We start from the raw sequence: 52,569 nt of genomic DNA on the forward strand, positions 1-52,569 counted from the left end.
ATTCTCATAACAACAAACATATACAATATTTTTATAATGTGAAAGCGCCTCGCTAATTTTCAGTAGAAATTGCTGAAAGCAAGGACAACCCTTATATAAAATTGCGAATCTCAATACAGTATGGGCAGAATTTGATGCTTATGAAAATCAAATTGCATCCCTAAAAGAAGGGCAAACTATTAAAGTGACCACAAATGCTTATCGCAATGAGGTTTTTGATGCAAAAGTCTCATTCATCGACCCCTTATTAAATTCTGCAACTAGAACGGTGGTTGTAAGAGCGGTCTTGCAAAATAAGAAAGACCTCTTTAAACCGGGAATGTTTGTGGAAGGTATAATTGAGGGTAAGCAAACAAGCACCGAGAATACCGTTTCCGTACCGTCAACCGCTGTTATGTGGACGGGAGAACGCTCTGTAGTCTATGTCAAAACAAACCCTAATGAAGCTATTTTCGAAATGAGGGAAGTTTTATTGGGCAATGCCAATGGCGATAGTTATACCATTCTTGAAGGTTTAAAGAATGGAGATGAAGTCGTAACTAACGGAACGTTTACCGTAGATGCCGCTGCACAATTACAGGGGAAAAAAAGTATGATGAATGCATCTGGTGGTAAAACAATGACAGGCCACGAAGGACATTTGGGAATGCAAGAAGATAGTTTTGGAGAAAATGCGGATAAAACCAATCATTCTCAAATGAAAGAAAGGATTGAAGTTTCAAACAAATTTCAGAATCAGTTAAAACAGGTTTTTGATGATTATATCCTTTTAAAAGATGCATTGGTAAATGATGATGCCAAGGGTGCTCAACAGGCAGGAAAACAAATAAACCAATCTTTGAAAAAAGTGGATATGAAATTAATATCTGATGAAAAAGCACATAACCATTGGATGACCATTCAGAAAGAACTAAAGACCTCGGCTAATTCTATTGAGAACGATTCAGATATAGCAACACAAAGAGCACATTTTAAACATCTTTCTGCGCATATGATAAGTAGCGTGCAACTTTTTGGGATTAACGAAAATGTATATATCCAGTTTTGTCCAATGGCCGATAACAATAAGGGAGCTTATTGGATAAGTTTGGAAAAAGAGGTGCGAAACCCATATTATGGAGCGGCTATGTTAACCTGTGGCGAAGTAAATGCAACTTTAAAATAAGCGAATTATGGATTAATCAAGTAATCTGAATAAGACCATAAATTAATTTTGGTTTTATCACGGCGAACGATAATGAGTGAAAGTAGAAGAAATAGAAGAAAAAATGACAGAAAGAAACATCAGCCTAAAAGTGATATTTCAAGAAAAGATAAAATTATAGCTTTAGTTGTGATAGTATTGATTTTTGTAGTTGCTGCAATAGCTGCTGTTTATTATTCTCTATACAAATCTGGATTAAAATTATTTTGAAACAAGTACTATATGAATGAGATTATCCATATTAAAAATATGGTCTGCCCAAGATGTATCTCGGCGGTATCTAATATTTTGGAACAACTTGAAATACAGTATGTTTCTATAAAATTGGGGGAGGTTAAATTAGTTTCTTCATTAAGTGTTCAGACCAAAAATGGTCTTTCCAAAGCGCTTCAAAATTCAGGTTTTAGTTTGATTGATGACCGTAAAAGTCAACTTATTGAACAAATGAAAACATTGGTTGTAGATAAAATCCATCATTCTTCCGAGGAGCTCGATTTCAAATGGGCAGATATTGTTACAGGCGAACTTATCTTGGATTATAAATATTTAAGTTCCCTATTCTCGTCAGTAGAAAGTATCACGTTTGAGCAATACATTATCAACCAGAAGATTGAACGTGTTAAAGAACTTATAGTTTACGATGAATTAACCTTGAGTGAGATAGCTTTTCAACTACATTATAGTAGCGTTGCATACTTAAGCAATCAATTCAAAAAAGTAACGGGAATGACACTTACGCAGTTTAAGAAATCTGTGGACAAAAACCGAAAATCATTGGATGAGATTTAAGGTTTTTTACCACTTTTAATGGGACATTTTAAATCAATAGATAATATAATGATTTACCAATAAACTGAATTAAGATATCAAAATGAAATTTGACAGAAAGAAACATTGGGAAACAGTTTACGAAACTAAAAATCCAGACCAGGTAAGTTGGACGCAAGAAATACCAAAAACTTCACTGGAGTTTATACGTTCGTTCAAACTAAATAAAGATGCAAGAATCATTGGTGGTGGCGACAGTAAACTGGTCGACTATTTACTTGAAGAAGAATATAAGAACATTACTGTACTTGATATTTCAGAAAAAGCAATTGCGAAAGCTAAAAAAAGACTGGGAGAAAAGGCGAGTAAAGTAAATTGGATTGTAAGCGACATTATCGAATTTGAACCTGACACATCTTTCGATGTTTGGCACGACAGGGCAACTTTTCATTTTCTTACAACGGATGACCAGATTAAAAAATATATTAAGATAGCGTCAAAATTTGTACGTGGTTATTTAATAATAGGAACCTTTTCACAAAATGGACCAAAAAAATGTAGCGGACTTGAAATAAAACAATACAATGAAGAGGAATTAACATCGGAATTAAAAAAAAGATTTGACAAAATTCACTGTGTAACAGAGGATCACTTAACACCATTCAACACTATACAGAATTTTCTGTTTTGTAGTTTTAAAAGACAATTAACTGTAAAGCCAGAAATACCTTCACCCACAAGCTAAAAGAACAGACACACACTTTGGCATTTTAAGTTTTTACCCACACACAAATCGAAACAAAAGGAACATAATAACTAAAATTTATCTATCATTTTACATTTATATTTCAGCATTTGCTTAAATAAGAAATAATTGTAACTTTAGTTTATGGAAAATAATTCTTGTATAAGACAACAGGCGGATATTGATCAGATAAACCGTTGTAAAGAGGCAGTTTCAGAATTAAACGAAACATTTGATTACTTAGCAAATGGACTTTCATTGGTTGGAAATAACGTGAGACTGAAAATTCTCTATTTACTTTTTGAGGAAAAAAAGCTCTGCGTTTGTGATTTAAGCGACATTCTCGGAATGAACATTTCTGCCATCTCTCAACATTTGAGAAAAATGAAAGACAGAAATTTATTGCAAACCGAAAGAGATGCCCAAACGATTTTTTACTCACTAACCCCTAAATATTCAACATTGTTAAATCCGTTTTTTGAAATACTTGATAAAAACAAAGTTTTAGAAACGATATGAAACGTGAGAACAAATTAATTGGTGCAGGTTTACTTTCTGCTATTACGGCTTCATTATGTTGTATTACAACTGTTTTGGCTTTAATCGCCGGAACAAGTGGAATTGCCTCAACATTTTCTTGGATTGAACCTTTTAGACCTTATCTAATCGGGTTGACAATTTTAGTGCTCGGCTTTGCTTGGTATCAAAAACTAAAACCTCAAAAGGAAATCGATTGTGAATGCGATACGGACGAGAAACCAAAATTTATACAGTCAAAAACCTTTTTGGGAATAGTAACAGCATTTGCAATTATAATGCTGGCATTTCCATATTATTCATCCATTTTTTATCCGGATAATAAAAAAGAAGTGGTCATTGTAAACCAATCAGATATTCAAATCGCAAACTTTAATGTTCAAGGAATGACTTGTTCTGGCTGTGAAGAAAGCATAAAACACGCTGTAAATGAATTGGACGGTATTATAAATGTAACCCCTTCGTATGAAAAGGGAAGTACCGTCGTAGAGTTTGATAAGTCTAAAACCTCTAAAGTAGCTATTGAAAAGGCAATTAATTCTACAGGTTATAAAGTGACTGGCAAAAAAGAAATAGAATGAAAACTATATTAAAATCAGAAATTACCTGTCCAAACTGCGGACACAAAAAAGAAGAAGAAATGCCGACGAACGCTTGTCAATTCTTTTACGAGTGCGAGAATTGTAAAGAAGTATTAAGACCAAACGAGGGAGATTGTTGCGTATTCTGTTCTTACGGTACTGTGGCCTGCCCGCCAATTCAAGAAAATAAAAGTTGTAATGATGCAAGTTGTTGTTAAAAATATAATATTCAAATTATGAAAACGGAACAACACAAATTACCTACTGATTTAATCTTGGATATTAAATCCAGATTAAAAACTTTGAGCGGTCAATTAAACGGCATTGTTAAAATGCTTGATGAGGGAAAAGACCCCGAACAAATAAACATACAGTTCAAATCTATTGATAAAGGCATTCAAAAAGCACATTACTTACTGTTGGATGAGGTTTACAGAAAAGCACTTGCTATTGGAATAGTAAAGGCCGTGGACTCTTGCCCAGGAAATTGTGGCAACGAAGATAAAATTGAATATTTAAAAAGTGAATTCCCTAACTTGGAATTATCCGATTTGACCAATCACTTAAAAGAAATCCAAACCATTGAAACCAGATTAAAAAACTACAACGAAAAAAAAGACTAAAAAAAGTTTGGTGACCCCCTACCTCACGTTCTCATCTTTGTTTCATTATTAATTTAAACTTAAAATAAGATGAAAAGACAAATCGAGATTTTTACAGCAGGTTGCCCAGTATGCGAGCCTGTGGTGCGATTAGTAAAAGAAACAGCAGGAAAGGACTGCGAAATCACACTTCATAATCTGTCTGAGCAATGCGAAAGTAAAATCTGTGTTTCAAAAATGAAGGAATATGGGGTTACAAGAGTTCCTGCCATTGCTGTTAACGGAAAACTATTGAATTGCTGCACCAACATCAAAATCACAAGAGATGATTTGGTAAATGCAGGCATAGGAAGCTGTTAGGTATGGCAATTACTAAATTAAACAAAAAAGCATCTATGGGGACTGCTGTATTTTCAGCAGTTTCCCTCAAACTATGCTGCTGGGGCCCTTTGCTACTTACAAGTGTAGTTGGTATTAGTGGGAGTTCTGTCTATTTTTCTTGGCTTATTGCATTGAAACCTTATCTATTGGCCATAGCATTTTTGTCATTGGGATTGGCTTTTTATCAGGTTTATAAAAAAAAGAAGGTGGACGATTGTGACAACTGTGAAACTGATAAACCATCATTTTTTAAGTCGAAATTCTATTTGTGGTTAGTTACTGTGTTTGTTGTTGTGATGACATTGGTTTCTTATTATCCACAAATATTTCACCCAATGGCCACAAAAGGAATTGTTGCAACAAACAATACACATATTCAAACTGTAAAGTTGAATATTGAAGGAATGGTATGCTCTGGTTGTGAAGAAAATATCAATCATTCTGTAAACAAAATTAATGGGGTTACAAATGTAACTACGTCTTTCGAAAGAGGGACTTCAATTATAGAATTTGATACCACTAAAACGAATGTCGATGAGATAAAAAAGGTCATTCAATCAAAAGGGTATTTGATTACAAATAGTAGAGATTGATAGACACGTATCCATTGCGGTGATAAAAGATAAATTGAAAACGACTTATCCAATAGGTTAGTAACAATTTGTGAAGAGAAAATTCTACAAATCATTCAGCATATTACGTAACACATTAAAGTCTTTTAATCCTGAAATTTGTATCATACAAATAAGAATGGGTTTATGGAGACAATCAGCATATTTGAAACCAAAGAAAAGAATACTAAAAAAGGAGTAAAGGAATCATTTCCGGTTACGGGAATGACCTGTGCCTCTTGTGCAGCGAGTGTTGAATCTGTATTAAAACATACCGAGGGAGTATTTGACGCAAACGTCAATTTCGCGAACAGTTCTGTTATGGTAGAGTATGATGAGGGGTTGAACCCTAATCAACTTCAAAACGCGCTTCGTGAGGTCGGTTACGATATTATAATTGATGCCGAAGACCCTTCGGAAGTACAGCAAGAACTTCAGCAAAAACATTATCAGGACATAAAAAACCGTACCATCTGGTCGGCGATACTTACGCTACCCATTTTTGTGTTGGGAATGTTCTATATGCAATGGGAACCAGGCAAATGGATTTCATTGGTATTGGCCTTTCCAATTCTTTTTTGGTTTGGGCGCAGTTTTTTCATCAATGCCTTCAAGCAGGCCAAACACGGTAAAGCAAATATGGATACCTTGGTGGCGTTGAGTACCGGAATCGCCTTCATCTTTAGTGTATTTAACACTTTCTTTCCTGAATTTTGGTTGAGTCGTGTCATCGAGCCTCACGTATATTACGAAGCGGCTACCGTCATTATTACCTTTATTTCCTTGGGGAAACTATTGGAAGAAAAGGCTAAATCAAATACATCTTCAGCCATCAAAAAACTAATGGGTCTTCAGCCTAAAACCCTTAAAATTATTGAGAATGGTGAAGAAAAGGAAATCCCTATTGCATCTGTACAGGTGGGTCAGACCATTTTGGTACGTCCCGGAGAAAAGATTCCGGTGGATGGCGAAGTTTCCAAGGGAAGCTCGTATGTAGATGAAAGTATGATTACGGGAGAACCCGTTCCAGTTCAGAAATCCCAAGGGGAAAAGGTGTTCGCCGGTACGGTTAATCAAAAAGGAAGCTTTCAATTTACGGCTGAAAAAGTAGGTGGAGAAACCCTGCTTTCCCAAATCATTAAAATGGTTCAGCAAGCGCAAGGGAGTAAGGCACCCGTTCAAAAACTGGTCGATAAGATTGCCGGTATTTTTGTTCCCGTGGTGTTGGGTATTTCCATTGTAACCTTCATCGTCTGGATGTCCGTAGGAGGCGATAATGCCTTTTCACAAGCCTTATTGACCTCTGTAGCCGTATTGGTTATCGCTTGCCCCTGTGCCTTGGGCTTGGCAACGCCAACTGCCATAATGGTGGGTATCGGTAAGGGAGCTGAAAATAATATTTTGATAAAGGATGCCGAAAGTTTAGAGCTTGGCCATAAAGTGAATGCAGTAATCCTTGATAAAACGGGTACGATTACGGAAGGAAAACCATTAGTAACCGACATACTTTGGAAGGACAAGCTTGAAAATCAGAACGATTACAAGGAAATTCTCTTGGCTATCGAAGCACAATCGGAACATCCTTTGGCAGAAGCGGTCGTCAATCGTTTGAAAGAAGAAAATATTGAACAAGCAGAAATTACTTCCTTCGAAAGCATTACAGGGAAAGGTGTAAAGGCGCAATCAGAGAATGGTTCAAAATATTATGTAGGCAACCATAAACTTATGGTCGAAAAGAATATTCAAATCGACGCTTCTTTGATACAAACAGCAGAAAGTCTGGAAGAGAAGGCAAAAACAGTCATATTCTTGGGTAACGAAAATCAAGTGCTTGCGATACTGGCAATTGCGGACAGGATTAAAGAAACTTCAAAAAAAGCCATCACTACGCTTCAAGAAAGGGGCATCGAGGTCTATATGCTCACGGGAGATAACAATAAAACGGCTTCCGCCGTGGCAAATCAGGTGGGGATTTCAAATTACCAGGGCGAAGTAATGCCTTCGGACAAAGCCGCTTTTGTTGAAAAATTACAGGCAGATGGAAAGATAGTCGCAATGGTAGGCGATGGTATCAACGATTCGCACGCTTTGGCGCAAGCCAATGTGAGTATTGCAATGGGTAAAGGTTCGGATATAGCAATGGATGTAGCGAAAATGACCTTGATAACATCGGATTTACAATCCATACCCAAAGCATTGGAACTGTCAAAAAGAACCGTTTTGGGCATACGTCAGAACTTGTTCTGGGCATTTATTTACAACATCATTGGTATTCCAATAGCGGCAGGAATACTTTATCCCGTAAATGGGTTTTTATTAGACCCTATGATTGCAGGTGCAGCAATGGCATTTAGCAGCGTATCTGTAGTTGCAAATAGCTTAAGACTGAAACGAGTAAAACTTTAATATTAATTATAAATTCAAAAACAATGAAAACTTTAAAATTTAAAACAAATATCAATTGTGGTGGTTGTGTATCAAAAGTAACCCCTTTTTTAAACAAACAAGACGGTGTTGAAAGATGGGAAGTGGATACCGGTAACCCCGATAAAATCTTAACTGTGGAAAGTAAAGGTGCTACCGATAAAGATATAGAGACCACTTTAAAGAAGATTGGATTTAAAACTGAGAAAATTGCTTAAAAATTCAAAGGGTTTGTGGCTGTCTGGAAAATTTTGATAGGCTCTTTTACCTTGGAAGATCAAGAAACAAAATTAACTATTTTTTTATTATATTGAAAATCAGTTTTTTGTAAAAAGAGCTTATTGAAATTAAATATGATAGGATTTGTTCGTGTTTATATTCAAATATTCCTATATCTTTGTGCCCACGGAAAAAATCGTAGCAAAGGTTACCTATTCGGTTACCTCGATTTATTGAAATAGACCAATTGTCTGGTAATCAAAATATTGTTGAGTGGTAAGTTAGTTTTGCCACCCCGACATACTGAAACAAATAAAAAATCTTGTTAGTCATTGGATTAACAAGATTTTTTGTTTTTGGGCCAAACCAGTTGGGGTTTTATTCAAAAAAAAGGGTGTTCGAATAGTCAAACACCCGATAAAACTTTTTCACAATCCAGGAAGTATTTTTATTTAGCAAACCACAATTTGGTATCCTGTCGGTCGGCCCCTTGTCGATTCACTGCCTGGTTTACATTGTCTCCGTTTGAATTATAGGCCCCATTGCCATACCGCATTCTCTGGGGATATGCCCCGTTTATAGTACCCAGGCCATATAACTCAACATCTGAAACACCATTAGCCAATTCACTGGGGTAACCTGTTTTTCGGACAATAGACCAGGCTTCGAAACCATCTGTATAGGCTGCTATCCACCTTTGAATTGCTATTTTTTCCAGGTTTTCTTCCGGTGTGCCATTTAACTGTGCAAGTTCCGCTTCTGCTAAATAAGCATCGATTTCGCCATCACTTACTTCCCAGAGCTTCATAGCTTGTCGTATTGCTTCTTGAAACAATGCCTGTGCATCTCCTCCCATGCCATTTACTGCAGCCTGAGCCTGTAAGAAGTAGGATTCTGCAGCCGTCATTACTATTTCAGGAAAAATGGGACTTCCCTGATTTTTTTGCTGAATGACCCAGTTGGATGGTTGGCTATAAAATTCATAACGAACCAGTGGTTTTATTTGGGCATTCATTCGGATAGGCTGCCCTAAGTAGTATTGATTTTCAGGAATAGTGACCATCCAGCCACCGCTTGTCTCTTCGACGCTAACTTCAGCTCCCTGGGCGCGCATATTATCTACAAGAAATTGTGCTCTTTTCGGAAATAACTCAAATCCTTCAGGATCATTTTCCTGGTTAGGCCGTAATATTTCAATACTCCCTCCCGGAGCTGGCTGAGCATATTGAGAGAGTCTGGGATCGTCGTTATCAATCAAATATTTCAGCAGTGTTTGACTTACGGTCCATTTTGATCCTAACCCACCAAAATTATGCCATACATCACCATAGGCAGCACTTCCAAATTGGTCAATTTCTGTATCTTTATCGAGCAGGGCGTTTTCAGACTCATTGGACAACAAAGGATTTTGTAAGGCTTCTTCTATAGCTGAGGTCGCAAAACCAGCACCTTCTGCACCCATAGCCCGAGTGGCTATTCTTAATTTTAGGGTATTGGCCAGTTTTTTCCATTTCTGTAAATTACCTCCAAAATATAAATCATTTTCACCCAAATCCTGTATTCCGTCACCTGTCGAAGTTTTATCTCCTATGGTTGCCATTGCTTCATTGAGATCCGATATTAAACCTTGGTATATTTCTGCCTGCGTATCGTATTTGGGAAGAAGGATTCCTTCTTGCGCCGCTTCTGAGTAGGGAATTTCTCCAAATATGTCTGTATACATTTGAAAATATAAAGACTTAATAATCTTCCCTACGGCATACATATTTTCATTTTCAAATTCACCGCCTTCCCGTGTAAATTTCAGGTAGGTATCGAGCGTGCCCAGATACCCACTGAGCCAATCCCAGGTGGCATCAGTGTATGCCGGATCGTAGGAATATCCCAGTTCATCCGTCCACCAACAACCGTGGTTACCGAATGTGAAGTGGCCGGCGTAGCGATCAGCATGAATGAGTTGGGCTCTCCAGTATGGGAATCGATTGGGACCGTATAGAACATATTGAGGAACGGTAAGAAAATACCGTGCACTGGCCTCATCTTGTGTAATTGCATTAGGGTTGGTATTTATCTCATCAAAATCAGAGGTACATGAGAACATAAATAAGCCTAAAGCAAATGATAGATATATTATTACGTATTTCATTGTAATGGTTTTTTAGAATTTGACAGTTAAATTTGCTCCTAATCTTCTGGTAGTCGGTAAGTTGTAAAATAAGAATCCTTGTGAAAAATTGCTGGTGCTGTAACTGGATTCAGGATCAAAGTTTGGAATGTCTTTGTAAAAAAAGAACAAATTCCTTCCAACTAATCCTATACTTAGCCCTTTGATAAATTTATTTGACAAATATTTTGAAGGAACTTTGTATGAAAGGGAAACTTCACGTAGTCTCAAATTAGTTTGGTCGTAAATATATTCTGAAGGAATACCACTAATTGAACCCCAGTATTGCTGGGCTGTGATGGACTGGCTATTGGATTCATAAACTGGACTGTCAGCGGTACCGGTGTTAACTACCCCTTCTACTGTAACACCATTATCCCGGTATCGCAAAGTTCGGGAAGATACTCCTGATCCATCCAAACCAGCATCTGTTCCCGAATACAATTGACCTCCAATCCTAAAATCCAGCAGTAATCGAAGAGAAAAATCTTTGTAGGTTAAGGTGTTATTGAATCCACCAGTCCAGTCGGGTTGATAATTTCCCAGAAATACTCTTTGGTCACTGGCTTGTGGTCTTCCGGTAGCGTCTACTACGATTTCTCCAGCGTCATTAGTCATCCACGTATTTCCGTAAATATCACCAAAACCTCCTCCGACAGTAGCTTGTACAACAACATTGCCCGAGTTTGTAGTAGAAAATACAAAATTTTCTAATTCGTCGACCAATTCTACTAATTGGTTGTCATTGTGTGCCATATTTAAAGAGACATCCCATGTGAAATCTTCATTCGCTACGGGTACTCCACCTATGAGTAATTCAACCCCTTTATTTGACATTTCACCTACATTGGTTCTGAAGGTACTGTAACCAGTAGATGCTGGGACAGGTACATCCATGATCAAATTTTTGGATTTTATATCGTAGTAGGAGAAATCTCCATAAACCCTGTTATCAAAAATTCTCACTTCTGCCCCAAACTCCAGCGAAGTAGTTTGTTCCGGCTGTAAATCTGGATTCAATCTTACACTTGGCCTTGTTAGGGTGGTCAAATCCAGGTATGAATTTTGCTGCAAATTGTAAAAGTTGTCTAATTGATAAGGCCCCGTATCACTACCGACTTGTGCCCATGATACTCTCAGTTTAGCGAGATTCAAATTCCTCATATTGAGTGACTCACTTAAAAGATACGACAAACTTGCAGCCGGATAAAAATAAGATCGGTTGTTTTCAGGTAATGTAGAAGACCAATCATTCCTTCCGGATAAATCTAGATATATCATATCTTTATAAGATAGAGAAGCCGAAGCGTACAGAGAATTTACTTTTTTCTCGGAGGTAGGGGTGTAACTGGGTACTAAATTCCGGGCACTTGCTGTTGTGGCTTTTGTCGGAATCTTAAAATCTTCTCCGAAAATACCAATGTTTTCACTTGTTGCATATAATAAATTCCCACCCAGATTTCCGTTGATACTCCAGTCTTCGTTAAATCGCTTATTGGCAATTAACAAAAAGTCAGCGTTGGTTTCTGTAGTTTTGAATTTTCTGTAGTTAAATCTTCCGGAAGGGAAAAACCAATGTCCGAAAGATGTTACCGATTCAATATTTTGATTTACATAGTCTGTTCCTATCCGCGCAAATCCACTTAACCAATCAGAAAATTGATAGGTAGCTTTGGCAAAACCGTAAAACCGATTTCTTTGGTCTTCATTCCTGTCATTGTATAATATCCAATAAGGGTTTCCATTGCTGGACCCATACGTTCTTACCGATAAATCTGATTCATTTTGATAATCTTCGTAATCAGCTAATGACAGATTCCGGGGAATATCATATAGATAAGCCATTATACCTTCAGTTCCCTGCGTTACCCTGTTTTTGGCATCCTGTGTGAAATAGGTGATCTTGGCGTCCAATGTCAGGCGATCTGAAAGCCTTGCATTTCCGCGAAGGTTAAAGTTGTGCCTCCCGATGCCGGAATTCGGTAGTATTGATTCTGCCTGGTTATTGGTATATGAAAATCGCATGTTGGCATTTTCATTACCTCCTTCCAGGGCCAGTGTGTTTACCCAATTTGATCCTGTACGAAAAAAATCAGATACATTATCAGGTCTTGCCAGGTATGGCCTTTGTTCTCCAGTGTAGTATAATTGCTGGGATCCGTCGAGTGGTGCTCCCCAGGACCCGCCTTGTGTTTGAAGGACTTCAAGGTCTGAAGTAATATCTCCCTGACTTCCCTGGCCATATTGGTTTTGTAGTTCGGGAATAATCAAAGGATTTTCAAACGTGAAATTGGACGAATAGGTAACGCCTATGCCTTTTTGAGCAGTTCCTTTTTTAGTAGTAATCAAAACCACACCGTTAGAAGCCCGGCTACCGTAAAGAGCAGCAGCATTCGGACCTTTAAGTACAGAAATACTTTCTATATCATCTGGATTTATATCTGATACCCCCGTTCCGTAGTCCGTTCGAGAATATTCCCCTGCTCCGGATCCGGCTGCACTACCAAATCCACTATTGTCGATAGGGACTCCATCCACTACATACAGTGGTTGGTTATTGCCGGTAAGGGAATTATTCCCTCGAATTACTACTCTCGAGCCACTCGCCGGTCCCCCGGTAGATTGGGTGATGACTACTCCAGCTACCCGGCCGGATAAAGAATTTACTACGTTCGTTTCTTTTACAGTATTGACATCACTTCCTCCTATTTCTGTCACTGCGTACCCCAGTGCCTTTTTATCTCTTGAAATTCCCAGAGCCGTAACGACTACTTCATTGAGTGCGATCCCTTCCTGAAGGGTAATATTAATTTCTGTTCTTTCTTCGATTTCAATTGTTTGAGTGGAGTAGCCAACTAAACTAAATTGCAAAGTGGCGTCACCGGGTACTGTTATACTATAGTTTCCGTCAAAATCTGTAATAGTACCACTATTGTTGGCACTGCAAAAGACATTGGCTCCAATTAACGGGTCACCATTACTGTCTGTTACATTACCTTCAACCGTGATTTGAGCTGATATTGAAAAGCTCAGAAAACACAGAATTATGAAAAGTACTGATTGTTTCATACTGAATGTTTTATGGTTTTGATAATATAGTTTGTTTAAAAACTTACTAAATACATGCATTATTTAGTAAATTTTACCTAATGAAAACGACTTGTATTATAGGATTTAGGATTTAATTCCAAACATTAATTCTACTCTTTCATATTTCATAACGTATGAGGTTGGTTAATCGCTGCGAGTTACTTTAAATTTTCCTTTTAGTGTTAATGTCTAATCAATTTAATTAATGGTGGTAATATTGATCTTAATAAATTATTTATTTTAATTATATTCAATATTGTGTTTTAAGTTTTGCATTGTAATAAGGATTATAGATAATTAGATGGGCATTATCCATTACTTCCATTATGAATATTACACGTTTGGCCACCAAAAAGATATTAAAAATGAAATTATTATCTATCCCGTTGGGAACGAATCGGATGGGCATTCCGATCCAATGAAATTCCTGGATGATAAGGGAATACTACTTTCTCAATAATTCCTGTATCATAGCATTTCCGCAGGACGGAAAGTATTACCAACGACAAAGAATTGGTCGGGAAGTGCAAAAAAATTATTTATTGTTGTAGAGACGGAAGTTTTGTAATGCAGAATTGATGGAGGATCCCCATTGGAATAGCGAGGAGGAAATATAAATGAAACCAAAAAGGTTTATTTGCTATCTCTGATCGATTTCAATTTTTGTTCCAGGGTTTTCACAGTATACACATCATTACTGTCAGGTTGGATTTTACGCATTTCTTCAATGAATTGGGAGCTAATTCCTTTCGGTTTCCTTCCAAAAGCATTTTTAATGTAAGACATTACACTTGCAATTTCACGATCAGTATATTCTTTGTTCTCTGATAGGCCGGGCATTACTGCATGGAATTCATATTCTTTTCCGTCAACAATCACGGGGCCTTTCAGACCATGCAAAACGATCAAAGCAAATGCACTATCTCTTCCTTCTATATATTCTGAGTGGTAGAGTGGGGGTGCAACATGTTCGATTCCCTTCCCGTCTCTTCCGTGGCAGGTACTGCAGTTGGCTTCAAAAATTTCTATACCCGATGTACTTTTTGAAGAATTATTTTTTACCCTGTTGAAATAATCAATATTTGATTCAATCCTTTCCTCCAGACCGGTTAATTCTTCCTTACTTTCTTTCATTGATGACCAGTATTCTTTTAAACCATTCAACATAAAAGCTTCATTGTCCCTGTGATTGGATAATGCCATAAAGACAGCGAATTTTTGATGATCCGGTTTAAGAAGGTCAAGAATTTGGGTAGTGAACTGAATTTGGTCGTCTTGCTTATTAGAAATAAGTCCGTTGAGGGCCGTTAAATAAATTAGATTTTTTGGACTGGCCTGTTGATTATTTTTATAATTGTTAATTTTTTTCTTGATTTCAGAATTGATTAACTCAGGATGTTCAATCAGCATTTTTATTATATGCGGAATAAAATATTCTTCATCGTTGTTCCAAAGGTATAGAATATCTAAGCTTGTAATTCCATCAAGGCCTTCCAACGTCCAAAATGCGTGTAGTTTTGTTAAATTTGAATTTGAGCTTTCGGACAAATCACGAACAAGTTGGATTGAACTTGTATCATTTTTTTCAATTAGCAATTGCTGCGCGTATCTTCTGTGCCAGCCACTTGGACTGCTCAACATTTGAACTAAACCACTGACGGAAGTATTCCCGGGATTTGATATAGATAGGGATGATGAATTCGTATGATTGATCTTGAAAATTCTTCCAAAATTGACAACGGTATCCAGGCCCTTTTGATGATATAGGTTTCGTAAATATGAGGTGAGGTAGGTTTTGTGCTGGAGTAACCCTCTATGCATATCAATTATATACATAAAACCGTCAGGTCCTACTTTTAAATTAACAGGTCGGAAGCCCTCATCACTTGAAGCGATAAATTCAGAATCTTCATAAACTTGTTTCCCTGTAATGGCAATTTCTTTATTGTAAATTTCATTCTGTTTAATAAGGTTTACTTCCGGCCCACAAACAAATGAATGGTATTTTAAGTCTTTTCCATAATTGTTCCCTTCGTAAACCAATGGACCACAGGCAGAAGTAAAATTAAGAAGGTGGTTGTTTGTGGAATCCAACATTCCTTCAATATAACCTCTGTTTACGGCAGTTGGATGAAGAGGGTATACCCTTTGGTCTTTAACGACGTTAACGTTAACACCAGAAGGATAAGACAAATTTTGATTCTTATCGAGTATTCCGGGAAGGAAATAATCACCTTTAAATTGGCTTGAATTGGAATTCGTAAAAATATGGCCGAATGAATCTTGTGTGATACCCCATTGCCCTCTTAGGAAAATAAATTCTTTTTTCCATTTTCCATCTTTGAATCGATATCGCGCATTGGATTTCGCGTTGTACAACCAATTGTCCAGATGGTACATCAAACCATTTGGCTGATGTTCGACATTGCCACCTACAGCGTAAGCATCATCAACAAGGATTTTCTTGCCGGGTGTATTATTTTCTTCTACAGGCACCCACCACAAATTCGGAGGAGTAGCGTATAGAATTCCTCCATTGATATACTTGATGGCTCTGGGTAATACCAAACTATCTAAAAAAACCGTTTTGTGGTCCATCCTGCCATTCCCATCTTTGTCTTCCAGATAGGAAATTTGTCCGTTTGGTATTTCTTCTTCACTTCCCGTAAAATCCGTCATATACCCTTTCATCTCGACAACCCACATTTTACCGAATGGGTCAAATATCAAATCGACCGGTGCTTCAATCAATGGTTCCGAAGCAATTACATCAAGTGAATATCCATCTTTTAACTGAAAATTTGACAGGTCAATAGAACGTTCGAAATCCGTGAAAGGATTTTTTTGATTACAAGATATGATACTAGAACTCAACAAAATACACATTACCAATTTTGCCGCAAATTTCATTTGAATTCTTTCTTGGTTGAAATTTATTAAGAATGTAAGTGGGTGATAGCAGACTCGAACTGCTGACCCCTGCCCTGTCAAGGCAGTGCTCTAAACCAACTGAGCTAATCACCCGTTCCCGTTCAAGAGCGCCAAAAATAAAAAATTATTTAAAATTATTTTTATTATATGACGAAATTTATGATGTCTTTAACCCACTCCCTTGTATTCTAATAGGTGCTAATCATTAATGGATACCGAAAATTACAGAAAAGCATCTGCCTTGCGATAGGATTCTATTAACTTTATTTCTCCTGATTTCCCACCTTCGCTTAAGCCATGTTCCATGCCAACTATTCCTTTATAGCCTTTATCATAGATATGTTTGAATACGTTTTGATAGTTTATCTCACCTGTGTAGGGTTCTTTCCTGCCGGGGTTGTCACCTACCTGAAAATATGCTATCTCGTCCCAGCAGTAATCAATATTGGTTATGAGGTTCCCCTCGTTTTTTTGCATATGGTAAGCATCATAGAGAATTTTGCAGGCCGGACTGTCCACACCCTTACAAATCAAGTGTGTCTGAGGAGAATAGCGGAGAAATAGATCCGGGGTATCACTTAATGGTTCCAGAACCATGATCAGTCCATGCGGTTCAAATATTTCAGAAGCTCTTTTAAGGGTTTCTATTACATTTCCGGTCTGGATATCAAGCGGAAGTCTTCTCTCGTAATTTCCAGGAACTACTGTCATCCATTTGGCATTCACTCGTTTGGCCACATCGACTGCCGTTTGGCAACTTTTCAAAAATATATCGGTATGTTCCTGTTTGCCAGCGGCAAAAGTATTTGCTCCGTTACCGCCTTTGTCAATTACAAATACACCCATATCCATACCCAGGTCGTCGAGTGTTTTACCAATGCGTTCTTGTTCGGAAATAGAGCGTTTCATCATTCCATTATCTTCAATCGATCGAAAGCCCTGGTCAGCCATAAATTTTATTTGATCGACAAAATCATTTCCAGCATGATTTTTGAACATGCCATTATGGGGAGCGTAATTTAGGTTAAAGGTTTCTCCTGCAGGCTGCTTAGTAGGATTGCCTCTTAGAGAAGGAGAAATACTGAGGGCTGATGCACCCAAAAAGCTGTTTTTTACAAAATTTCTTCTTTTCATCAGTTATTTATTTTGATTTAGATGAATGTGATGAATTTAGTATTTTTTCACATTCGATGAATTGTATGATAGCTTATTTTATATGTGGTTTGATTTGATACGTTTAATTGTAAATATCAATACTGTCAAAACTAAAAGTACACTAAATAATTATTTTTATGAATATTTGCAAAATTAAATCGTTTCTATAACAAAAAATTTGGTATTACTAAGTAAACATTTTTTTCTTCTTCATTTTCTTCTGTGTGCATTTTGTGCATATAGTCAACAAGGAGGTAATGTTTTGATTAAAAAGACATTTTGGATGGAAAAAATGGCAAGTCCATTTGATATTGTGATTTATGCCTATGATACCACAGGATTGACTGGCACAGTAAATAGAATTTCAAGGGAACTAGATGATATAATTTTCGAGATTAATCATTACGAAGAGAATAGTGACGTTAATTTATTTTGTGAAAAACAGGTAAGTGGAAAAAAAATCTCCATTTCTCCGGATTTAACAACCTTGTTGAGACTATCGAAAGAGGCCTATAAACTAAGTAATGGGAAGTTTGATGTATCAGTTGGTTGCCTTATTCATTTTTGGAAATCAAAAAAGAATTGGGATTCAATGCCGGCTGACTCAATTCTAAGAACCTTTTTGCCCCGTAAAAATATCTCTAACATAAGGATTTGTGGGAGAAAGGCAAAATGGGGTGTAGAAAATGCTTGTTTGGACTTTGGTGGATTGGGTAAAGGATACGTGGCACAAAAATTTGTTGACGAACTTGAGGCTTCAGGGTATCCGATTGCTTTGATAAATGCGGGAGGTGATATTGTTACCGGGGAATCAAAAGGTAATGAGCCCTGGAAAGTGGGGGTTGAGTTAAAAGACGGTTCTCTGGAAAGCCAAATACTCAATATTAATAATTATGCTGTAGCTACTTCTGGAGATATGTACCAATATATTACCATTGGTGATGAGCGTTTTTCACACATAATAGATCCGGAAACTATGAAACCGGTAAAACATCGAACAAACGTCACCGTTTTGGCACCTGAAGGATGGAAGGCGGATTTTTATGCGTCTTATTTTTCTATTCTTCCACCGAGTAAGGCTGTAGAAAAAGCAAATTCAATTAAAGGTGTCGAAGTATTAATATCTTTTGTAGAGGGAGAACGGATTAATACTACCTGGAGTGATGGGTTTATGAAATTCATGAAAAAATAGAATTAGTCAACCTAGTAGTATAAATTGAAATATAATATGGTTTATTGACGAATTTCATACTGAAATTTTATGATTTTTTTTTGTTTGGAAAAAAACAATAAAATCCATTTATTTGAGAGATTAGAGAAGAATATCCATTAAATTTACTCTGTTTTATTAACATTTAAAATGAACTATGATAAATAAAAATTTTGCTTTTTACTTATTATTTGGACTGTTAATTTCACCGGTATTAAAGGGACAAGACAGTTTTTCGAAGTACGAAGAAAAATTGCCAGAAAGTGAAGTGTCATTTACCATGGTACCTGTCGAAGGGGGTACAGACAATGTAAAGATTGGTAATGAAGAAGTATCTTTAAGTATGAATTCTTTCTGGATTGGCATGCACGAGTTGACGTATGACGAATATGTTGCCTTTATGCAAGATGAGAATTTTAGCCAGGATCAAACGGTAGATGCGATTACACGACCTAGTCCCCCCTATATTGATTTTACATTAGGTATGGGCAAGGAAGGTGGTTTTCCAGCGAATAGTATGTCACTATATGGAGCGATGATGTATTGTAAGTGGTTATATGAGAAGACGGGACATTTTTACAGACCCCCATCAGAGGCCGAATGGCAATGGGCATGTCAAAAAGGAAACACGACTGTTACGGACCAGACATCTGTTTACAAAGAAAACAGTGACAATAAATATGGTAAGGTCGGTGGAAAAGAAGCTAACGATCTTGGATTATTTGATATGATTGGAAATGTTGCCGAATGGACTATTGATAGTTATTATGAAGATTACAAATCCATGTTGGAAAAGGAGGGGAATGAAAATCCGATATTTGTGCCGGAATCGAAACGGAGTACGATTGTATTAAAAGGGGGGCATTTTCGAACACCAAAGGAAGAATTGTCGTGTTCCCTTCGGATTCCATCTGAGAAAAAATGGAATAGGAGAGACCCACAGATTCCCAAAAGCAAATGGTGGAATACGGATGCTCCATTTATTGGTTTTAGATTAGTAAGACCAAATGTAGAAATGACAGATGACGAAATACATGCGTTTTACGATCAATTTTTAAATTGAAATTTTTAAAACTTAGTCCACCCTTATAGTGGCTAACAAATCAAATAATTATGGGAGACAATAAAGTAAATCGAAGGAAATTCGTAAAAAGTTCGGCACTAATGGCTGGTGGTGTCATGGCAATGCCTATGGGAGCATCCGCATTCTATTCAGGAACGGCGGAAGAGGAAATCAGAGTGGCATTGATTGGGTGTGGAGGTCGTGGAACAGGGGCTGCAGCTCAAGCAATGAAGGCACACCCCAAGGTGAAGTTAGTAGCTATGGCAGATGCCTTCATGGACCGTCTGGAAAATAGTTATAAGAACCTGAAAGAAGCCATGGGAGAAGAAGCAGATACAAAAATGGAAGTGCCCGATAGTCGAAAATATGCAGGTTTTGATGCTTATAAGAAAGCAATGCAGCAAGCTGATGTTGTTATTCTTACGACACCTCCTGGTTTTAGGCCAATTCATTTCAAAGAGGCCATCGCTCAGGATAAGCACGTATTTATGGAAAAACCTGTGGCTACTGATCCGGCTGGAATCCAGTCGGTTATCGACACGGCACAAGAAGCAAAGAGTAAGAAATTGAATGTCGTTGTAGGCCTTCAAAGAAGGTATCAGAATTCTTATCTTGAACTTATGAAAAGATATCAGGATGGTATGGTTGGTGATTTAACTTCAGCTCAGGTATTTTGGAATTCAAGGGGTGTATGGGTACGTCCGCGTAAAGCAAATATGAATGAAATGGAATACCAAATGAGAAACTGGTACTATTTCAATTGGCTGTGTGGAGACCACATTGTTGAACAGCATATTCATAATATCGATGTATTCAATTGGTTTAAGGATGATTTTCCAAAAACAGCTCAAGGTATGGGGGGTAGAACTGTACGTGTGGGTAAAGAATACGGTGAAATTTTTGATCATCACTTTGTAGAGTATACTTTCGGAGACGGGTCTATTATGAATGCTCAATGTAGGCATCAGCCCGGAACCTATGGTAGGGTAGATGAGGTCCTTACGGGAACGAAAGGGAGAATTTATTGTAACCAGGCGCGAATAGAAGACCTGGATGGAAATACCGTTTTTCAGTTCGATAGGGGGGAAAAGGAGAACAATCCGTATCAAACCGAACACGACCTTTTATTTGATGCTATTTCCAAAGGTGAATATAAATTTGCAAATGCGGAGTATGCGGCCCATACTACTCTTACCGCGATCGTAGGAAGATTAGCCACTTATTCCGGACAGGTAATTGATCAAAATGTGGCATTAAATTCTGGAATGTCCATTCAACCTGAAGAATATTCATGGGAAGCAACACCACCGGTTTTGCCAGGGGATGATGGGCTGTATCCATGTGCAGTTCCCGGTGAGACAGAATACTTTAAGTCTTAATCTGAATAGAGGGGATTGGTCAGGTTTATTCTATTAAGAAACTTTATAGTAGGTTTAATTTCCTGTTAATTAAAGGAGTAGATATAGTAATTCGCAATTTTTCTGCGTATACTATAGGAAACAAAACGTATTTATTATGTCTGCATTTAGTGATAAATTAAAAGGAAATTGGAATATTGTAAAAGGGAAGTTACAGCAAGAGTTTGGTGATTTGACAGAAGATGACCTTCAATATATAGAAGGGAAAGAAACCGAATTACTTGGCAGACTTCAGAAAAAAACCGGTAAAACAAAAGAAGAAATTAAAGACTGGGTGGATAAGGTAGTTTAATCGGAAAATAAAAATCATATTTATGTGGCCTCCTTTCAATTAAGGTGGCCACTTTTAATTAAAATCTGTGGAGGATGATAAAGAGTAAAAATCCATTTGACGGTTCCGTAGTCGGTACCTATGAATATTTTACAACGGGTAAAATTGAAAGTGTTTTGGAAAATGCTCAAAAAGCCTTTAAAAGAAGTATAAATAGTGAATTTGGTAATGATATATCTTTACGAATAAGCAAGTTTAAAAAGCTAGCGGAAATCCTGGAAATAGGCAAATTAGAATATGCGAAAATGATTACACTGGAAATGGGAAAACCTATTTCTCAATCAATTGCCGAGATCGAAAAATGTGCCTGGTTGTGTAATTATTATGGGGAAAACGCAGAAAAGTTTTTATCCATCGAATATATAAAAACGGATGCTTCTGAAAGTTTTGTGCGTCATGATCCTATTGGAGTAGTTCTTGCTATAATGCCCTGGAATTATCCTTTTTGGCAATTATTTCGATTTGCAGTTCCTGCTATACTGGCCGGTAATGTTGTTATTTTAAAACATTCTTCCAATGTTTCTGGGTGTGCTTTACGAATCGAAGATATATTTACGAGTGCAGCGTTTCCAAAAAATACATTTCAAACAATTCTCGCAACGTCTTCACAAATTGAAACAGTAATTGAAAACCCTATAATCAAAGGAGTTACGTTGACGGGAAGTGAAAAAGCAGGACGATCTGTGGCAGCAATTGCAGGAAAAAATATAAAAAAGACTGTTTTGGAATTGGGAGGAAGTAATGCCAGTGTGATTTTCGAAGATGCTGACCTGGAAGAGTGTATTGATACACTTGTTTGGTCAAGGTTCCAGAATGCTGGACAAAGCTGTATTGCAGGTAAAAGGTTTATTGTATTGGAGGGGATTTATGACCGTTTTATTTCAATGTTTGAAAAAAAGGTAGGGGATCTCAGAATTAAGGATCCGTTAAAGTCAGAAACGAAAATTAGTTCAATGGCTTCAGTGAAGCTGGCCGAGGAGTTGGAAGACCAGGTTCAAAAATCCATTGAAATGGGAGCAATCCTGAAAATGGGAGGGGATAGAAATGAAGCCAAATTCCAACCAACAATTTTGGAAAATGTCTTGCCGGGTATGCCGGCTTTTGACGAAGAATTATTTGGTCCGGTAGCATCTATTATAAAAGCCAAAGATGAAAAGGAAGCTATTGACTTGATCAATAATTCCGGATTTGGGTTGGGGGCATCTTTATATACTAATAATATAGCAAAAGCGAAGAAATGGATTCCTTATATAAATGAAGGTGCAGTATTTGTAAACGAATTGGTAAAATCAGACCCGCGCTTACCTTTTGGAGGAACAAAGAATTCTGGTTACGGAAGAGAATTGTCTCGGGATGGAATATTGGAATTTGTTAACCGGAAAACGGTTTATATAAAATAGTGGCCCATTGACAACAACAGGCCACTACAGGTTTTTTATTTTTTTTTGGTAATCAAGCGGTATAGCACTAAAAGGATCACCGAACCTCCGATTGCTAATAAAAAGCTTCTAAAGTTAAAACCGGAAACATCTCCGAGACCCATAGAACTGCCAATCCACCCTCCCAGGATGGCTCCCAAAATGCCAATAATAATACTTCCAATCCAACCTCCGGGATCTTTGCCCGGGTGAATAAATTTTGCAATAGCTCCTGCTATTAAACCGAAAACGATCCAAACTAACCAATTCATAGATACATTATTTTAGGTGAAAAATAGGTTTTAAGTCGAAAACAGAATTATGCCGAATGTGTTTTCTTAGTTTAATATACGTTTATTGGGGATATTAATATATGATTTTTTCGTTAAATGCGATAATGGAAATAAAAAGTATTGATGAATGCGGAAGAAATTATGGAACAAAAATTAGCAAATAATCCATCAGTGGTCTTTTACGATTCTGTCTGCGTGATGTGTGATTCATTTATTCAATTTTTAATTAAAATTGATAAGGATAGAATACTTCGTTTTTCATCGCTGCAGTCTGATCTTTGGGAAAAAACAAAAAAGGATTTTGACAAAAAATGGCCAGAAGGTGGGACTGTGGTGTTCTGGAATAATGGAAAATGGTATTCGGAGTCCGATGCGGTTCTCCAAATTTTTCAGGTAGTTGGAAAGTACAAGGTTTGGGTATGGGTCCTGCGGATAATTCCTGTCTTTTTTAGAAATTTAATGTATAGATGGATTGCTCGGAATCGGTACAAGGTCTTTGGTAAAAAGAATTCATGTGAATGGGTTCCTGCAGACAAGAGGTATCTTTTTCTAGATAATACGAAAGAATGAAATCTAATAGCTTTATAAGTTTTTAATAGGATTGGAGCCTATTAAATCAGAAATTGATCTTTTGACGAGATGGGTAAGAATTGAAAGTGTAGTAGTCAGAATCTTACCTATCCATTAGGTCAGTTGTTGATATTCCCTCAAGTTCATGTCTGCCGACCTGTAAAAGGATTTGATCTTAGTAAACATGATTCCTGGTTGCAGCAATAGGACTCTTGAATCCAGTAATCGGTTCCTCTTTTCCCAAAGGGATGTTTTCGGCATGCCATATATTTTAACTCGTCATTGATTCTCAGCGTCTATTACCTTAGCGGTATTGATGAATTTCTTTTGAGAGAGAAATTTATTGACCAGGGTAAGTTCATAAACAGAATATCTGTGAATAGATGTATTCCAAACAGTAGCTAAGTCTTCAACCATCCGGTAATGCTTAGTCTCGGTTGTAGAGTCTCCAGCACCTCATGTTCGATTTCGTCGCTCTTGAAGAAACATACGGTTCCTGCCCGGGGTTGTATGACCTTTTTTTCATTTGGGGTGTAAAGTACAAGTTGTCCTCCATCCTTTTCATCCCAATGGGGGTTTAAATAACAGACGAAAGAAAATTTTCGTCCAGAATCACTCTTGAATTGATCCAGGTGTCTTTTATAAAAAGACCCAATATCATAGTAAGCATAGTGAAATTCATACCCTTTTAAATTGGTATAGCAGGTTTGGTTTAGATATGTTAAAAACTGGTCTATCCAGTCAAAAAACATTTCTTCATATAAGTTGGCATTATCAGGTTCTATCCATGAAATTAAATCCCCCCTGACTTTTGTATTTTCTACGAAGGAATATCTTCTTCCTACACCGGCCTGGTGCATTTCTCCTTCTTCAAGTTTTGAAAGTAGTATTTTGCGTAAATTCATTAATAGATCCGAATCAACAAATGATTCTAAGATCCCGTAGCTTTTTTCCGCAACACTGGAAATAAGCGATTCATATTGGTCATTTTTCATTGGATATTCAGTTCCCGCTTAGGTTAATAGAGGAACTCATATACAAATATACCCAAAACGCTTGAATTTGAGCGATATTTGTCGGTGAAAATCACCAATGACTTTATCATTGACACAAACCCGAAGCCGTGACTTCCCCGTTTGCTTTTGGGCGAGTATTTCTTTACCAGGTATTGTCTTTGCTTCATTGAGCCGATGAATTCCAACTGACCATGGCAGCATTTAATCGAATCATTAATGCTTTCGTCGATTTGAAATAATTTACTCAAAACTCAGTTCGTAAGCGGCCACCTCATTTTTCATAAAGGTAGGTACAGTAATCGTATTTTTTGTGGGAATAAATCCGATATCAGCGGTATTGGATTTTTCTTCCTGGGTGTCCAGTAATAGGGTAGTTTTATTTCCTTTGATGTAAAAGATTTGACCTGCCCATCGGCTGGCTATAAATGTAGAATCATTTATAATGACAAGGCCATCACCACCTTTTACTTCATCATTGATGATGTCATAGGTTCCATTTTCATTAAATGATATTAGACCCTCACCGTTAAGGCCATAGATTCTTCCATTATAAATTTCCACCCCATTTATACTGGGGACATCAGAAGCCACTAGTATAATCTTTTCTCCATCCGTTTTATATATTTTTGCATCTCTCATATCTGAAAAGAATACGAATGTACCGTCTGTTGCTGCATCGTTGAGAAATTGGGCATTTTCCACGGGAAGTTTCTTCTCAATTGATCCATCTGACAAGTTGATAATAACTACTTCATCTATATCTGTGACAAATAGCTGATCATTCAATATAGCCATCCCTTTGGGGGCACTAAGTCCTTCCACCCACTTTTCCGAGTCTACTGTTCCATCCTCATTTAATTTTGAAATAAATCCATTTCCATCTTTTTCGGAGGGTTTAGTATTTCCGTTGGATACATAAATGGTCCCATTATGGAATAATGTAGATTCAGATCCCGTGAATATAGAATCGGTTTTCCAGAGCATTGTCACCTTTGGTTCTTTATCTTCCATAACAGGTTTTCCCTCTTCGCTTTTACTTGAATTCTCAGAACAACTGAAAACAATAAAGAATAGAAAAAGGGTTAAAAAAGTAAAGGATTGATTTATTTGGGTGAAGTTTTTCATACTAATCAGGATTAAATTTGACAAGGAATTTACAAAAAAATGGTTAAACTAATTTCAATTGTTATTAAAATAATTATGCAATTTTGATAATCAAGTTTATTACCTTTGATTCTGAGAAAAGTTCTTTAAATACAATTTCAGCCGGAGGGGTTCCCATCCCGTATGATTACGGGATAAGGGATGAAAAGGGAATCGTGTGAAAATCACGAGCTGTCGCGCAACTGTAAATAACGCGTAGATTTTTTATCATTACACTGTCCACTGTTTATCATAATTACTAATTCAGTTATTAGAATGGGAAGGACGATAAAAATGTTATAAGCCAGGAGACCTGCCTTTTCCGATGTAAATGACAATGCTTTCGCGATTTGAAGTGATGTCAGGTTGAACTATGTGCTTGATGAAATGGAATTTCATTAGCTAACCTTTCTACAGGAAACAGGTGAGTCTTGTCTCATTTGTTTTTCAACCTGCCTGGTGTATTTTGATTCCGAAAGATTGTGAGTATTTCTGATTCTGATCATATTTCTGATTGGGTCTAAAGAACGATTAATAAATCTTATTAAACGTTTTAAAATGAAAACGCACATTTTAGGCTATCCGCGAATTGGTAGCAAGAGAGAATTAAAGCATGCCTGTGAGAAGTACTGGTCAGGGCGTATTTCCAAAGATGAGCTTTTGGAAGAAGGGAGGAAAATCCGTGAATCAAATTGGCGGGCCCAATTGGATGCCGGTTTGGATTTTTCCCCTGTAAATGATTTTTCTTTTTACGATCAGGTATTGGACATGATTGTCATGATAGGAGCTGTTCCTGGACGGTATCAGGAAATAATAGACAAGGATTCAAAAGCACCTGGCCTTGATGTATATTTTGCAATGGCAAGGGGTAAGCAGGAGAATGGTATAGATATTCCGGCAATGGAAATGACGAAGTGGTTCGATACGAATTATCATTACATTGTACCAGAATTTGTACAGGATCAAAAATTTCAATTGAATGCTGAGAAAATATTGTCAGAACTTGAAGAAACAAAAAAACTAGGAGTAAATCCCAAACCAGTGATAATTGGCCCTGTTTCTATGTTGTTACTTGGTAAAGAAAAAGAAAATGATTTTGATAAATTCGAGCTTTTAAGTGAACTTTTGCCAGTATACCGCAAGTTAATCCACAAACTTCGGGAAAATGGCATTGAGTGGATCCAGGTGGACGAACCATATTTGGTTACAGACCTGTCAGAAGAAGAAAAAGAAGCTTACCGTTCTTCATATTCGGAATTAACCAAAGAGCTTGATGGTATTAAATTAATGTTGACTACATACTTTGATGATGTTTCCAAAAACATAGACCTGGTTTCATCGCTGCCAAGCCATGGATTGCACATAGACTTGTCGCGGGCTCCGGATCAGTTAGATGTTATTCTCGGTAAATGGCCGAAAGAGAAATGTTTGTCTTTGGGTGTGGTTAACGGCCGGAATATTTGGAAAAATAATATTGAAAATTCACTTGCCTTAATAAAAAATGCCTCTGGACAATGGGATGATGATAAATTATTTATTGCTACTTCTTGTTCCCTTTTGCATGTCCCTTACGATTTGCGTCTTGAGAAAAAACTTTCATCGGAAATCAGGGATTGGCTGTCATTTGCACAGCAAAAGTTACAAGAAGTTGTTTTCTTGAAACAAGCATTTTTAGATCCGGGGAAAGTGCAGGAGGAATTGGATGCAAACAAAACATCAATACAATCCAGATTGGAGTCAAAGGTTTTACACCAACCCAAAGTCAGGGACAGGGTCGCGAAATTGACTTCAGATGATTATAAAAGGGGAAGCGAGTTTGCTATCAGGAAGAAATTACAAAAAGAGATGTTGGGCTTACCAATGTTCCCTACTACTACGATCGGGTCATTCCCTCAAACCAAAGAAGTACGTAAATGGAGGTCTAGATTCAAACGAAATAAAGTTTCAGTTGAGGAGTATGAGAAATTTATCCTTGAAGAGACCAAACAAGCGATTCGAAAGCAGGAAAATATCGGCCTGGACGTATTGGTTCACGGGGAGTTTGAAAGAAATGATATGGTAGAGTATTTTGGTGAACAGTTGGATGGATTTACATTTACACGTTATGCCTGGGTACAAAGCTACGGCAGTAGGTGTGTAAAACCCCCCATAATTTTTGGTGATATTTCACGGCCAAAACCAATGACGGTGGATTGGACAACAAAAGCGCAAAATATGACCGACAGACCGGTAAAAGGGATGTTGACCGGACCGGTAACTATTCTTCAATGGTCATTTGTAAGAGATGATCAACCTCGATCGGAAACGGCAACTCAAATAGCACTGGCAATACGCGATGAGGTATCTGACCTGGAGTCGGCGGGCGTGAAAATTATTCAAGTGGACGAACCTGCTCTGAGAGAAGGGTTACCGTTGAGTAAGGAAAATCGGAAGCAGTATTTGGACTGGGCTATTGATTGTTTCAGGCTTGCTACATCTTCCGTAAAGGATGAAACACAGATACATACTCACATGTGTTATTCGGAGTTTAATGATATAATTGAACACATTGCCCTGATGGATGCTGATGTCATTACCATAGAATGTTCGCGATCCCAAATGGAGTTATTGGATGCATTTATCCAATTCCGATATCCGAATGATATTGGCCCCGGTGTATATGATATTCATTCTCCCCGGGTTCCTTCAATTAAAGAAGTAACAGTGCTTCTGGAGAAGGCGCTTGAAGTTCTTGCACCGGACCAGCTATGGGTGAATCCGGACTGCGGATTAAAAACCCGTAAATGGGAAGAAACGGAAAAATCCCTTTTGGCGATGGTTGATGCAGCTAATGAAGTGAGGAACAGGGGGTCGGTTTGACAGTATGTCTGTAATTGGGGGAGAATGCTTTGCTTTTCCAGCTTCGACACGTAAAAAAGACGGAAGGCCAAAGCTGTAACTCGCAAGTTTACTCCTGTTTTGGGGCTACAAGCTGCAAGATAAAAACCTGCAAGCGTAGAAAAGATCTGACAGCGTTTTTGGAGAAAGTCCGGAGACGGAAGATTGAAGGCCGCAGAAGGTGGTGTGAAGATTTAGTGAGGGCAAGGCAGTCTGATGATGCAGGCTGCCCTGTGTAATAGTTATACCGCAAAGAGGTGCGGAGGGCCGCAGAGGGCCGCAAAGGTCGAACAATGTAACATACCGATTCTTCGATCTTCAAACATCAGATCCACTCTGCGAACCTTCGCGTCCACTCTGCGAAACCCTGCATAATCACCTGTCATTTCACCAAGTATGCGGGACAGCCTACCAGTTACTTACCTTCAATTACTGATCACAGGTATCCTACTTCGGAGTCAGGTGTATAAAAGGACAAATCATTTCTTCTAATGAAATACCCCCGTGCTGGAAAGTGTTTTTATAATAGTTGTTGTAATAATTATAATTGTTTGGATACAGGAAAAACTTATCCTCTTTAGCAAAAATAAAGCGGGAACTTACATTGGGTCTTGGAAGGTGTGCATCGGAAGGATCACGCACTTCTAGAACATCTTTGGAGTCGTATTTTAAATTCCTACCTACTTTGTACCGTAAATTTGTGGTTGTTTCTCTGTCTCCGACCACTTTTGACGGTTGTTTTACCCGGATAGTCCCGTGGTCAGTGGATACAAATAAATCGATATCGTGTTCGGCCAATTTTTGCAATGCATTCCATAAAGGAGAATGTAAAAACCATGATCGGGTAAGAGACCTGTAGGCTCTTTCATCTCCGGCCAATTCCTTAAGTACTTCCATTTCCGTTCGGGCATGAGATAGCATATCGATGAAATTATATACAATTACTGTAAGGTCATTATTGAGATAATTAAGGACCTTACTCTCCATATCATTAGCTTGCCAGGTGTTGGAGACTTTAATATATTCATGCTTGATTTCTTTTTTCCATATTCTTTTGATTTGGTATTCCAGGAATTCTGCTTCATGCAGGTTTTTACCTCCTTCTTCATTGTCATTTTTCCACAAGTCCGGAAAATGCTTGGCAATATCTGCGGGCATCATGCCTGAAAAAATCGCATTCCGACTATACTGGGTTGCCGTCGGCAAGATACTGTAGAAGTAATCTTCTGACTGGACTTTAAAAAGTTGATTGAAAATGGGTTCCAGCACAGCCCATTGGTCATATCTGAGGTTATCCAGTAACAGAAATACTGCAGGTTTATCCTTGATTTTGGGGATTAATTTTTTCCGCATGAGACTGTCCGACATAGTGGGGGCATCGTCATCTTGCATCCAGTCCAGGTAGTTTTTATTGACGAATTTTGAAAATTCAGTATTGGCCTCACTTTTTTGCATGGTGAGGATGTCTTGCATTTGATCACTTTGGGATTCACTAAGTTTCAACTCCCAGTTGATGATTTTTCGATAAATGTCTACCCATTCAGCATGGTCTAATTGGCTGTTAATCTCCATTAATATTTGTCGAAATTCCTGCTGATAGTCCTGAACCGTTTTTTCCCTGACTAATCTTTGATTATCAATGATTTTTTTGAGGCTCAAAAGAATTTGATTGGGGTTGACAGGCTTGAGTAAAAAATCAGAAATTTCTGATCCGATAGCCTGATCCATGAGGGTTTCCGCTTCGTTCTTGGTAATCATTACCACAGGGACGTTCTTGTTGACTTCCCTCAGTTTCGCCAGGGTTTCCAGACCTGTTAATCCCGGCATGGATTCATCGAGAAAAACGCAATCAAAGTCACCATTTTCTTCTATTTCCTCTATGGCATCATAGCCGTTAGATACGGTGGTTACCTCATAACCCTTTTTTTCAAGGAACATTAACTGGGGTTTTAGCAAATCAATTTCATCATCTGCCCACAGGATTTGTATGTTATTTGTCATATATGATTTTTATCGCCTTTATTAAAAAAAAATACCCGATTTGGTGGATAGTGCCATCAAAAAACGCTTATAGTATGTTTAAATTTTGCTTTTTGTATGATTTTTCACGATTTTTCAAGCCAGATAAAGCTAATTTTGAGTTGCGTTGTGGAGCTACGGACTGAAAAAATAGCTGAAATTTGGCGAAAAAAATTGTAGAAATCAATCCCGATGCTTTCGGGAAGTACAATTTAATCATGCTCTGAAGTTATTTAATTATTACGATTTGAAGATACAATGAATAAAAAGAAAATCATAAACGATCCGATCTACGGATTTATTAATATCCCATTCGAACTTCTTTTTGACTTAATTGAGCATCCGTGGTTTCAACGTTTGCGAAGAATTTATCAGGTAGGTATGACTAATCTGATTTATCCCGGGGCTCACCACACCCGATTTCATCATGCCTTAGGTGCGATGCATTTGATGTGGGAATCCATTAACCAACTTAGGAACAAGGGGGTTGAGATCTCGGAAGAAGAAGCAAGAGGTGCATGTGCTGCTATTTTATTGCACGATATAGGACATGGACCGTTCTCACATGCATTGGAAGGACTGATGATCCCCTCTTCCCATGAGGAGATTTCGCTCAGGATTATTAAGGTCCTCAACAAAGAATTTAATGGAGCTCTAACTGTAGCGATAGATATTTTTACAGGTAAGCACCCTAAAAAGTTTCTTCACCAGTTGGTCTCCAGTGAACTTGATGTAGACCGTTTGGATTATTTGAATCGAGATAGTTTTTATACCGGAGTAGTTGAGGGGAAAATTGGTACTAACCGGATAATCAAAATGCTCAATGTCGACGATAATGAATTAGTAATTGAAGAAAAAGGTATGTATTCTGTAGAAAAGTTTCTTATGGCCCGTAAGATAATGTATTGGCAGGTATACATGCACAAGACGGTTTTGGCTGCGGAAAAAATGTTAATTTCTGCTGTATCCAGGCTCAAGTATTTAGTAAATAATAGGGTAGAGGACTTTCCGGGATCAAAGTCCTTTTTAACATTACTTACTGAACCCGGTAAAGAGAATATCCTTGACGACTTTATCAGCACAGATGATATTGATGTACTTTATACTATCAAGCAACACCATAAATTCAAAGATTCTTTGTTTTCATATCTCAGCAAAGGGTTATTGGATCGCAGGTTATTCCGCACACAATTGAGTAATGAACCATTTACAAAGGAATACGAAGAAAAGATAGTGTATAGAATTGAGAATGCTATGAGCCTGGAACCAAATGTTGCAAGGCAATTGATTTTTTCGGGGGCGGAAACCACTAAGTTTTACAGCGAGAAGCCAAGGCAAATTCAATTTTTGATGAAGGATGGTAGTGTCCGCCCTTTTGAAGAAATTTCGGAATTAGGTGTTACCAATAGTAAGACTACAAAATACTATTTAGTGTATCCTAAAGTATGAATATTATCCATTCTCCAGAATCTCTTTTAATTTTTCTAAGCCTTCTTCAAAATCTGCCCCGATTTGCTTGTCCATATTCATAAATAAAAGTAATATATTCATTGGTGGATTCATGCGCCCTGTAAAGCCCCAGGTAACTAGTGTAGAATTAGCGTCTATTTTTTCAGTAGTTAAATATGCATCTGATTTAGATTTGAAGGGACGGATAAATTCAAGTAGAGTATCTACTCTTTCATTTTCTACAAGGTGGGAAATAGTTTGTTTCCCTTCACCTACTCTCTTGTCCTGACTATTCCAATAGGATTCAAAACCAACAGTTCCATCTTCTCCTGAATATTTCTTTTCCATTTCCGGGTCTATGCGATTCCATTTAGCCCAATTATCCTGGTTTTTTAAATGCTTTAAATAGGTGTAAACTATTTCTACAGGTTTGTTAATTTGTATGCTTCTGTTTGCTTCATAATTCTTGGGGGCGATGGAACTTAATATGAAAACGATGAATATTAATGCAACAATAATGTAAATCAGGGTCATGGTTGGTTTGTTTTGATATTAATAATGGTCTTTTGTGATACGAGTGTTATCTTATTTTATATCTTGTTAAATATAGGAATTTTATTTGTGTATTGAGAGGATGCTATAGTATAATTTTGAATAGGTGTGAATTGAGCTTGAAATGAATTGTTATTCCCGGAAAAGTTTGTTAAACTTGATGCAAACTTGAACGAATTCATGAAAATACTCCATACGGCAGATTGGCATATAGGAAAGAAATTAGATCATTTTCATAGACTCGGGGAACAGCGTGAAGTTCTGAATGAATTAATCGAAATTGCAGATTCAGAAGAGGTAGATGCAGTGATCGTGGCGGGTGATCTTTATGATAATTTTAATCCCACCACTGAAGCCATTGAATTATTTTACAATACAGTGAAACGATTATCGAATAATGGTAAACGACCGGTTATTGCCATCGCCGGAAATCATGATAGCCCGGATCGAATTGAAGTATCAGATCCTTTGGCACGTGCTTGTGGTATTATTTTGTCAGGGCATCCCCAAACTTTGGTAAAGCCTTTTTCTATGGATACGGGATGGAGAATTTCAAAATCTGACCACGGGTTTTTAGAAATTGAATGGGATGAATTTGATTTCCCTTTAAGGGTTATACATACGCCCTTTGCAAATGAATACAGGTTAAAAACTTTTTTGGGGATTGAAAATCCGGAAGCTCAAATGAGAGAAGTTTTGTCTTCTCATTGGAACAACCTGGTTGAAAAATATTGTGATAATAAAGGTGCGAATATCTTATTGTCACATTTGTTCGTAGCGGAAAGAGGAAAGGAAATTCCTGAAGAACCGGATGGGGAAAAACCAATAGTTCTTGGTAATGCTCAAATTATATATCCGGAAAATTTACCTGATAGGATCCAATACGCAGCGTTGGGACATTTACATCGGTATCAAATAGTAAAGGGGAAGGATTACCCGGTGGTATACAGTAGTAGTCCACTTTCATATAGTTTTGCCGAGTCCGGTCAAACAAAATATGCGGTTCTCATTGACATAGAACCTGCTCAGCCGGTTCAGTATAGACCTTTGCCTTTATCCGCAGGGCGTCCACTGGTTAGAAAGAGATTTGAGGAAATAGATAGGGCTGTAGAATGGTTGATGGAAAATAAGGAATGTTTGGTAGAAATTACTTTAGCAATGAAAGATTACTTATCATCTGAGGATCGAAAAAGACTGTATCAGGCCCATGATGGCATTATTACCTTAATACCTGAAATCCAAACTGAGGATGGGCAGATTAATAAGCTGAATCAACACCAGATTAACCTTGAGAAAAATATAGCGGAGTTGTTTTCGGATTACTTTATATTCAGGCACGGTCTAAATCCTTCTGAAGAATTGATGTCTCTATTTAAAGAAGTTCAATCTCGTAAATCATGATTCCTGTTAAACTAACTATACAAGGACTATATTCCTATCAAAGTGAGCCCCAGACTATTGATTTTGATCCGTTATTGGGGGCTGGATTATTTGGAATTTTTGGATCAGTAGGTTCTGGTAAATCTTCTATTCTGGAAGCAATAACTTTAGCACTCTATGGGAATAGTGAGCGTTTAAATAAAAGTGGGGATGATCGAAATTACAATATGATGAATTTAAAATCGGATTCTCTATTGATTGATTATGAGTTTCAGAATTATAACAGGAAAAATTATAGGTTTGTTTGCAAGGGGCGAAGAAATAGCCGTAGATATACTGATGTAGGAACGTATAAACGTACAGCTTTTGAATGGAAAGGAGATCAATGGGTCGTGATGGATCATACGGACGGTGGACTAATTACAGGATTGACATATGAAAACTTTAGAAGGACTGTAATAATCCCACAAGGTAAATTTCAGGAATTTCTGGAACTCTCTCCCTCGCATAGGTCTGAAATGCTAAAAGAGTTGTTTAATTTAAGTAAGTTTGATTTTAGTCAGGAAACTTCAAGCTTACAGAAGCAAACTACAGAAAAGGTTCACCATTTGGAAGGTCGTTTAACCGGATTTGTTGATATCAACAGGGAGAAATTGAAGGAGTATCAGTTGCTAATAACAAATACTGAAGCTAAATATGAATCAGTTCACAAATCCTATATTGAATGCAGAGACAAGAGGGATGAACAAAAACAACTCAAACAGTGGTATGATCAATTGGCAAAAAAGCAAAATGAATTGGATTCAATTCTAGGTAAAGGGAAAGAAATACAAAAAATCAAATCCAGAATTTCTTTATATAGGGAAGCATCCAAGGATTTTGAACATTTCATTAAGCAAGTAGGTATCCAACAAAAATCTATTGGAGAATTAAAGGCGGAAATTAATAAGCTAAAGATCGAGGTATCTGAAGCTAAAGGAAATCTAAAAGTTTTAGGAGAGAGGTATGAATCCTTGAGTTCAAATGTCGAGCAACATGAATCAAAAAGGAAAGAAGGAGAGGACGCACGAAAAATGGCGCAATTAATAGAAATCGAGAGAAATATAAAAGAAAAAGAAACCCGTATCCAAAATGGAGGAAAAAGAATTGACGAGGAAAAGATTAAATTAAAAAAATCGGAGTCAAAAGTAGCCGAATTGAAAGATAAAATTCTACAAGCCAAAGAACAGGTGAAAGATCGGGATGTATTATTTCAACTAAAAGGACTTTGGAAAAGTTTGGAAGAGGTCCGTCGTCGAATGGAGGAAGTCGATACGGATGAAAAAGAAAGAATTCAAAAATTTTCCGGATCCAAAAAACAGTTTATAGATTCTTTGAACCGGGGTGAAGTTATAGAGTCACAATTAACGGATCTTTTACACAAGGAAAAAGGTTTGGAAGAATTAAAGGTTAGGGATTATCGTAACCATATAAATCAATTGTCTGTGCAAAAACGGCTTTCTGATTATGCGGGGAGTCTCAAGGAAGGTGAGCCCTGCCCTTTGTGTGGATCAGAATCTCATCCCTCGATTTCGGAATTTGGAACTGTGCAGGAAAGTATGAGTGAGCCAGAACTACTATTAGAAAAATCCGAAAAGAAGGTAAAAGACCTTGATCAAAAGATTATGAAGTGGGGTAGATTGCAAGAAGATGAAAGGGAGTTGGATGTAGAGATTAAGAAGAAGGCTGCTATTAAATCGGAATTGGTTAGTAAAAAGAATGAAATTGAAAACCAACTGTCTGGTTACAGGGGAAAATATCCAACACAAGGAACTATAGATCAATTACTGGAGACAACCGGAAAGATAAAAAAGGACCTTGACGAATGGGACAAAAAGTATAATATTGAAATCAATAAGCAAGAGCAAATACGAGAAAATTTAGAAAAATTTCAAAAAGCCGTAGCCGGTATAAATAACGAATTAAATCAGTTATTTGGAAGCAAGGTTTCCGTGGAGAAAGAGATTAACCCGGAAATGCTGCAAGAAATGGGGAAAAGGACTAAAGAAGGATGGATAGATTATTCAAGTTCCCTGTTCAAGACTATTGAAAAGGAAAAATCCAATTACCAGAAAATCAAAGTAGAAAAAGAAAGAGTCAAGGAATTATTCGGTGTGAAAAGTACGGCCTTACAAACGAAAGCCGGCTTTTTAGAAAAAGAGGAATCCTCGTTAAAAAAGCTTTCGGACCAGTTAAAAGAAAAGCTTGATAATTCTTCATTTAATTCATTACTCGAAGTAGAGAATTTGTTGCAAAGCACTATAGATGTTGAAAAATTGGAAACTGAAATCCGTACACATGAGCAAGAAGTCCATTCTTTGGAAGTGGGTATAAAAGAAACAAAGGAACATATCGGGAACCGAAAATTTGATATAACAGAATTTGAATCTTTAAATGATAAAGTAGACCAAACCGAGAGATTGGTAGGTGATTTGCGTGAAAAATTAAGTATTCTTAAGAATGAGTTGAAAGAATCAAATCGCAAGTGGAAGGTAAAACAGGAGTTGGAACAGGAATTGTCAGAGTTGGAAACCAGGCAGGAGAATCTAAAGATTCTGGCCGGTATGTTCCGTGCGAATGGTTTTGTAGATTATGTGAGTACTATTTATTTAAGGGAAATATGCAGCATTGCGGATCAAAGATTTAGAAAATTGACCCATAATCATTATTCACTAGAACTTTCGGAAGATAATCATTTTTTGGTTAGGGATTTTTTGAATAATGGGTATTTAAGAAATATTAAAACACTGTCCGGAGGGCAAACCTTCCAGGCGTCTCTTTGTTTAGCTCTTGCATTAGCAGAAACGCTTCAGCAACAGAATCGTGCTCACCAGAATTTCTTTTTTCTCGATGAAGGGTTTGGCACATTGGATTCTAGTGCACTGCAACTTGTTTTCGATACTCTTAAATCCTTGCGTAAAGAAGGACGAGTAGTTGGTGTGATTTCTCATGTTGAGGACTTACAGACTGAAATAGATATGCACCTTAGGATTGAAAATAATACGGAACATGGTAGCTTAATACTTAAGAGTTGGGAAAATTAAGAATATCATTCTAATGATTAATATAGGTATAACCTTGATATAAAATTATTGGTATAAGAAATTATATAGGTTGTTTTAGACTGTCATAATCAATACTTTTGAATGGTTTAATTTGAATGTATTGGTCATTAAATGTTGAAAACGATGAAATTAATCCTTTCTGTTCTAGCTGCTTTTCCACTTCTTTTTATTAATGTTGGAGAGGACTTTGAGTGGGGTTCTATAATGTTCGGGGATAACGAACAAAAGATATGGTCGGTCGAAAAAGCTAATAATTGGTACGAGAAACAAGGCTGGCTGGTGGGCCCTAATTTCAATCCTGCTTCAGCTATCAATCAATTGGAAATGTGGCAAGAAGAAACTTTTGACCCCGAAAGAATTGACAAGGAACTGGCTTGGGCGGCGGAACTAGGGATGAATACAATGCGCGTGTATTTGCACGACCTGGTGTACAAAAACGATCCTTCCGGGTTAGTGGATCGCATGGATACTTTTTTGGACATTTCCGAAAAACATGGTATCCGGCCAATGTTTGTCATATTCGATGCTGTATGGGACCCGTATCCCAAAGCCGGTCCGCAAAGAGCTCCCAGACCCCATGTCCACAACTCGGGATGGGTGCAAAGTCCTTCCATTGACGTCTTGCAGGATCCTACGGAATATCCGCGATTGGAAAAATATGTAAAGGGAGTTATAGGACATTTTGCAGCTGATCAGAGAATACTGGCCTGGGATATCTGGAATGAGCCGGACAATCCCAACGTCAGTGCTTATGGGGATGTCGAGTTGAAAAATAAAGTGGAATATGTGTTGCCATTATTGGAGAAGGCTTTTGGATGGGCGCGGGAAGTAAACCCTACGCAACCGCTGACTTCAGGTGTCTGGAACGGAGATTGGTCCTCTGATGAATCCCTGAAACCTATTGAAGAACTTCAAATCGAACTGTCCGATATAATCAGTTTCCATTGCTATGATGATCCTGTTTCATTCGAGAAGAAAATCAAACAGTTGAGCCGTTACGGCAGACCATTGCTCTGTACTGAGTACATGGCCCGACCCAACAAGAGTACCTTTGAAGGGTTTTTACCGCTAGCCAAAAAATACAATGTAGCCATGTACAATTGGGGATTTGTGAGTGGGAAAACGCAGACGATATATCCCTGGGATAGTTGGAGAAAGGAATATACCGCTGAGCCTGAATTATGGTTCCATGATATTTTTAGGTACGATGGTACTCCGTATATAGAAGGGGAGGTCGAATTCATCAAAGAGATTCTCGGGGAGGAATAGTGAAATAGGCATTGGAATTTCTTTTTCAATTGATATCAGCTATAACTTCTTTATTAAGATTAAGATAGGGAGATGGAGTAATTTCATCTTCCATCTTCAATTTGTATAAGTGTTTTAGCGTTTTAGTTTGCCCTTGCGAACAACGATCTTCTTTCTAAAGCGCTTTTTAAATAATCTATTATATATTCGAATTTTCTTGTCTTTCCTCATTATTTAAAATCAGGCTCTATCCTTTGAAATTAAATCTAATCAAGGTATTTAAGTTCATAATGACAATTTACTACCCCATTTCTTGGAAAATGATCATATAGCTTCGCCTATAGGAATGTTACTAATGGGGGCAAAATTACATTAGGAAGGCTAATTATTGCATAAGTGGTTAAGAAATACCATGAAAAGGAAGTACCTACTGTAGCAGAGTTTAACTGTTGATATTCGTATTAAAAAATTGATCAAATTGTTTTTTATGCTATCCTATTGGGGAACCGATTTACAGAACCGATAAAATAAGGATAATCTATAACGTAAAACTTATTACTTCCTAATTTTTCTGCGTTCCATACTTTCAGCTAATTTCGTTTTTAGTGGTTTTCATTGATAGTTACAACTAAGCTGTTTTGTAATTTTGGAGGAATGGTAAAGTAGTGTGTATGACCAACCATTTTATTATTTAATTCTAAAATAAATGTTGTGAGAAAATTGTTATTTGGTGTTTTTTTTCTGATCTCTATTGTGGCGGTATCTTGCAGTAAAGATGACAAAAACGTAGATTGTCACTCCGGGTTTGTTCTGGCTGAAGCTACCCAAGACGAACTTCAGCAATATTCCCAGACGGTACAAACCTATGCTGCTAATCCGACCGAAGAAAATTGTGAGAAGTTTCGTTCTGCAGCCCTTTCCTATATCGATGCATTGGAATCGTATGAACAATGTGCTATTGATGCTGGCCAGGGAGCCAGTTATCAGCAGAGTATTGATGAGGCCCGTGATGGTATTAATACATTAAGTTGCCAATAGTATTTACAATAATGATAAAAGAAATAATTATGAAAAAATTGACTTTTACTTTAATAATGGTTATTTTGGGAATAGGTTTTTCATATTCCCAGGAGGAGTCTATAGGTATTTCGTTTCAGGAAGGAGACCTTGTAGTTAATGCTGGAATCGGATTAGGTTCTACCTTTACTTTTGCTGGTGGATTGGGTCTTCCATTGGGAGGAGGAGTGGAATATGGAATTACTGATGCGATCGGAGTAGGAGGTGAATTTGGATTTGTTTCCGGAGGTGGTTTGACTGCCATATATGTCGGGCCAAAGGGATATTATCACTTCAATGAATTATTCAATATTGATAATGATCAATTGGATGTTTACGCCGGGTTGAGTTTGTATTACCGGCATTTTAGTTATTCGGGATTCTCATTTGGCATAGGAAGTGGAATTTATCCCGGCTTTCATATAGGTGGCAGATATTATTTCTCAGACAATTTTGGTGCTTATGCTGAACTGGGAAATAGTTATGGCTGGCTTAAAGCCGGTGTATGTTTGAAATTTTAAAGTAAATATAAATGTTATGAATTTGAGGAGGTATAAAACGGGAACATTGCTATTTTCAATTGTTTTTCTTTTTGGATTTCAGACTGCTGAAGCCCAGTTATTGAAAAGGGCTCTTCAGCGGGGTGCTAATCGAGCGGTTGAGAAAAAAGTAGAAAAAGAAGCTGAAAAGCAAACCGGGCGAATGTTGGATTCCTTATTCAAGACCAAAGACCGGGAGGTGAAAGGTAGAGATAGTGATTCCGTTTCTGCTGAAGATCAAAGAAGGGGAATGAGGATGATGCAGGAAATGCTGGGGGGTGTAAATACTGCCGATTTGCCGGAATCTTTTTCATTTGATACCCGGATAATATGGGAAAGTGAAGATGAAAAAGGTAAAAAGACGGAAATGTATATGTTTTTTGAGCCTGATGGGGTTAATTTTGGTATGAGTCCGGAGCCTTTTGAGGGAAGTGATTTTGAAACATTTACGGTAATGAATCCCGAAGATGAATATATCGCTGTATTTACTAATTCTGATGGTCAAAAGAGTCTTATTTCTATGCCATTTATGACAGATAAAATGAAGTCGTACATGGTTGATAAGCAGGAAGAATCAGGTGAAGATTCTGAATTTAGCATTAAAAAAACGGGGAAAACCCGGACGATAAGCGGTTATTCCTGTGAGGAGTATATTATTACTACCGATGAGTATATTCAGAATGCCTGGATTACAGAGGATTTGGATGTGACAAATGGATTGTACTCAATTTTTCAGCAAGCATATGCTGAAAATAAAAAAATGGGAATGCCCGATCTTTCACAAGGATTTCCTATGGAAGTGGAGATGACTAAAAGAAAGAATGGCAAAAAATCGTATTTGAGAACCAAATCTGTAGAATCCAAAGACCTGACATTAAAAACGGCTGACTATGAAGCTATGGGGATGGGGCAGTAAGTAAATTGTTGATTTTACTGGTGCCCTATGGTTACAAAATTATACTTCCAGCATACCAATTTAAACAAGTGTAGATAAAGAAATACAAACAGGGAGATAAAAATGGGGAAGCATGTATTCCGATGTTACCTATCCAGGCCATTAACACCCTAACGTTTACCCACGGACTTAGGTGGGGGCAAGAAATTTCATGAAAGTTTATTCGTACTTTTTTGTGTATTTGTGTTTTCCCCAGCGAGCAATCCCTGTGGGAATGGCGTGACATAGACCTATTTTAGAGGGTGCTCTAAAATAGGGTAGTAAGGTCAAAAAGAAACTCATGCGAAGATTTCTTGTGATAAATTAATTTTTCGCTACCTTGCCCATATAATTTATTTCCTGATTACGTCATGAGTGAAGGATTTAATGTTCGAACATTTTCCAGGATAGCAAGAAAAGTCCATCGAATCTTCCGGTACCTCTCCGTAATTTCCAGTGCGATAGCTATATCTTTTTTAATTTATGATATTGGTTTTCGACACCCAGATTTTCACGTATTATACAGAATAAATCAACTCTATATTATTACGGCGTTGATGGGAGCATTTTCTTTATTGTTAAGGTATCTGGATAAGGGGAAAAGGCCGCCTCGAAAGCTTTGGTTATTTGATGTTTTGATATTTTCTTCCTTATTGGCTATGATTCAATATCTATGGTCTGGCCAAAATAATGGTGAAGTGCAATACTCCCTGCAAACCGTTTGGATTTGGATCTTTTTTACTTTGTTGCTACATCTATTTCGGGAAATATTTTCCTCCAATATCAATCAATCTTTTAATAATTTCAACCCGGCACAATTATTTACGGGAAGTTTTCTTGTGGCTATTCTTGCAGGTGCTTTTGCATTGAAACTGCCAAATGCTACTTCCAATGGTATTTCAATGATCGATGCATTATTTACTTCAACCAGTGCCGTTTGTGTGACCGGGTTGGCGGTTATCGATACGGGGAAAGACTTTACCAGGATAGGGCAATATATAATAATGATATTGATTCAATTGGGCGGCCTTGGGATGATGACCTTTACTAGTTTTTTTAGTTCTTTTTTCAAAGGATCTACGAGTTATAAAGGACGACTTTTAGTGGGAGAAATATCCAATTCAGGTAGGCTAACCAAAGCGTATGGTATGGTACGGCAGATTTTGTTTTTCACTCTGGGTGTGGAGTTGATTGGAGGAGTATTGATTTATCATTCCCTCAATTATAACAACTTTACATCTTTTTCGGAAAAGATATTTTTTTCTGTATTTCATTCAGTGTCTGCATTTTGTAACGCTGGTTTTTCTACATTGAGCCAGAGTCTATACGAAGTTACATTCCGGTTTAATTATCCTTTGCAAATAATCATAGCGTTGTTATTTATATTTGGTGGTCTTGGATTCCCGATAGTGTTTAACTTTGTAAAATACCTTCAATATCAAATCATTAGTACATTTAAATCTTTAATGACACAAAAGTCATTTCAGCATCGCCCGTGGATTATTAATATCAATAGCCGAATTGTATTGATTACCACTCTTTGTTTGATCCTTTTTGGTACCTTTTCTTTTTTTATTTTTGAATATAACAATACATTAGCAGAGCATTCCTTGGTGGGGAAAATTACAGTGGCATTTTTCAATGCTGTAACACCCCGGACTGCCGGTTTTAACTCTATTGACTTTGCCGGACTAAATTTTTCTACCCTTATGTTAGTATTTTTTCTGATGTGGATTGGAGCTTCCCCGATGTCTACAGGTGGTGGTATAAAGACCACTACCTTTGCCTTAGCTACATTGAATTTTATTAGCCTGGCGAAAGGGAAAGACCGGATTGATCTTTTTAGAAGGGAAATTTCTGATGGATCGGTTCGAAGGGCTTTTGGCGTTATTTCCCTTTCATTGATAGTGATTGGTACTTCAGTTTTTTTCATTGCTATATTTGATGAGCAATTGGATTTGCTTCATATCGCATTTGAAGTGTTTTCTGCATATAGTACTGTCGGGTTGAGTTTAGGGATAACAGGTGAATTAACCGATGCAAGCAAAGTCGTTCTTATTTTGACGATGTTCATTGGAAGGGTAACAATGCTGACTATTTTAGTTGCCTTTTTTAGGAGAGTACGGTATTTACAATACAAGTATCCGACCGAAGAAATTTTAATTAATTAAAATCAATTACGTGAAATACATAGTTATTGGACTTGGTAGTTTTGGTTCATCGTTAGCGGTTAAATTGACAGCAGCTGGCAATGAAGTAATGGGTGTTGACATTTCTGTGAACCGAATAGAAACATTGAAGGAAAAGATTACGCATGCTGTATCCATTGACTGCACTGATCCTGTAATGGCAAAGGAATTGCCTATAAAAGATACAGATGTTGTAGTAGTGTGTATTGGTGAAGATAAAGGAGCAAATATCATGGCAACGGCTATTATGAAGCAGTTGAAAGCAAAAAAAGTAATAAGTCGGGCAGTATCGGAGACGCATCAAACAATATTGGAGACTATGGGAGTGGATGAAATTATCAATCCCGAAGAAGAGGCTGCTGAAAGATGGGCTGAAAAATTAAGTATTAAAGGGGTATTGGAATCATTTCATTTAACCGGGGCCTATAACATTGTAGAAATAAATGTGCCCAAGCCTTTTGTTGGAAAAAGCTTGGAAGAGGTTGATCTGGTTGAAAAGTTTAATATAATTGCTTTGACTACTTTCCTGAAAAGGGAGACTACTAATTTTCTCGGATATTCGAAAGAAAGTATTGTAGTCCAGGGTATTGCTACCAAGCAAACAGTTCTCAAAGAAGGTGAGATCCTGGTGATTTATGGTCATACGAGGGATATAAAACGGTTGTTGGAGGAAACGGGTGCGGTATCATAAGTAGTAACTTTAAGGTATTGAACTATGTATTATTATGTGGATATGTGACATTTGTCAGAATATTCGATATGCAGGGAAAAGTAATCTATTGGAATGGAAATATTGCCTGGACCAAAGGTCAAATAGTGTTCCGCAACACTTTCCGGGATTTCAGTTGAAGAAAATTTGCTGGAAAGATCCGGATGAAGAGAGTATTGAGATAGTGCGTCTTCTTTAATTTTTTCCGAATACTTCCTTCAATTTCAGTTCAAATCCCGGCAGAACTGCAGAATGAATCGTATCGCCGATAGTACACAGACGGGAAGCCTGGTACCTTCCTTTGTCGTCCGGCTGATATTGGACGACTGTTCGTTCGGCCGGATGTATTATCCCATATTCAAGCACTCCGGATTCTTCAAATATGTCAAACTTATTGTGTAATTCTTTGCGATTGTTATCGGGAGATAAAATCTCAACCACCAGGTCCGGAGTGCCCAGGCAACCCTTTTCATCTATTCTGGAAGGATCACATATAACGCATAGATCCGGTTGGAGAACGGTGTATATATCTCCGTCATTCGGTGTGTATCCCGGCAGTCTTACATCAAAAGGTGCTGTAAAGACTTCGCATTTGTGGTTTTGCAAAAAAAGCATGAGCCTGAAATTGAGCTTTTGGGATACTCGCTGGTGAGAAGTATAGGGAGCAGGAGACATTCTGAATATTTTGCCCTTGATGATCTCTAATCGCTCTTCAAAGGTCCAGCTCAGATAATCACGGTAAGAATAGATTTTTGAAAAATCCAGGTCTTCTACCTTTGTAATGGGTTTTGTCTCCGGTGTTTTATACCCCATAATTTGCAAATTTACAAGGAGTAATGGGAATAGAGGTCAAAAAGTTCCCTCGTAAAAAGTGGTAAGCGTCCAAAAATTCAGAGTCCCTAAAGTTTAGGTGCACGAGATTATAAATCATTTTTGATTTTCAGAATCGGTAGTTGAGCTTTATTTCATTTGGCTTAAAGCCCCGAAACGGGGATAGCTTGCGGTATGCAGTTCGTTCAAGGCATTTACTTCGAGAAGCTTCCAAATTCACTTCACGGACTTTAGACAGTTTAAATACTTAGAGTTTGAAGTGCCTAAAGTACTTAAAGTCGGCAGAGCGAGAGATTGAGAGTGAAGTAATGACTGTAGAATTAGTATCATGTTTATAAACATTGGCTCACCACGTTTGGAGGTCGTATACTTCACGGAGTTAAGTCAACACCACTTGTATTCAAAACTAGATCAAAGTGAAAGCAGGTGACAAAATATTTGGGTGCGGGTGCCAGCTATGTGTGAAAGCGATTATTTTGTCTTGAATTTTGGTTCCTTTGTTTCAAGACAAAGGGATAAAAGATACGCTACGAAATTGAAATTGGTTATACCTTGTACCCTCGTACAAATCTGAAAGTGGCTGGATCGGAAAAGACCAAAGTAGATGTATTTACATTTGAGGAAATCCTGGTTTACCAGTATTAAAGTATCCCGACCATATCGGCCCAGCTTGCCCGTTCGTGGTTGGGGCTTTTTTGTTTTCGTCGCCTGTCCCGATATTCATTGTCAGGAGGCACGCAAAGAAAATGGAAAGTAATAATCAATAATTGGGTTCTTTGTTGGCTATGAATCCAAATAATTGTTTCGTATTAAACATTATTTACGTTAAGTCACTATTCCCACTGCCCAACACATAATCAACAATCCTGTTAAAAAAGATTCCGGGTTAATCTTGGATCGGATAACTTTCAGCGCCTGCGCCAGGTGGTTTTTGGCGGTGTAAGGAGAGATATTGAGTTGATTGGAAATATCTTTAAGGGACATTCCCTTTTTGAAGTTGAGTTGATAAACTTGCTTTTGTCGATCGGGTAGCGTGTTGACGATTTCTCGTATATTTTCATTGAGTTCATTTCTTTGCACCTCCCGGTAAAGCGAATTGTTATCGCATTGTGGTACGTATAACCATACCTCTTCACGGTATTTTTCTTCCTGGGTTAGTTTCTTAAAGTGATCTCTTACGAGGTTTCTGGTAATGGCCAGCATATAAGATTCCTTATCTTCTATATCCTGAAACCTGTTCTTGTTATTCCAGAGTTTAATCAATACTTCCTGGGTCAAATCTTCCGCCACTTCGGGAATTTTGACATATTTTAACATGAAACCGAAAATTCTATTTCGGTATTTTTTTAACAAATCTTCCATCTTCACACTAAGTTTTGCTTGCCATTAGGGTGATTTGATCCTTTGAAAAGCGGTGTGAAACAATGCGTTGTTAGGCAAATATAAGAAAGAGGGTGAAAAAAATTAAAAAAAAATAAAATTGACTAGTCTTTTTTTTGGTGAAAGGAGTTTACCTGTACAGATTTGATCTTTTTTAGGGGTGTAATGCAAAATAATGTGTTGTAGTATTTGTAATAGAAAATATTCGATGAATTGAAATTTCGAAAAAGATTTGACATATTGCTTCAGAAGTATAAGGAAGGGAAATCCACACGGTCAGAGTACCTGGAAATGATATCATTAATTAGGAAGCATCCGGAATTGCATGGTTTTTTACAGGATATTATTGATGATGATTGGGCCTCTGAATTTCAGTCCCCTAATCAGGATGGAATGATTTGGAAATCATGGAGTCAGTATAGTTTGAAACCGATTATTAGCATTGCAGCGGCAATAGCCCTATTAGTAATTGGTGTGATCGGAATATGGGGTGGTCAGAAACAAAATAATTACCTCGTATACACTACAAATTATGGTGAAACGAAAGAAGTAGCTTTGCCGGACGGAAGCCGCCTGACCCTGAATGCGAATTCTTCTGCCATATGGCTGAAAGAATGGCAGGAGAATGGAAGGCGTATTATCAAACTGGAGGGTGAAGGTTTTTTTGAAGTGGCTCATATAGAATCCGGGGAGTCAGGCGCTATACCTTTTGATGTAACCACGGAAAACGTGAAGATTAATGTTTTGGGGACTTCTTTTAATGTAGAAGCGAGGCGAGATGACACCAAGGTATATCTGGAAGAGGGGGAAGTTAGATTGAATGTGAAAGATGATACGGAAGTTCTGCTAAAACCTGGTGAGCAAGTAATTTATAATAATATAAACGAGAAAATTAAGCTTTCTGAAAATGAGACCATAGAATCAGCCGCTTCCTGGAAAAATGGAGTCATTAGTTTCCGCGAAGAAAAACTGGAAGTGATCCTGCTTGAACTTAGTGATATTTTTGGAAAAGAGTTTGAGTGTAGTGATCGGTCATTATTAGCCAAGCCTATGGATATTGGAGTTCCTTTTATGAATTGGGAAGCTACCAAAGAATCCCTGGAACTTTCGATGAATATAATAATAAAACAAAACGGGGAAATTTACGAGATAACGAATAATAACTAACATACAACTTCATTTAAGTAAGAACAAATACAATACAATTATGTGGAAAATAGGAGTTAAGTGCTTATGCACTATTGGGATGTTTATATTCCTGATTATACCAACCTGGGTGTCTGGAACCCCAGTTTTTGCTCAGAAAGAGATGTCATTGGTAGAAGCCATACGGCAGATTAGTAAAGATTACGGGGTGTATTTTACGTTTGATCATACGTTGGTCAAGAATATTACTGTAAAATATGAAACAAAGAAGGACCTATCGATTGAGCAAGCCATATCCGGGGTATTGTCGGAGACGGACTTGAATTTTAAGTTTTACGACAATCGTTTTGTTATTTTGTATAAGAACGACAAGGAGGGCCTGGAATCATTAAAACAAATGATGGAGCATTTCGGGGACATAATTGAAGAAGGGGAGAAAGACAAGATTCGCCATAAGATTAGACCACTAGCTGAAATAAGCCTCAGACCAGGCTGGAAACCTGCGCCTAGAAAGTTGACAGGATTGGTATTGAATATCAATGGAACTGTGGCGGATCAATCAGGGGAACCGTTAATTGGAGTAAATGTCCTCGTTAAAGGTACTGATAATGGAACTGCTACTGATTTCGATGGAAGCTATACATTGGAGGATGTGAATGAGAATGCTACTCTTATATTTTCTTATATCGGATATCAAACAGTGGAAGTACCGGTAGACGGAAGGAAAGAGGTTTCAATTCAGTTGGTTTCAGATTCAGAAATGTTAGAGGAAGTAGTAGTCGTCGGATATGGTACACAGAAAGTTCGGGATGTTACGGGTTCAATGGTAAGTGCAGATATGGAAGCATTAGAAGAACAACCCAATGTGTCCTTAATGCAAGGCTTACAAGGTGCAGTGCCGGGATTGAATGTTGGGCAAGTGGACCGGGCAGGAGAAAATCCGAATATTTCCATTCGGGGAAGAACTTCCTTATCAGGGGAAGGAAATCCCCTTATTGTTTTAGACGGAGTCATTTACAGAGGGAATTTAATAGATCTGAATCCTAATGATGTAGAGTCAGTAGATATTTTGAAAGATGCCAGTGCGACAGCTATTTATGGTTCCCAGGCTTCAAATGGAGTGATTTTAATTAGTACTTCAGAGTCAGGCGGATCCAAGGATGGTAAACCGGTTATCAATTTCTCTAGCCAGTTTTCTTTCCAGCAGCCCTGGCATGAATTGGTTGCCCAGGGACCGGATGAATTTATTAAAAAAATTGAAGAGTCCGATATTGAGCAAAGCAGAACAGAGTCTTCAGGATATCTGGAGAGAAATCCAAACTGGGCGCAGACAACGAATTTCAAGACCAACCATGAAATAAGTCAGTTTGAAGCAGGTAGATCCTTCGACTGGTATGATTATGTGACAACCGATAATCCTTATACTACAAAACACAACCTTTCGGTTTCCAATAACTTGGAATCGCATCATTACTTTGCCTCCCTGGGATATACTAAACAGGAAGGCTATATGAGGGATGAGCATTACGAAAGAATTAATGCCCGGATCAATTTGGGGAATCAAATAACAGATTGGTTTGATATCGATATTCAGTCTTTTTTGTCTTCGAGTAATTATGGACCGCAAAATTACGGTCCGGTTGATCGCTATATAGAGCCTTATGCCCATCCCTATGACCAGGAAAATAATCTGGTACAAAGGCCCTACGGAAATCCCGTTAATCCATTGATCGAAGCAAAAGCGGATGTTAATGACAAGCGAATTAATTTAAATGGTAATCTTACGGGTACGATACAACTTCCGGTTGAAGGGTTGTCTTACCAGGGAAGGTTTGGAAATAATTATAAAACTAATAAAGACTATTATTTCGGATCTCATGGGTCTAGTTTTCAAGGGTATGGATCTAAAATGGATGCCGTAGAATATAATTGGAGCTTGGATCACATCTTATCCTACAACAAAGAATTTAATGCCAATCACTATTTGGATATTACATTGTTGTATGGGATGGAAGATAGAAAGTATTCATTTACAAACGCAGAAGGATCTAATTTTTCAAACCATATCCTGGGTTATGATCGCTTGCAAGCATCTGAAACCGAACAACAGAGAGTATCATCTGGAGGTTGGAAAGAATCTAGTCTTTACAATATGGGAAGAATTGTTTATAAAATAATGGATCGGTATTTAATCACAGGTACAGTCAGAAGGGACGGCTTTTCGGGTTTCAGTGAAGAAAATAAGTTTGGTGTATTCCCCTCATTGGCTTTGGGGTGGGTCTTATCAGAAGAGACTTTTTATAAACAAATAGCACCGGATTGGTTGAACTGGATGAAATTAAGGTTGTCATATGGGACTACGGGCAATAGAACGATAGGTAGGTATCAGACTTTAGCGGAGGTTTCGGGAAGTCCAGGATATGTGGCAGGTGATGGGACCTCTCTTTTGACCCAGTGGATATCAGCGTTGGAAAGTCCGAGTCTGAAATGGGAAAAAACAACGGGAATAAATGTTGGAATAGATTTTGGAACCGTGAATGGAAGATTAAGAGGATCAATCGATTATTATAATAAAAACACCTCAGACCTTCTTTATAGTGTCGATATCCCGGCTATAAGCAGATTTGAAACCTTCCCGGATAACCTGGGAGAAGTTCATAATCAGGGGGTAGATTTTACATTTTCATCGGTAAATATGGATCAAGGGGATTTTACCTGGTCCAGTGACATTAATTTTTCCTATAATCGAAATAAAATTAATACTCTGTTGGGATTTGATGTTGATGGAGACGGAAAGGAAGATGACCTTATATCCGAAGGACTCTTTATCGGTGAATCCATTGGGGCTATTTTTGACTATAGCATAGACGGCCTCTGGCAATTAAATGATGAAATTTTTGATGGATATGAATTCGGTTCCTATAAAGTTCAGGACCTGGACGGAAATGGATTGATTGACGGAAATGACAGGAGCATTATTGGGAATACCAGGCCCGCTTACAGGTTCTCTATTAATAATACTGTAAAATATGGTGATTGGACACTTCGATTTTTTATAAATTCTATCCAGGGTGGGAAAAATAGGTATTTAGGAGAGGACAACCTTTATTCTTTTGCAATATTTAATGGCGAGTCACATTTCAATTTCTCATTTCCGGAGGGACTCAATTATTGGACACCAGAAAATCCAAATGCCCGGTACCAACGTCCTGGTATTAGCGGTGCGTCGGGGATAGCTGGAACCAGGTATTCTTCCAGAAGTTTTGTTAGATTACAAAACCTTTCATTATCCTATAATTTAGGCTCCATTATTCCTACTGTTTTCAGAAATGCCAAGGTGAGTTTAAGTACACAAAATCTTATCACATTAACCAAATGGCCGGGGTGGGACCCTGAAACGGGTGTCGGAATTACTAGAGGCGGAAGGCCTGTTATGAAAAGTTTTTCATTAGGAATTGATGTTCAATTTTAAAAGCAATAGTTATGAAATTTTTTAACCAACAATTTATTCTTAAGAATCAAGTTTATCTGATTATTCTAATTGCATTTTTTGCTTTTTCTTGCGATGAAAAAGAATTTTTGGAAACAGAGCCAATTGATTTTTATACGCCTATAAATTCATATATTACTGCAGATAATTATGAGGCGGCACTAATGAGATTGCATACTCTTGTAAGAAACCAGTTTTATTCCGGCGATCTTCAAAATCAATTTCCTTCTGCTGGAATGCAAGGGACAGATATTATGTACTTACATAAAAACCTGGGTTTTAATTCGGATATTTCTACATTCTTATTGCCTACTAATGAGCTTATTTACAATGCATTATGGCGTCCTGCATACCAGGTCATTTTTGATGCAAATGTGATTATTGAAAGAGCCGCCACCAATGCGAATGAATTAACTGAAGCTGAGAAAGTAGGATTTATTGCAGAAGCTAAATTTTTTCGGGGATATATGTATAAAATGCTTGCAAATCTGTACGGAGGGGTACCTATTGTATTAGAGGAGACAAAAGCTCCAAAACGGGATTATACCAGGGCTTCGCGAGAAGAAGTATATCAGCAGGTAGTTCTTGATTTGACAGAAGCTGCAAAGAATCTAGGGGATGTAGATGATGTGGCTGATCATAGGATTAACAGGTTAGCGGCATACCATCTTTTGTCTGAGGTATACATTTCTTTAGAACAATGGCAGGAATCTATTGAAGCAGCGTCAATGGTTATTGATCATCCAAGTACCGCTTTGATGACTGAAAGATTTGGTACACGGGCAAATGAGAAATTTTTAATACCTGAATATGATACAGATGTATATTGGGATCTGTTTCGGCAGGGAAATCAAAATCGATCAACAGGAAATACTGAAGCCATTTGGGTTTTACAATATGAATGGGAAATACCTGGTGGAGGTTCCGGTGGGCCTGAATTAGAGCGTATATTTGCTCCTCGTGCCTGGCAGGCAAAAATAGAGAACAATGATGGATCGACTAGTCCTTTGGTACCCCAGCCGAATGCTTTTACCTCTGGTCGTAGTTCAGGTTTTATTAGACCTACGTATTTTTTCTTTGAAACTCTGTGGAAAAGAAGTGGATATGATCAGGATTTACGGAACTCGTCAGCGAATATTGTTCGGGATTTTATCATCAGAAATCCTGCCAGTGATCATTTTGGAAAATGGATTTTTAAGGATAATTCACCTATACGAATGGAAAGTTTGAATGATACGACTCGAAATATGTATCCATGGATGACTAAATCTTCTACACCAGGAAGACAACCGGATGCAGCTTATTTGCCTGATCAAACGGTCGAAGGCGCCTTGGATTTTAGTCATAGGGCATTCAGAGATGTTTATGCCATTCGTTTGGCAGAGACCTATTTGTTAAGAGCAGAAGCATATTTAGGATCAGGGGATCTATCAAATGCAGCAGAGGATATTAATATAATAAGGAGAAGATCACACGCACCTGAAATCACTTCTTCAGAAATAGATATAGATTATATTTTGGATGAAAGAGCAAGGGAATTGTATCTTGAGGAGTTTAGATTATTAACTTTGACTAGATTAGGGAAATTAATAGAAAGGACAAGGCAGTATAACCCTCATAATGGGGATACTTATAAAGATCATAATGAATTATGGCCTATTCCATTCAGTGAAATAGAAAAGAATCTGGAGGGAGAGTTAGTGCAAAATCCAGGGTATTGAGTGTCCTGACAAGGATTGAACAAAGGAAAAGTTCTTTGTTTATTACTTATGCTGAGTAAAAGATGAGGGAG

Annotated in this window: 42 protein-coding genes, 1 tRNA gene, 1 pseudogene and 1 riboswitch; of the genes and pseudogenes, 32 read left to right on the forward strand and 12 right to left on the reverse strand. The window is 37.6% G+C overall.

The genetic code is table 11. The features are described from left to right. Positions 1–76: 76 nt before the first annotated feature. The 12 genes and pseudogenes from LVD47_RS24195 to LVD47_RS21670 all read left to right on the forward strand — a co-directional run. Positions 77–1,165 (forward strand): annotated as a pseudogene (locus tag LVD47_RS24195) (efflux RND transporter periplasmic adaptor subunit); the annotation flags it as partial. A gap of 72 nt (positions 1,166–1,237) precedes the next feature. Continuing rightward, complete coding sequence (locus LVD47_RS21625; protein WP_169833977.1) at positions 1,238–1,414, forward strand: hypothetical protein; 177 nt, start codon at positions 1,238–1,240, stop codon at positions 1,412–1,414. Between the two features lie 12 nt (positions 1,415–1,426). Continuing rightward, positions 1,427–1,993 (forward strand): helix-turn-helix domain-containing protein, encoded by a 567-nt coding sequence (locus LVD47_RS21630; protein ID WP_236980574.1) that lies wholly within the window; start codon positions 1,427–1,429, stop codon positions 1,991–1,993. An 82-nt stretch (positions 1,994–2,075) separates the two neighbouring features. Beyond that, a complete protein-coding gene (locus LVD47_RS21635) occupies positions 2,076–2,717 on the forward strand; it encodes a class I SAM-dependent methyltransferase (RefSeq protein WP_236980576.1) in 642 nt (213 codons plus the stop codon). 144 nt (positions 2,718–2,861) lie between these two features. Continuing rightward, on the forward strand, positions 2,862–3,236 hold the full coding sequence (locus LVD47_RS21640) for an ArsR/SmtB family transcription factor (RefSeq protein WP_236980578.1): 375 nt from the start codon (positions 2,862–2,864) through the stop codon (positions 3,234–3,236). Beyond that, a complete protein-coding gene (gene merTP / locus LVD47_RS21645; RefSeq protein ID WP_127844231.1) occupies positions 3,233–3,835 on the forward strand; it encodes a mercuric transport protein MerTP in 603 nt (200 codons plus the stop codon). Before LVD47_RS21640 ends, merTP (LVD47_RS21645) begins: the two co-directional genes overlap by 4 nt. Continuing rightward, positions 3,832–4,053: a GDCCVxC domain-containing (seleno)protein gene (locus LVD47_RS23865; protein ID WP_127844230.1), complete on the forward strand. Its 222-nt coding sequence runs from the start codon at positions 3,832–3,834 to the stop codon at positions 4,051–4,053. Before merTP (LVD47_RS21645) ends, LVD47_RS23865 begins: the two co-directional genes overlap by 4 nt. Positions 4,054–4,071: 18 nt before the next feature. After that, positions 4,072–4,458 carry a metal-sensing transcriptional repressor gene (locus LVD47_RS21650; RefSeq protein ID WP_127844229.1) on the forward strand — a complete coding sequence of 129 codons (387 nt, stop codon included), beginning with the start codon at positions 4,072–4,074 and terminating at the stop codon, positions 4,456–4,458. Between the two features lie 69 nt (positions 4,459–4,527). Next, positions 4,528–4,797, forward strand: a complete 270-nt coding sequence (locus LVD47_RS21655) for a thioredoxin family protein (protein ID WP_127844228.1) — start codon at positions 4,528–4,530, stop codon at positions 4,795–4,797. Positions 4,798–4,799: 2 nt separating this feature from the next. After that, positions 4,800–5,411, forward strand: coding sequence for a mercuric transport protein MerTP (gene merTP, locus LVD47_RS21660; protein WP_236980580.1), 612 nt, complete (start codon positions 4,800–4,802; stop codon positions 5,409–5,411). A gap of 165 nt (positions 5,412–5,576) precedes the next feature. Beyond that, complete coding sequence (locus tag LVD47_RS21665; RefSeq protein WP_236980583.1) at positions 5,577–7,835, forward strand: heavy metal translocating P-type ATPase; 2,259 nt, start codon at positions 5,577–5,579, stop codon at positions 7,833–7,835. A gap of 23 nt (positions 7,836–7,858) precedes the next feature. Continuing rightward, positions 7,859–8,071, forward strand: coding sequence for a heavy-metal-associated domain-containing protein (locus LVD47_RS21670; protein ID WP_236980585.1), 213 nt, complete (start codon positions 7,859–7,861; stop codon positions 8,069–8,071). A 449-nt stretch (positions 8,072–8,520) separates the two neighbouring features. Here LVD47_RS21670 and LVD47_RS21675 read toward each other — a convergent pair whose 3' ends face one another. From LVD47_RS21675 to LVD47_RS21695, 5 genes are all read right to left on the reverse strand, one after another. Beyond that, complete coding sequence (locus LVD47_RS21675) at positions 8,521–10,218, reverse strand: SusD/RagB family nutrient-binding outer membrane lipoprotein (RefSeq protein ID WP_236980587.1); 1,698 nt, start codon at positions 10,216–10,218, stop codon at positions 8,521–8,523. A gap of 12 nt (positions 10,219–10,230) precedes the next feature. Continuing rightward, positions 10,231–13,305 carry a SusC/RagA family TonB-linked outer membrane protein gene (locus tag LVD47_RS21680; RefSeq protein WP_236980589.1) on the reverse strand — a complete coding sequence of 1,025 codons (3,075 nt, stop codon included), beginning with the start codon at positions 13,303–13,305 and terminating at the stop codon, positions 10,231–10,233. A 654-nt stretch (positions 13,306–13,959) separates the two neighbouring features. Continuing rightward, the gene (locus LVD47_RS21685) at positions 13,960–16,236 is read right to left on the reverse strand and encodes a DUF7133 domain-containing protein (protein ID WP_236980591.1); all 2,277 of its coding nucleotides are present in this window, start codon (positions 16,234–16,236) and stop codon (positions 13,960–13,962) included. A gap of 39 nt (positions 16,237–16,275) precedes the next feature. Further along, positions 16,276–16,350, reverse strand: a tRNA-Val gene (locus LVD47_RS21690). A 129-nt stretch (positions 16,351–16,479) separates the two neighbouring features. Then, positions 16,480–17,391 (reverse strand): hydroxypyruvate isomerase family protein, encoded by a 912-nt coding sequence (locus tag LVD47_RS21695; RefSeq protein WP_236980592.1) that lies wholly within the window; start codon positions 17,389–17,391, stop codon positions 16,480–16,482. A 304-nt stretch (positions 17,392–17,695) separates the two neighbouring features. Here LVD47_RS21695 and LVD47_RS21700 point away from each other — a divergent pair, with 304 nt between their 5' ends. From LVD47_RS21700 to LVD47_RS21720, 5 genes are all read left to right on the forward strand, one after another. Continuing rightward, a complete protein-coding gene (locus tag LVD47_RS21700; protein WP_236980593.1) occupies positions 17,696–18,604 on the forward strand; it encodes an FAD:protein FMN transferase in 909 nt (302 codons plus the stop codon). Positions 18,605–18,779: 175 nt separating this feature from the next. After that, the gene (locus LVD47_RS21705) at positions 18,780–19,685 is read left to right on the forward strand and encodes a formylglycine-generating enzyme family protein (RefSeq protein ID WP_236980594.1); all 906 of its coding nucleotides are present in this window, start codon (positions 18,780–18,782) and stop codon (positions 19,683–19,685) included. 50 nt (positions 19,686–19,735) lie between these two features. Further along, entirely contained in the window at positions 19,736–21,064 is a 1,329-nt protein-coding gene (locus LVD47_RS21710; RefSeq protein WP_236980595.1) for a Gfo/Idh/MocA family protein, read from the forward strand. Between the two features lie 136 nt (positions 21,065–21,200). Next, positions 21,201–21,395, forward strand: a complete 195-nt coding sequence (locus LVD47_RS21715) for a CsbD family protein (RefSeq protein WP_236980596.1) — start codon at positions 21,201–21,203, stop codon at positions 21,393–21,395. 74 nt (positions 21,396–21,469) lie between these two features. Beyond that, the gene (locus LVD47_RS21720) at positions 21,470–22,834 is read left to right on the forward strand and encodes an NAD-dependent succinate-semialdehyde dehydrogenase (RefSeq protein ID WP_236980597.1); all 1,365 of its coding nucleotides are present in this window, start codon (positions 21,470–21,472) and stop codon (positions 22,832–22,834) included. A 35-nt stretch (positions 22,835–22,869) separates the two neighbouring features. On the opposite strand, the gene LVD47_RS21725 is transcribed toward LVD47_RS21720, so the two are convergent. Beyond that, entirely contained in the window at positions 22,870–23,124 is a 255-nt protein-coding gene (locus LVD47_RS21725; RefSeq protein ID WP_236980599.1) for a GlsB/YeaQ/YmgE family stress response membrane protein, read from the reverse strand. Positions 23,125–23,268: 144 nt separating this feature from the next. On the opposite strand from LVD47_RS21725, the gene LVD47_RS21730 reads away from it, so the two are divergent. Next, positions 23,269–23,715 (forward strand): thiol-disulfide oxidoreductase DCC family protein, encoded by a 447-nt coding sequence (locus LVD47_RS21730; protein ID WP_236980601.1) that lies wholly within the window; start codon positions 23,269–23,271, stop codon positions 23,713–23,715. A 401-nt stretch (positions 23,716–24,116) separates the two neighbouring features. Here LVD47_RS21730 and LVD47_RS21735 read toward each other — a convergent pair whose 3' ends face one another. Then, positions 24,117–24,710 (reverse strand): 2OG-Fe(II) oxygenase, encoded by a 594-nt coding sequence (locus LVD47_RS21735; protein WP_236980603.1) that lies wholly within the window; start codon positions 24,708–24,710, stop codon positions 24,117–24,119. Between the two features lie 261 nt (positions 24,711–24,971). After that, positions 24,972–25,856: a YncE family protein gene (locus tag LVD47_RS21740; protein ID WP_236980605.1), complete on the reverse strand. Its 885-nt coding sequence runs from the start codon at positions 25,854–25,856 to the stop codon at positions 24,972–24,974. A 130-nt stretch (positions 25,857–25,986) separates the two neighbouring features. Further along, positions 25,987–26,209: riboswitch (cobalamin riboswitch) on the forward strand. Positions 26,210–26,432: 223 nt separating this feature from the next. Here LVD47_RS21740 and metE point away from each other — a divergent pair. Continuing rightward, positions 26,433–28,733, forward strand: coding sequence for a 5-methyltetrahydropteroyltriglutamate--homocysteine S-methyltransferase (metE, locus tag LVD47_RS21745; RefSeq protein ID WP_236980607.1), 2,301 nt, complete (start codon positions 26,433–26,435; stop codon positions 28,731–28,733). A gap of 465 nt (positions 28,734–29,198) precedes the next feature. Here metE and porX read toward each other — a convergent pair whose 3' ends face one another. After that, the gene (porX, locus tag LVD47_RS21750) at positions 29,199–30,752 is read right to left on the reverse strand and encodes a T9SS response regulator signal transducer PorX (protein ID WP_236980609.1); all 1,554 of its coding nucleotides are present in this window, start codon (positions 30,750–30,752) and stop codon (positions 29,199–29,201) included. 276 nt (positions 30,753–31,028) lie between these two features. Here porX and LVD47_RS21755 point away from each other — a divergent pair, with 276 nt between their 5' ends. Then, a complete protein-coding gene (locus tag LVD47_RS21755) occupies positions 31,029–32,219 on the forward strand; it encodes an HD domain-containing protein (RefSeq protein WP_236980611.1) in 1,191 nt (396 codons plus the stop codon). Between the two features lie 3 nt (positions 32,220–32,222). On the opposite strand, the gene LVD47_RS21760 is transcribed toward LVD47_RS21755, so the two are convergent. After that, positions 32,223–32,753, reverse strand: coding sequence for an SRPBCC family protein (locus LVD47_RS21760; protein ID WP_236980613.1), 531 nt, complete (start codon positions 32,751–32,753; stop codon positions 32,223–32,225). Between the two features lie 198 nt (positions 32,754–32,951). Here LVD47_RS21760 and LVD47_RS21765 point away from each other — a divergent pair, with 198 nt between their 5' ends. The 9 genes from LVD47_RS21765 (at position 32,952) to LVD47_RS21805 (ending at position 44,129) form a co-directional block, all read left to right on the forward strand. Then, positions 32,952–34,172 (forward strand): metallophosphoesterase family protein, encoded by a 1,221-nt coding sequence (locus LVD47_RS21765; RefSeq protein ID WP_236980615.1) that lies wholly within the window; start codon positions 32,952–32,954, stop codon positions 34,170–34,172. Further along, the gene (locus tag LVD47_RS21770; RefSeq protein WP_236980618.1) at positions 34,169–37,234 is read left to right on the forward strand and encodes an AAA family ATPase; all 3,066 of its coding nucleotides are present in this window, start codon (positions 34,169–34,171) and stop codon (positions 37,232–37,234) included. The genes LVD47_RS21765 and LVD47_RS21770 overlap by 4 nt, the downstream gene beginning before the upstream one ends. 225 nt (positions 37,235–37,459) lie before the next feature. After that, complete coding sequence (locus LVD47_RS21775; RefSeq protein ID WP_439652050.1) at positions 37,460–38,524, forward strand: endo-1,4-beta-xylanase; 1,065 nt, start codon at positions 37,460–37,462, stop codon at positions 38,522–38,524. A gap of 690 nt (positions 38,525–39,214) precedes the next feature. After that, the gene (locus LVD47_RS21780) at positions 39,215–39,541 is read left to right on the forward strand and encodes a hypothetical protein (protein WP_236980622.1); all 327 of its coding nucleotides are present in this window, start codon (positions 39,215–39,217) and stop codon (positions 39,539–39,541) included. A gap of 29 nt (positions 39,542–39,570) precedes the next feature. Then, entirely contained in the window at positions 39,571–40,080 is a 510-nt protein-coding gene (locus tag LVD47_RS21785) for a hypothetical protein (RefSeq protein WP_236980624.1), read from the forward strand. Between the two features lie 16 nt (positions 40,081–40,096). Beyond that, positions 40,097–41,014, forward strand: a complete 918-nt coding sequence (locus LVD47_RS21790; RefSeq protein ID WP_236980626.1) for a DUF4412 domain-containing protein — start codon at positions 40,097–40,099, stop codon at positions 41,012–41,014. Between the two features lie 389 nt (positions 41,015–41,403). Next, positions 41,404–43,203: a TrkH family potassium uptake protein gene (locus tag LVD47_RS21795; protein ID WP_236980627.1), complete on the forward strand. Its 1,800-nt coding sequence runs from the start codon at positions 41,404–41,406 to the stop codon at positions 43,201–43,203. Positions 43,204–43,213: 10 nt separating this feature from the next. Further along, positions 43,214–43,912: a potassium channel family protein gene (locus LVD47_RS21800; protein ID WP_236980629.1), complete on the forward strand. Its 699-nt coding sequence runs from the start codon at positions 43,214–43,216 to the stop codon at positions 43,910–43,912. A 34-nt stretch (positions 43,913–43,946) separates the two neighbouring features. Then, positions 43,947–44,129 carry a hypothetical protein gene (locus tag LVD47_RS21805; protein WP_236980632.1) on the forward strand — a complete coding sequence of 61 codons (183 nt, stop codon included), beginning with the start codon at positions 43,947–43,949 and terminating at the stop codon, positions 44,127–44,129. Here the strand turns inward: LVD47_RS21805 and LVD47_RS21810 are convergent. Beyond that, a complete protein-coding gene (locus tag LVD47_RS21810; protein ID WP_236980634.1) occupies positions 44,126–44,743 on the reverse strand; it encodes a Uma2 family endonuclease in 618 nt (205 codons plus the stop codon). The genes LVD47_RS21805 and LVD47_RS21810 overlap by 4 nt on opposite strands. An 843-nt stretch (positions 44,744–45,586) precedes the next feature. Further along, positions 45,587–46,123 (reverse strand): RNA polymerase sigma factor, encoded by a 537-nt coding sequence (locus LVD47_RS21815; RefSeq protein WP_255785386.1) that lies wholly within the window; start codon positions 46,121–46,123, stop codon positions 45,587–45,589. Positions 46,124–46,354: 231 nt separating this feature from the next. Between LVD47_RS21815 and LVD47_RS21820 the strand changes: the two genes are divergently transcribed. From LVD47_RS21820 to LVD47_RS21830, 3 genes are read left to right on the forward strand one after another with little or no spacing between them, the layout of a single operon-like run. Further along, entirely contained in the window at positions 46,355–47,308 is a 954-nt protein-coding gene (locus LVD47_RS21820; RefSeq protein ID WP_236980638.1) for a FecR family protein, read from the forward strand. A 40-nt stretch (positions 47,309–47,348) separates the two neighbouring features. Continuing rightward, complete coding sequence (locus tag LVD47_RS21825) at positions 47,349–50,759, forward strand: SusC/RagA family TonB-linked outer membrane protein (RefSeq protein ID WP_236980640.1); 3,411 nt, start codon at positions 47,349–47,351, stop codon at positions 50,757–50,759. Between the two features lie 11 nt (positions 50,760–50,770). Next, positions 50,771–52,498 (forward strand): RagB/SusD family nutrient uptake outer membrane protein, encoded by a 1,728-nt coding sequence (locus LVD47_RS21830; protein WP_236980642.1) that lies wholly within the window; start codon positions 50,771–50,773, stop codon positions 52,496–52,498. Positions 52,499–52,569 lie beyond the last annotated feature (71 nt).

The organism is Membranihabitans maritimus, from assembly GCF_021729145.1.
GTDB classification, from domain to species: domain Bacteria; phylum Bacteroidota; class Bacteroidia; order Chitinophagales; family Saprospiraceae; genus Membranihabitans; species Membranihabitans maritimus.

Bases quoted from the DNA above. Each gene is read 5' to 3' on its own strand.
- LVD47_RS21735 (WP_236980603.1), bottom strand. From the start codon at position 24,710: ATGAAAAATGACCAATATGAATCGCTTATTTCCAGTGTTGCGGAAAAA.
- LVD47_RS21670 (WP_236980585.1), top strand. From the start codon at position 7,859: ATGAAAACTTTAAAATTTAAAACAAATATCAATTGTGGTGGTTGTGTA.
- LVD47_RS21790 (WP_236980626.1), top strand. From the start codon at position 40,097: ATGAATTTGAGGAGGTATAAAACGGGAACATTGCTATTTTCAATTGTT.
- LVD47_RS21765 (WP_236980615.1), top strand. From the start codon at position 32,952: ATGAAAATACTCCATACGGCAGATTGGCATATAGGAAAGAAATTAGAT.
- LVD47_RS21760 (WP_236980613.1), bottom strand. From the start codon at position 32,753: ATGACCCTGATTTACATTATTGTTGCATTAATATTCATCGTTTTCATA.
- LVD47_RS21815 (WP_255785386.1), bottom strand. From the start codon at position 46,123: ATGGAAGATTTGTTAAAAAAATACCGAAATAGAATTTTCGGTTTCATG.
- LVD47_RS21795 (WP_236980627.1), top strand. From the start codon at position 41,404: ATGAGTGAAGGATTTAATGTTCGAACATTTTCCAGGATAGCAAGAAAA.
- LVD47_RS21625 (WP_169833977.1), top strand. From the start codon at position 1,238: ATGAGTGAAAGTAGAAGAAATAGAAGAAAAAATGACAGAAAGAAACAT.
- metE (WP_236980607.1), top strand. From the start codon at position 26,433: ATGAAAACGCACATTTTAGGCTATCCGCGAATTGGTAGCAAGAGAGAA.
- LVD47_RS21830 (WP_236980642.1), top strand. From the start codon at position 50,771: ATGAAATTTTTTAACCAACAATTTATTCTTAAGAATCAAGTTTATCTG.
- LVD47_RS21665 (WP_236980583.1), top strand. From the start codon at position 5,577: ATGGAGACAATCAGCATATTTGAAACCAAAGAAAAGAATACTAAAAAA.
- LVD47_RS21775 (WP_439652050.1), top strand. From the start codon at position 37,460: ATGTTCGGGGATAACGAACAAAAGATATGGTCGGTCGAAAAAGCTAAT.
- porX (WP_236980609.1), bottom strand. From the start codon at position 30,752: ATGACAAATAACATACAAATCCTGTGGGCAGATGATGAAATTGATTTG.
- LVD47_RS21710 (WP_236980595.1), top strand. From the start codon at position 19,736: ATGGGAGACAATAAAGTAAATCGAAGGAAATTCGTAAAAAGTTCGGCA.
- LVD47_RS21655 (WP_127844228.1), top strand. From the start codon at position 4,528: ATGAAAAGACAAATCGAGATTTTTACAGCAGGTTGCCCAGTATGCGAG.
- LVD47_RS21755 (WP_236980611.1), top strand. From the start codon at position 31,029: ATGAATAAAAAGAAAATCATAAACGATCCGATCTACGGATTTATTAAT.
- LVD47_RS21635 (WP_236980576.1), top strand. From the start codon at position 2,076: ATGAAATTTGACAGAAAGAAACATTGGGAAACAGTTTACGAAACTAAA.
- LVD47_RS21650 (WP_127844229.1), top strand. From the start codon at position 4,072: ATGAAAACGGAACAACACAAATTACCTACTGATTTAATCTTGGATATT.
- LVD47_RS21675 (WP_236980587.1), bottom strand. From the start codon at position 10,218: ATGAAATACGTAATAATATATCTATCATTTGCTTTAGGCTTATTTATG.
- LVD47_RS21680 (WP_236980589.1), bottom strand. From the start codon at position 13,305: ATGAAACAATCAGTACTTTTCATAATTCTGTGTTTTCTGAGCTTTTCA.
- LVD47_RS21705 (WP_236980594.1), top strand. From the start codon at position 18,780: ATGATAAATAAAAATTTTGCTTTTTACTTATTATTTGGACTGTTAATT.
- merTP (WP_127844231.1), top strand. From the start codon at position 3,233: ATGAAACGTGAGAACAAATTAATTGGTGCAGGTTTACTTTCTGCTATT.
- LVD47_RS21630 (WP_236980574.1), top strand. From the start codon at position 1,427: ATGAATGAGATTATCCATATTAAAAATATGGTCTGCCCAAGATGTATC.
- LVD47_RS21805 (WP_236980632.1), top strand. From the start codon at position 43,947: ATGTGGATATGTGACATTTGTCAGAATATTCGATATGCAGGGAAAAGT.
- LVD47_RS21695 (WP_236980592.1), bottom strand. From the start codon at position 17,391: ATGAAAAGAAGAAATTTTGTAAAAAACAGCTTTTTGGGTGCATCAGCC.
- LVD47_RS21825 (WP_236980640.1), top strand. From the start codon at position 47,349: ATGTGGAAAATAGGAGTTAAGTGCTTATGCACTATTGGGATGTTTATA.
- LVD47_RS21685 (WP_236980591.1), bottom strand. From the start codon at position 16,236: ATGAAATTTGCGGCAAAATTGGTAATGTGTATTTTGTTGAGTTCTAGT.
- merTP (WP_236980580.1), top strand. From the start codon at position 4,800: ATGGCAATTACTAAATTAAACAAAAAAGCATCTATGGGGACTGCTGTA.
- LVD47_RS21770 (WP_236980618.1), top strand. From the start codon at position 34,169: ATGATTCCTGTTAAACTAACTATACAAGGACTATATTCCTATCAAAGT.
- LVD47_RS23865 (WP_127844230.1), top strand. From the start codon at position 3,832: ATGAAAACTATATTAAAATCAGAAATTACCTGTCCAAACTGCGGACAC.
- LVD47_RS21720 (WP_236980597.1), top strand. From the start codon at position 21,470: ATGATAAAGAGTAAAAATCCATTTGACGGTTCCGTAGTCGGTACCTAT.
- LVD47_RS21640 (WP_236980578.1), top strand. From the start codon at position 2,862: ATGGAAAATAATTCTTGTATAAGACAACAGGCGGATATTGATCAGATA.
- LVD47_RS21715 (WP_236980596.1), top strand. From the start codon at position 21,201: ATGTCTGCATTTAGTGATAAATTAAAAGGAAATTGGAATATTGTAAAA.
- LVD47_RS21730 (WP_236980601.1), top strand. From the start codon at position 23,269: ATGAATGCGGAAGAAATTATGGAACAAAAATTAGCAAATAATCCATCA.
- LVD47_RS21740 (WP_236980605.1), bottom strand. From the start codon at position 25,856: ATGAAAAACTTCACCCAAATAAATCAATCCTTTACTTTTTTAACCCTT.
- LVD47_RS21785 (WP_236980624.1), top strand. From the start codon at position 39,571: ATGAAAAAATTGACTTTTACTTTAATAATGGTTATTTTGGGAATAGGT.
- LVD47_RS21810 (WP_236980634.1), bottom strand. From the start codon at position 44,743: ATGGGGTATAAAACACCGGAGACAAAACCCATTACAAAGGTAGAAGAC.
- LVD47_RS21725 (WP_236980599.1), bottom strand. From the start codon at position 23,124: ATGAATTGGTTAGTTTGGATCGTTTTCGGTTTAATAGCAGGAGCTATT.
- LVD47_RS21700 (WP_236980593.1), top strand. From the start codon at position 17,696: ATGGAAAAAATGGCAAGTCCATTTGATATTGTGATTTATGCCTATGAT.